Source organism: Microcoleus sp. Pol12A5, from assembly GCF_036701435.1.
GTDB lineage: Bacteria > Cyanobacteriota > Cyanobacteriia > Cyanobacteriales > Microcoleaceae > Microcoleus.
Map to the genome: position 1 here is coordinate 1 of NZ_JAUBQU010000031.1, position 57,671 is coordinate 57,671.

The 57,671-nt window shown below is 46.1% G+C and carries 51 protein-coding genes and 1 pseudogene (1 of these 52 running past the window's edge); 30 read left to right on the forward strand and 22 right to left on the reverse strand.

Features of this window, described 5'->3' with window-relative positions; genetic code table 11:
- Positions 1-217: 217 nt before the first annotated feature.
- Both QUA45_RS11015 and QUA45_RS11020 read right to left on the reverse strand, forming a co-directional pair.
- The gene (locus tag QUA45_RS11015; RefSeq protein ID WP_333098778.1) at positions 218-907 is read right to left on the reverse strand and encodes a hypothetical protein; all 690 of its coding nucleotides are present in this window, start codon (positions 905-907) and stop codon (positions 218-220) included.
- A 129-nt stretch (positions 908-1,036) separates the two neighbouring features.
- Positions 1,037-1,879, reverse strand: coding sequence for a TlyA family RNA methyltransferase (locus QUA45_RS11020; RefSeq protein ID WP_333098780.1), 843 nt, complete (start codon positions 1,877-1,879; stop codon positions 1,037-1,039).
- A gap of 264 nt (positions 1,880-2,143) precedes the next feature.
- Here QUA45_RS11020 and QUA45_RS11025 point away from each other — a divergent pair, with 264 nt between their 5' ends.
- Positions 2,144-2,341 carry a hypothetical protein gene (locus QUA45_RS11025; protein WP_333098782.1) on the forward strand — a complete coding sequence of 66 codons (198 nt, stop codon included), beginning with the start codon at positions 2,144-2,146 and terminating at the stop codon, positions 2,339-2,341.
- Between the two features lie 239 nt (positions 2,342-2,580).
- Here QUA45_RS11025 and apcB read toward each other — a convergent pair whose 3' ends face one another.
- Complete coding sequence (apcB, locus tag QUA45_RS11030) at positions 2,581-3,090, reverse strand: allophycocyanin subunit beta (RefSeq protein ID WP_333069246.1); 510 nt, start codon at positions 3,088-3,090, stop codon at positions 2,581-2,583.
- Between the two features lie 340 nt (positions 3,091-3,430).
- Here apcB and glnA point away from each other — a divergent pair, with 340 nt between their 5' ends.
- Entirely contained in the window at positions 3,431-4,852 is a 1,422-nt protein-coding gene (glnA, locus tag QUA45_RS11035) for a type I glutamate--ammonia ligase (protein WP_333069245.1), read from the forward strand.
- A gap of 112 nt (positions 4,853-4,964) precedes the next feature.
- Here the strand turns inward: glnA and QUA45_RS11040 are convergent, their stop codons facing one another.
- Positions 4,965-5,444: a hypothetical protein gene (locus QUA45_RS11040; protein WP_333220695.1), complete on the reverse strand. Its 480-nt coding sequence runs from the start codon at positions 5,442-5,444 to the stop codon at positions 4,965-4,967.
- A gap of 37 nt (positions 5,445-5,481) precedes the next feature.
- Here QUA45_RS11040 and QUA45_RS11045 point away from each other — a divergent pair, with 37 nt between their 5' ends.
- From QUA45_RS11045 to QUA45_RS11060, 4 genes are all read left to right on the forward strand, one after another.
- Positions 5,482-5,808, forward strand: coding sequence for a hypothetical protein (locus QUA45_RS11045; protein WP_333098785.1), 327 nt, complete (start codon positions 5,482-5,484; stop codon positions 5,806-5,808).
- Positions 5,805-6,038, forward strand: a complete 234-nt coding sequence (locus tag QUA45_RS11050) for a hypothetical protein (RefSeq protein ID WP_333098786.1) — start codon at positions 5,805-5,807, stop codon at positions 6,036-6,038. The genes QUA45_RS11045 and QUA45_RS11050 overlap by 4 nt, the downstream gene beginning before the upstream one ends.
- 303 nt (positions 6,039-6,341) lie before the next feature.
- Positions 6,342-7,247, forward strand: coding sequence for a ferritin-like domain-containing protein (locus QUA45_RS11055; protein ID WP_333098788.1), 906 nt, complete (start codon positions 6,342-6,344; stop codon positions 7,245-7,247).
- A gap of 177 nt (positions 7,248-7,424) precedes the next feature.
- Positions 7,425-7,928 carry a YbjN domain-containing protein gene (locus tag QUA45_RS11060; protein WP_333098789.1) on the forward strand — a complete coding sequence of 168 codons (504 nt, stop codon included), beginning with the start codon at positions 7,425-7,427 and terminating at the stop codon, positions 7,926-7,928.
- Positions 7,929-7,974: 46 nt separating this feature from the next.
- Here the strand turns inward: QUA45_RS11060 and QUA45_RS11065 are convergent, their stop codons facing one another.
- The 3 genes from QUA45_RS11065 to QUA45_RS11075 all read right to left on the reverse strand — a co-directional run bounded on the left by QUA45_RS11065 (position 7,975) and on the right by QUA45_RS11075 (position 10,453).
- Complete coding sequence (locus QUA45_RS11065; RefSeq protein WP_333069238.1) at positions 7,975-8,433, reverse strand: divergent PAP2 family protein; 459 nt, start codon at positions 8,431-8,433, stop codon at positions 7,975-7,977.
- 14 nt (positions 8,434-8,447) lie between these two features.
- Positions 8,448-9,374, reverse strand: a complete 927-nt coding sequence (gene crtE, locus QUA45_RS11070) for a geranylgeranyl diphosphate synthase CrtE (protein ID WP_333098790.1) — start codon at positions 9,372-9,374, stop codon at positions 8,448-8,450.
- A 197-nt stretch (positions 9,375-9,571) separates the two neighbouring features.
- Positions 9,572-10,453 (reverse strand): LysR family transcriptional regulator, encoded by an 882-nt coding sequence (locus QUA45_RS11075; protein WP_333220697.1) that lies wholly within the window; start codon positions 10,451-10,453, stop codon positions 9,572-9,574.
- Between the two features lie 111 nt (positions 10,454-10,564).
- Here QUA45_RS11075 and QUA45_RS11080 point away from each other — a divergent pair, with 111 nt between their 5' ends.
- The 3 genes from QUA45_RS11080 to QUA45_RS11090 all read left to right on the forward strand — a co-directional run bounded on the left by QUA45_RS11080 (position 10,565) and on the right by QUA45_RS11090 (position 12,393).
- The gene (locus QUA45_RS11080; protein WP_333145887.1) at positions 10,565-11,053 is read left to right on the forward strand and encodes a GNAT family N-acetyltransferase; all 489 of its coding nucleotides are present in this window, start codon (positions 10,565-10,567) and stop codon (positions 11,051-11,053) included.
- A 92-nt stretch (positions 11,054-11,145) separates the two neighbouring features.
- On the forward strand, positions 11,146-11,916 hold the full coding sequence (locus QUA45_RS11085; protein ID WP_333220699.1) for a methyltransferase domain-containing protein: 771 nt from the start codon (positions 11,146-11,148) through the stop codon (positions 11,914-11,916).
- Between the two features lie 342 nt (positions 11,917-12,258).
- On the forward strand, positions 12,259-12,393 hold the full coding sequence (locus tag QUA45_RS11090; RefSeq protein ID WP_333098798.1) for a hypothetical protein: 135 nt from the start codon (positions 12,259-12,261) through the stop codon (positions 12,391-12,393).
- 166 nt (positions 12,394-12,559) lie between these two features.
- Here the strand turns inward: QUA45_RS11090 and QUA45_RS11095 are convergent, their stop codons facing one another.
- Together QUA45_RS11095 and QUA45_RS11100 are read right to left on the reverse strand one after the other, a co-directional pair.
- On the reverse strand, positions 12,560-13,498 hold the full coding sequence (locus tag QUA45_RS11095) for a histidine kinase (protein ID WP_333220702.1): 939 nt from the start codon (positions 13,496-13,498) through the stop codon (positions 12,560-12,562).
- Positions 13,499-14,039: 541 nt separating this feature from the next.
- Complete coding sequence (locus tag QUA45_RS11100; RefSeq protein WP_333220704.1) at positions 14,040-15,452, reverse strand: S-layer homology domain-containing protein; 1,413 nt, start codon at positions 15,450-15,452, stop codon at positions 14,040-14,042.
- Between the two features lie 69 nt (positions 15,453-15,521).
- On the opposite strand from QUA45_RS11100, the gene QUA45_RS11105 reads away from it, so the two are divergent.
- From QUA45_RS11105 to speD, 5 genes are all read left to right on the forward strand, one after another.
- The gene (locus tag QUA45_RS11105) at positions 15,522-16,076 is read left to right on the forward strand and encodes a hypothetical protein (RefSeq protein WP_333098805.1); all 555 of its coding nucleotides are present in this window, start codon (positions 15,522-15,524) and stop codon (positions 16,074-16,076) included.
- Positions 16,077-16,586: 510 nt separating this feature from the next.
- Positions 16,587-17,069 carry a BON domain-containing protein gene (locus QUA45_RS11110; RefSeq protein WP_333098807.1) on the forward strand — a complete coding sequence of 161 codons (483 nt, stop codon included), beginning with the start codon at positions 16,587-16,589 and terminating at the stop codon, positions 17,067-17,069.
- 405 nt (positions 17,070-17,474) lie between these two features.
- A complete protein-coding gene (locus QUA45_RS11115) occupies positions 17,475-18,683 on the forward strand; it encodes a histidine kinase (RefSeq protein ID WP_333098809.1) in 1,209 nt (402 codons plus the stop codon).
- Between the two features lie 1,490 nt (positions 18,684-20,173).
- Complete coding sequence (locus tag QUA45_RS11120; RefSeq protein WP_333098811.1) at positions 20,174-21,235, forward strand: pentapeptide repeat-containing protein; 1,062 nt, start codon at positions 20,174-20,176, stop codon at positions 21,233-21,235.
- A 367-nt stretch (positions 21,236-21,602) separates the two neighbouring features.
- Positions 21,603-22,025 carry an adenosylmethionine decarboxylase gene (speD, locus tag QUA45_RS11125; protein WP_333098812.1) on the forward strand — a complete coding sequence of 141 codons (423 nt, stop codon included), beginning with the start codon at positions 21,603-21,605 and terminating at the stop codon, positions 22,023-22,025.
- Positions 22,026-22,109: 84 nt separating this feature from the next.
- Here speD and QUA45_RS11130 read toward each other — a convergent pair whose 3' ends face one another.
- Complete coding sequence (locus tag QUA45_RS11130; RefSeq protein ID WP_333098814.1) at positions 22,110-22,706, reverse strand: hypothetical protein; 597 nt, start codon at positions 22,704-22,706, stop codon at positions 22,110-22,112.
- A 145-nt stretch (positions 22,707-22,851) separates the two neighbouring features.
- Between QUA45_RS11130 and queF the strand changes: the two genes are divergently transcribed.
- On the forward strand, positions 22,852-23,271 hold the full coding sequence (gene queF / locus QUA45_RS11135) for a preQ(1) synthase (protein WP_333098815.1): 420 nt from the start codon (positions 22,852-22,854) through the stop codon (positions 23,269-23,271).
- 449 nt (positions 23,272-23,720) lie between these two features.
- Here the strand turns inward: queF and QUA45_RS11140 are convergent, their stop codons facing one another.
- From QUA45_RS11140 to QUA45_RS11150, 3 genes are all read right to left on the reverse strand, one after another.
- Entirely contained in the window at positions 23,721-25,133 is a 1,413-nt protein-coding gene (locus QUA45_RS11140; protein ID WP_333220706.1) for a cytochrome c biogenesis protein, read from the reverse strand.
- 313 nt (positions 25,134-25,446) lie between these two features.
- Positions 25,447-26,178 (reverse strand): cytochrome c biogenesis protein CcdA, encoded by a 732-nt coding sequence (locus QUA45_RS11145; RefSeq protein ID WP_333233091.1) that lies wholly within the window; start codon positions 26,176-26,178, stop codon positions 25,447-25,449.
- Positions 26,179-26,724: 546 nt separating this feature from the next.
- The gene (locus QUA45_RS11150; RefSeq protein ID WP_333220708.1) at positions 26,725-27,441 is read right to left on the reverse strand and encodes a pentapeptide repeat-containing protein; all 717 of its coding nucleotides are present in this window, start codon (positions 27,439-27,441) and stop codon (positions 26,725-26,727) included.
- Between the two features lie 593 nt (positions 27,442-28,034).
- Between QUA45_RS11150 and QUA45_RS11155 the strand changes: the two genes are divergently transcribed.
- Positions 28,035-28,745, forward strand: coding sequence for a tetratricopeptide repeat protein (locus QUA45_RS11155; protein WP_333098818.1), 711 nt, complete (start codon positions 28,035-28,037; stop codon positions 28,743-28,745).
- A gap of 102 nt (positions 28,746-28,847) precedes the next feature.
- Here the strand turns inward: QUA45_RS11155 and QUA45_RS11160 are convergent, their stop codons facing one another.
- On the reverse strand, positions 28,848-30,185 hold the full coding sequence (locus QUA45_RS11160) for a peptidylprolyl isomerase (protein WP_333098820.1): 1,338 nt from the start codon (positions 30,183-30,185) through the stop codon (positions 28,848-28,850).
- A gap of 119 nt (positions 30,186-30,304) precedes the next feature.
- Here QUA45_RS11160 and QUA45_RS11165 point away from each other — a divergent pair, with 119 nt between their 5' ends.
- On the forward strand, positions 30,305-30,856 hold the full coding sequence (locus QUA45_RS11165) for a peroxiredoxin (protein ID WP_333098821.1): 552 nt from the start codon (positions 30,305-30,307) through the stop codon (positions 30,854-30,856).
- 220 nt (positions 30,857-31,076) lie between these two features.
- On the opposite strand, the gene QUA45_RS11170 is transcribed toward QUA45_RS11165, so the two are convergent.
- On the reverse strand, positions 31,077-31,616 hold the full coding sequence (locus QUA45_RS11170) for a phosphate-starvation-inducible PsiE family protein (RefSeq protein WP_333220710.1): 540 nt from the start codon (positions 31,614-31,616) through the stop codon (positions 31,077-31,079).
- A 381-nt stretch (positions 31,617-31,997) separates the two neighbouring features.
- Here QUA45_RS11170 and QUA45_RS11175 point away from each other — a divergent pair, with 381 nt between their 5' ends.
- Complete coding sequence (locus QUA45_RS11175) at positions 31,998-32,600, forward strand: superoxide dismutase (RefSeq protein WP_015178829.1); 603 nt, start codon at positions 31,998-32,000, stop codon at positions 32,598-32,600.
- Positions 32,601-32,702: 102 nt separating this feature from the next.
- Here the strand turns inward: QUA45_RS11175 and QUA45_RS11180 are convergent, their stop codons facing one another.
- Positions 32,703-35,438 (reverse strand): bifunctional acetate--CoA ligase family protein/GNAT family N-acetyltransferase, encoded by a 2,736-nt coding sequence (locus tag QUA45_RS11180; protein WP_333220712.1) that lies wholly within the window; start codon positions 35,436-35,438, stop codon positions 32,703-32,705.
- Between the two features lie 423 nt (positions 35,439-35,861).
- Here QUA45_RS11180 and pflB point away from each other — a divergent pair, with 423 nt between their 5' ends.
- From pflB to QUA45_RS11210, 6 genes are all read left to right on the forward strand, one after another.
- On the forward strand, positions 35,862-38,090 hold the full coding sequence (pflB, locus tag QUA45_RS11185; RefSeq protein ID WP_333220714.1) for a formate C-acetyltransferase: 2,229 nt from the start codon (positions 35,862-35,864) through the stop codon (positions 38,088-38,090).
- Positions 38,091-38,369: 279 nt separating this feature from the next.
- Positions 38,370-39,110 carry a pyruvate formate-lyase-activating protein gene (pflA, locus tag QUA45_RS11190; protein WP_333098827.1) on the forward strand — a complete coding sequence of 247 codons (741 nt, stop codon included), beginning with the start codon at positions 38,370-38,372 and terminating at the stop codon, positions 39,108-39,110.
- Positions 39,111-39,236: 126 nt separating this feature from the next.
- On the forward strand, positions 39,237-41,867 hold the full coding sequence (adhE, locus tag QUA45_RS11195) for a bifunctional acetaldehyde-CoA/alcohol dehydrogenase (RefSeq protein WP_333220716.1): 2,631 nt from the start codon (positions 39,237-39,239) through the stop codon (positions 41,865-41,867).
- Between the two features lie 226 nt (positions 41,868-42,093).
- Entirely contained in the window at positions 42,094-42,387 is a 294-nt protein-coding gene (gene clpS / locus QUA45_RS11200) for an ATP-dependent Clp protease adapter ClpS (RefSeq protein WP_015178834.1), read from the forward strand.
- A gap of 123 nt (positions 42,388-42,510) precedes the next feature.
- Entirely contained in the window at positions 42,511-42,825 is a 315-nt protein-coding gene (locus QUA45_RS11205; RefSeq protein WP_333220718.1) for a hypothetical protein, read from the forward strand.
- 215 nt (positions 42,826-43,040) lie between these two features.
- Positions 43,041-43,946, forward strand: coding sequence for an MvdC/MvdD family ATP grasp protein (locus tag QUA45_RS11210; RefSeq protein ID WP_333098831.1), 906 nt, complete (start codon positions 43,041-43,043; stop codon positions 43,944-43,946).
- Between the two features lie 7 nt (positions 43,947-43,953).
- On the opposite strand, the gene QUA45_RS11215 is transcribed toward QUA45_RS11210, so the two are convergent.
- Together QUA45_RS11215 and QUA45_RS11220 are read right to left on the reverse strand one after the other, a co-directional pair.
- Positions 43,954-44,454, reverse strand: coding sequence for a plastocyanin/azurin family copper-binding protein (locus QUA45_RS11215; protein WP_333098832.1), 501 nt, complete (start codon positions 44,452-44,454; stop codon positions 43,954-43,956).
- A 54-nt stretch (positions 44,455-44,508) separates the two neighbouring features.
- Positions 44,509-45,627: a tocopherol cyclase family protein gene (locus QUA45_RS11220; RefSeq protein ID WP_333220720.1), complete on the reverse strand. Its 1,119-nt coding sequence runs from the start codon at positions 45,625-45,627 to the stop codon at positions 44,509-44,511.
- A 173-nt stretch (positions 45,628-45,800) separates the two neighbouring features.
- On the opposite strand from QUA45_RS11220, the gene QUA45_RS11225 reads away from it, so the two are divergent.
- Positions 45,801-46,382: an Npun_F5749 family FMN-dependent PPOX-type flavoprotein gene (locus QUA45_RS11225; RefSeq protein ID WP_333145843.1), complete on the forward strand. Its 582-nt coding sequence runs from the start codon at positions 45,801-45,803 to the stop codon at positions 46,380-46,382.
- A gap of 148 nt (positions 46,383-46,530) precedes the next feature.
- On the opposite strand, the gene cysE is transcribed toward QUA45_RS11225, so the two are convergent.
- Both cysE and QUA45_RS11235 read right to left on the reverse strand, forming a co-directional pair.
- On the reverse strand, positions 46,531-47,337 hold the full coding sequence (gene cysE / locus QUA45_RS11230) for a serine O-acetyltransferase (protein ID WP_333220722.1): 807 nt from the start codon (positions 47,335-47,337) through the stop codon (positions 46,531-46,533).
- A gap of 203 nt (positions 47,338-47,540) precedes the next feature.
- Positions 47,541-48,023 carry a hypothetical protein gene (locus QUA45_RS11235; protein ID WP_333220724.1) on the reverse strand — a complete coding sequence of 161 codons (483 nt, stop codon included), beginning with the start codon at positions 48,021-48,023 and terminating at the stop codon, positions 47,541-47,543.
- Positions 48,024-48,426: 403 nt separating this feature from the next.
- On the opposite strand from QUA45_RS11235, the gene QUA45_RS11240 reads away from it, so the two are divergent.
- Together QUA45_RS11240 and mrdA are read left to right on the forward strand one after the other, a co-directional pair.
- Positions 48,427-48,561, forward strand: a complete 135-nt coding sequence (locus QUA45_RS11240; RefSeq protein WP_333098840.1) for a hypothetical protein — start codon at positions 48,427-48,429, stop codon at positions 48,559-48,561.
- A 21-nt stretch (positions 48,562-48,582) separates the two neighbouring features.
- On the forward strand, positions 48,583-50,409 hold the full coding sequence (gene mrdA / locus QUA45_RS11245; protein WP_333098841.1) for a penicillin-binding protein 2: 1,827 nt from the start codon (positions 48,583-48,585) through the stop codon (positions 50,407-50,409).
- Positions 50,410-50,501: 92 nt separating this feature from the next.
- Here the strand turns inward: mrdA and QUA45_RS11250 are convergent, their stop codons facing one another.
- On the reverse strand, positions 50,502-52,256 hold the full coding sequence (locus QUA45_RS11250; protein ID WP_333220726.1) for a DUF3352 domain-containing protein: 1,755 nt from the start codon (positions 52,254-52,256) through the stop codon (positions 50,502-50,504).
- A gap of 113 nt (positions 52,257-52,369) precedes the next feature.
- Here QUA45_RS11250 and QUA45_RS11255 point away from each other — a divergent pair, with 113 nt between their 5' ends.
- Positions 52,370-52,996 (forward strand): Uma2 family endonuclease, encoded by a 627-nt coding sequence (locus tag QUA45_RS11255; protein ID WP_333220728.1) that lies wholly within the window; start codon positions 52,370-52,372, stop codon positions 52,994-52,996.
- A 9-nt stretch (positions 52,997-53,005) separates the two neighbouring features.
- Here QUA45_RS11255 and QUA45_RS11260 read toward each other — a convergent pair whose 3' ends face one another.
- A complete protein-coding gene (locus QUA45_RS11260) occupies positions 53,006-53,611 on the reverse strand; it encodes a pentapeptide repeat-containing protein (protein WP_333098846.1) in 606 nt (201 codons plus the stop codon).
- A gap of 150 nt (positions 53,612-53,761) precedes the next feature.
- On the opposite strand from QUA45_RS11260, the gene purL reads away from it, so the two are divergent.
- Complete coding sequence (gene purL / locus QUA45_RS11265; RefSeq protein ID WP_333220729.1) at positions 53,762-56,323, forward strand: phosphoribosylformylglycinamidine synthase subunit PurL; 2,562 nt, start codon at positions 53,762-53,764, stop codon at positions 56,321-56,323.
- Positions 56,324-56,541: 218 nt separating this feature from the next.
- A pseudogene (locus tag QUA45_RS11270) lies at positions 56,542-57,671 on the forward strand (transposase); its annotated part runs 526 nt beyond the window's last position; the annotation flags it as partial.

Below are 57,671 nucleotides of genomic sequence, written 5' to 3' on the forward strand. Positions count from 1 at the left end.
AACAATATTCTGACGAGGTAGAACAGTTAATGAAGTTAACTCCCAATAAACGCCGCTTTTATCAACAAGGTATGCGGACCGCAACCCTTATACAGTCTATCTCGTAGACCTCTTTGTCACCCCCCCAGATACTATTGTCAAAAAAGAATGCCACTGTAGGTAAGCTCCAAAGCAGGATATTCATCAGTGATATCCCCTTCTTTAATCGAAAATCGTATTACCGTCTCGCGATTCTCACACCTTCCCTAAAATGCGCGATCGTGGCAATTACCGCTATAGAAAAGTAAAATATTCTAATCAGCCAAAAACAAACCCGCATTGACCAAGAAACAATAGTCGGAGCAATACCTGTGAACTGTACAAATCTGGAATTAACTTTTTTTTCAAAACTGTCAAGGTCTTTCATCTCCGATTGTTTCGTCGGAATAACCGGAAACTGACCAGTATATACGTAATAACCGATAAAACCTGGCAATCCAACTTTTCTATTCAAAAATGAGTTAGTTAAGGTTGCAGTTTGCGAAGGCGATAATTTATCCGATTCTTCCACTTTTTCCAGCCAAGCATTATATCGAATGGCTGGTGTAATCATGAAAACTAAGGGAACTATAACTATCAACAAAGCCGCACTAATTTTGCGACCGTATTGAGGGTGCAGAAGTCTTGTAGCCACACCCACTCCCATACCGATAAATGCAAATATCAATATATTTAACAGTTCAATAATTTCGATACCCCTCAACAAATCGCCGATAATCAGAATTGTATATAATAATTTGTCGGCTAGTAGCAGAGCGGCCCACTTGATGAGAATTGAAACGCCTAAAATAGTAGCTACAATTGCTACATACCCGATGCCACCTAGAACGTAGAGTAAAATTGAACCGGCTTGTTTGAATGATTGCATGGAATTATTCACTCTTGTGAAAGTTGAGGAGTCCGATTGACAAAAAAAAATGAAATTTTAAAGCAATCTGGAGTTCCAAATTTGACTTTTAAAATTGATTAGTTTGACATCTAGAAATCAATCTACAATCTACAATCTATCGACAAGTTCCCGCGCCGCTGCTTTGGTGACTTGTGCGATCCGTTCTGTCACAACATCCTCTTCGATCGCCCTCTGGTCTGTTTCTTGTTCGCGATCGATCCCCAACCATAAAAGATACTCGATATTACCGGCCGGGCCAAGTAAAGGCGACCACGTTAAGCCGCGTTGCTGCCATCCTAAAGCTGTGGCTGCCTTCCACACTTGAAAAATCGCATCAGCTTGAGTTGCTGAGTCTCTCACTACGCCTTTTTTTCCGACTCTCTCGCGCCCTACCTCAAACTGCGGCTTTACCAGCAACACCGCTTCTCGCGGTGGTACCAACAATTCCCACAGCGCGGGTAAAATCTTATCCAGGGAAATAAACGACACATCTACTACCGCCAAATCTGCTCGCTCAGAGTCGCCGTAAAGCTCAGCAGCAGTCATGTACCGCAAATTGGTGCGTTCTTTCAAAATTACTCTCGGATCGTTACGCAAGCCCCAATCTGCTTGACCGTAGCCAACATCTACGCCGTATACTAGGGCGGCCCCGGCTTGCAGCAAACAGTCGGTAAAACCGCCTGTGGAAATGCCGCCGTCGAGACAAATTCTGCCTGCAACGGGAATCGCAAAAACTTCTAAAGCTTTGGCTAATTTGTCGCCGCCTCTAGAAACATAGCGCGATCGCTCTTTAATCTGAATTTTTGCTGCGATGTCAACCTCAGTACCCGGTTTGTCAACTACCTGTTGGTTGATGGAGACTTTCCCAGTCCGAATCAAAGCCTGAGCTTGCTGTCTGGAACTGCACAAATCTAGGCTGACCAATAATGTGTCTAGTCGCTGTTTAGCCAAGGTTTTTAATCTGTACGGATAGGGTTAAGAACAGTACCAGATTAGCACTTACGCACAAGCTCCACTGCTAATTTTTGGCGATTATTTTGGTTTTGCGATTGTCGCGGGGCGATCGCCCCTAGGTCACAGGATGTGACTGAGATCGCTCTGATTGTTTAGTTGGATCACAGATAAACATTCATAGAATCACACAATAATTTTTGTGACTAGCGGATGATTTATATGGAGCTAAAAGCGCTACACATACCATGCGGGCGATCGACCATGAAAATAATTAACTTTCCTATCAGAAATCAGGGCAATTGTCAAGAAAATCCCCTGGCATTCATCAGCGGTGATATCATCCACATTCTTTACCCCAACGGCGAAGTAGAAGCAACAACCGTCACACAAATCGATCTGCGCCAAACCAAAAATCCCCTGGACAAATGCCTCGTCTGGGGATGTGTTGACGATTTTTAGCACCAGTTTCAAACAAGAATGCAATTAGAGGGAAGCTCCACACCCTTAATTCATCAGTCATTCCCAAGTATTCAAATTTTTAATCTATAATTTTTAATCGGAAATCTTTAATCTAAAATTGTATAACCCATAAAAAAAGATCGCTTGGAGGCTGTGAGGCCAAAAAAAGCGATCGATCTAAGTGCTGCTAACTGCCAGCCAAAAATGCAATTTACTGCTACAAGAACTAGCAAATTGACTTAAATATCTTGTTCGCTCAATTCGCGAATCATGTAATCAAAAGGCTGCTCCAAAAAAGGCCCCACAGACAAGCCAGCAGCTTCCACCTGAGCCTTAACCATCTCCTTCATAATGCTAATTCCCATCACCGTCGGGCCAATGGGAACGCTTAGAGAATTGTAAGTTTCCCGCAAACCTTGCAGCACGCGCTCGTCGAGCACGTCGGTACTTCCAGCCACCAGGGCGTAAGTAGCATAGCGCAAGTAGTAGTCCATATCCCGCAGACAAGCCGCGTAGCGACGAGTCGTGTAGGCATTTCCCCCGGGACGGATCAGTTCCGGCTGTTCAGCAAATAGCTGGATACCAGCTTGCTTGACAATTGCCGCAGCATTGCTGTTAATCGCCGCCGCCGCCTGTACCCGTGCCGTGCCCGTTGCAAAATAAGATTTCAACCGATCGATACCATCTCGGTCTAAATACCTACCAGCAACATCATAATTTTCAATCAGGCTCGTCACTGCATCGCGCATAAGTTTCTCTCCCAAAAATCTTTATCAATACTTTGCTATCTGAGACAGACCGCCTATTGTAGACTACTACAAATCGGCGTTTGATTAAGATTTGAGATGGGATTTTCACTCTAGGTAGTCTATCCTCGGCAAACGGCAGCAAAATTCAGCCGTCTGCCTTGTATCTTCAGCCGAAAAATAATCCACAGGGCAAGAATCACGAACTGCCAGGCCGCACTGGGCAGCAATTTCAAAATTTTGTAGCCATAGATACAAAATAGTGGGTACTGAAGGCCTACGATCGCCCAAACAGTCTGAAATCGGCCGATCGCCAAGACACAACCAATATCAGGAGTAAGTCATGTTCCAGACACCCCAAGAAGCCTTAAACTACATACAAGAAAATAAGATCCAGATCGTTGACCTCAAATTCATCGATATGCCGGGGATCTGGCAGCACCTTTCCCTGTACCACGACCAAATCGACGAAAGCTCATTCACAGACGGCGTACCCTTCGACGGTTCCAGCATTCGGGGCTGGAAAGCCATCAACGAATCAGACATGACGATGGTCATCGATCCGACCACCGCTTGGATGGACCCGTTCATGGCAGAACCGACCATCAGCTTCATTTGCAGCATCAAAGAACCTCGCACCGGCGAACCGTACAGTCGCTGTCCCCGGACCATTGCCCAAAAAGCCATAGACTACTTGCTTTCGACCGGTCTCGGCGATACAGCATTCTTTGGGCCGGAAGCAGAATTCTTTATTTTTGACGACGTTCGCTTCGACCAAACCCAAAATTCCGGCTACTATTACGTAGATTCGATCGAAGGTCGCTGGAATTCCGGCAAAGAAGAAGCAGGCGGCAACCTCGGCTATAAACCGCGTTACAAAGAAGGTTATTTCCCAGTAGCACCAACCGACACCTCTCAAGACATGAGAACGGAAATGCTGCTGACAATGGCAAAATGTGGCGTACCCATCGAAAAACACCACCACGAAGTCGCCACCGGCGGTCAATGCGAACTCGGTTTCCGCTTTGCAACTTTAGTACAAGCAGCCGACTACTTGCTAACTTACAAATACGTCATCAAAAACGTCGGCAAAAAATACGGCAAAACCATCACCTTCATGCCCAAACCGCTGTTTAACGACAACGGTTCCGGGATGCACGTTCACCAGTCGATTTGGAAAGACGGTCAGCCTCTATTTGCAGGCGATCAATATGCTGGTTTCAGCCAAATGGGACTGCATTATATCGGTGGCATTCTCAAGCACGCACCGGCACTTTTGGCAATCACCAACCCCACGACCAATTCCTACAAGCGTTTAGTTCCGGGCTTTGAAGCGCCTGTAAACTTAGCTTACTCTCAAGGGAATCGATCGGCATCAGTGCGGATTCCGTTGTCGGGAACCAACCCCAAAGCCAAGCGGTTAGAATTCCGCTGTCCCGATGCCACATCCAACCCCTATTTAGCATTTGCAGCCATGCTGTGCGCCGGCATAGACGGCATCAAGAATCAAATCGATCCGGGCGAACCTTTGGACGTGGATATCTACGACCTTTCCCCTGAAGAATTGAGCAAGATTCCTTCGACTCCCGGTTCCTTGGAAGGCGCTTTAGAAGCTTTAGAAAAAGACCACAGTTTCTTAACAGAAACCGGCGTATTTACCGAAGACTTCATCCAAACCTGGATTTCCTACAAACTCGACAATGAAGTCAACCCGATGCGGCTGCGTCCTCACCCCTACGAGTTTGCTCTCTACTACGACTGTTAGAAGAAAATTAATAATTAAAAATTAAAAGTTAAAACTGGGAATTATACCATTTTTAACCTGTAATTTTTAATTAATAAGAACGCCGCCTTTAAAAGCGGCGTTTTTTTCGAGTTTAGAACTTCTGGATCAGAGCCCAGACTCTCCCGTTACCCGACACTATCTGGGCAACGCTGTTAGTAGTAGGACCCATTGTAGCCTCAGAGACATCCTCTACAGCCCATTTATTTGCTTTCTCATCAACAATAAATAAATCGTCAGGAGTAGTGCCTTCCTGAACCCGATATATCTTATTCAGAATGAAACGTGCCTTGGCCTCAGCTTTTGGTATGCCTGTAACTTCATCAGGATCGACAGAGAGGGCACTGCCTTCTTTTAATGTACCTTTTGAGTTAGTTAAATTGCGATCGTCCCTTTGAGTAACCCGCACGCCGTGAAGTTGCAAACCAGGCTCATTCTCAGAGATATTCCAGACAGCAGCTAGAACCACACTTTTTCCTAAACCGAGAACCGCTGCACTAACAGGCAAAATTAGCAAAAACTTGAAATAATTCACCGTATTTATGCTCCTTTGTTTGTGAGATTCTGCACTCATTCTAAATTAGCAATTAGCAATTAACAATGACTAAACGATGTCCGATATTTTTGTGATGATCCGCAATCAGAGTAACGTCGCCATGACTTCAGTTGACGGCATTGCGTTTGTCACTTTACTGACTCAAGAAGGACGAGTGCTGGCCGAGGAGACAGTTGACCTGTTTGAGGCAGATGTGAATTTTGATAACCTGAAGCAGGGAAAATATACTGTAGTTGTCAGGCACGAAGGCGTTGAACCTCGATCGGCAACTTGTAGTGTTACAATCACCGATGAAGATAAAGTAATCATGCTGACATTTGTTTACTTGGAACTAGAACGGGTGCTGCTGGGCATTCAAACTTCAACAGAAGAAAGACTATGACCGTGAAAGTTACTCCGCCAAATTCAATTAAAATGTTTCGCTATCGAGTACATTTCTTGGCAAAAGACCTCTGGAGGGAAAAAAACCCGGTTTGTCGGATGAATCTGGCTTTACAGTTAGCTGATGTGGCGACAACTCTGGCTAGGTTAGAAGTAGAAGAGGCGCGAAAATTTCAACAAGAGTCTGCTAGTGTTGAGACCCAAGACTCGAGGGAACCTGAAAAGTTTTGAGTGTATGAGGTTGCTTTCTGCGATCCGCGCAACCCTTGCGCGATCGCAGTTTAAAAAAATAATCTAACTGTAGAAAAGCTCCCAACTCTGATAATCATCAGTCATTTTTAATCTAAAATCTAAAATCTAAAATTGTATGACTGGCAACTCCAAACTATTGTCGTTGGTTGAGCTAGTAAAAAAACTGTCTGTATAAAATTGACTCTCCGTGCTAAACAATAACTTTCTGCCTTGCGAGGTAATTGGTTGTCGAAAAAACTGCGTTACACTTATATAAGTATCTTTACAAAACAACATAAAAGCATGACTGTTGCCTACCCCCGCAAGCTACGCAACGCAATGGGAGCGCGCGAAATTTTAGCTAATGTAGTGCGCGATCGCGAAATTCACCTGATCACCCTCAACCGCTACCGCTACAGCGAACAGCGCAGTTGCAAAGACCTCACCGACGTGATCGAACGGCTAGACGGGGAACCGGCCGAACTCGTACGCGACCTCTCCCGGCACATTTCCGACGAAGCGCGGCACGCTATGTGGCTCACCGACTTGCTGGTAGACCTCGGCCAAAATGTGGGAACGCCGCCGGGAATGTCCTACATTGACGAATTTGACCGCCTGCTGGACAAAGATATATACGACCCGAAACGCAACCTCGATGACAGTATAATTGCAGGCTTAGTCGCAATCAATGTCACCGAAAAGCGTGGCTGCGAATACTTCTCAGCGCACATCCACGCCCTCAAACAGGCTCCCCAAACCGCAGAAAACATCAAAATCCGCGAAACCATCGAAAAGATTTTTCCAGAAGAAGCTGGTCACGTCCGCTGGGGCAACCGCTGGCTGGCCAAAATCGCCGACAAAAGCCCGGAACACCGCCAAAAGGTGGAACAGGCAAAGCGCAAGTATATGGCGATCGAACAAGCAGCTTTTGAATCGGGAATGGATATCATGCTGGGGGCAGAACTCCGCCGCGTCACCCGCCTTGTGGATATTGCCAACACCATGCCGATGTGGGAACGCCCGCAATACCTGATGGAACGCTTGCCCGCAAGCCTGCTGGCCCCCGATCTACAAATGACCAGAGTCGATGTAGCTCAGCGGGCCTGGAACCGCGACCCGCAGGCATTTATGGAGAAATTGGTACCCATGTTCCTCAACGGCTTGAATACCATTGAGAAGAAGCCGGCGGCGGCTAAGCCCAAGGCTTAAATACGATCGCGAACCTGGTTGAAACCGCTCTGCAAGTCAAACTTGCGCCTGCCTCTGCAGACAAGCGAGATATACTGGTTCCCAGGCATAGCCTCGGAACCAGTGTATTTAAAGTCATAATTTTAAGCTTTAGCAAGTAAACTGATTATTGGAATAGTTTTCCGTCTAAATATAATCATGACTACCAGCGAGCCGAACCTACAAACAGCTTCCGCAGAAAGCCAATCGAGTGAAAGCGCGATCGCCTCCGAGCAGGTCGAAAAAGCCACAGCCGTCACCTATGCAGAAGAAATTGAAACTGTCATCGCCAGCATGGCTGTAGACCAAAAAGTGATGGTCGGTCAAAGTGAAGCTGGCGGACATCTTTGGAAGTTCAAGTACGGCAGTGTCGAAGTGTTCGTACAACTTACGGGCGAAACCGAAGATGATACTTTGACTGTTTGGGCTTTTGTACTGCAGTTGCCAGCGAAGAATGAAGCTCAATTAATGCGGAAAATTCTAGAAATGAATTGGCTGTCTACTTTAGAAGCTCATTTTGCCATTGTTGATAATCAAGTTGCCGTAGTATCGACTCGGACGATGGCGGAAATCTCGGCTGGGGAAATTTCTCGGGTTATTACTATTGTCGCCACGATCGCCGATGATAATGACGACCTGCTGCAAGCAGAATTCGGTCAGTAGTCATTAGTTAACAGTTAACAGTCAACAACTAACAGTTAACAGTTAACTAATATGCAGGCCCTGCGATCCAAGCAATAGTGATTCCTAGCCCCAAACCGACAAGCACTTGAAAAGGAGTGTGTCCCAACAACTCTTTCAGGCGAGCCTCATTAAGGTTGTGATCTTCCTCAAAAAACTCGTCAATAATTTGGTTGAGGATGCGAGCTTGCTTGCCTGCTGCTTGGCGGACGCCTGCTGCGTCATACATCACAATAATTGCAAAGATCGCAGCGATCGCAAAATCCGGACTTTCCCATCCCATCGTTTGTCCGACTCCAGCAGCCAAAGCGCCCACAAAAGACGAGTGAGCGCTGGGCATTCCCCCCGTTGTTACCAAATACCGAAGATTAAACTTGCGATTTTTGACCAACTCGATCGGCAACTTCATTATCTGAGCCGCCAGACAAGCGAGCAAAGCAACCACGAGTACATGATTGTTTAAGATGGCGCTGCAAATTTCCTGCATAGTGTTTGGTATTTCTAGTTACTCCGGCTGGTAATAAAATCGGCTATCGCCAGCAGCGGTAGAGCTTTGCTCCCAAACACTGCCAATTGAGCCTTAGCATCAGCAACAAGCTGCGAAGCTTGGCGCCGAGACTCCTCAATTCCCCACAAACTCGGATAAGTGACTTTCCCTGCTTGAACATCTTTGCCAGCAGTTTTGCCCAGTTCTTCTTGGGTAGCAGTAATATCCAAAATGTCGTCAACGATCTGGAAAGCCAGCCCAATATTTTGAGCGAAACGAGACAGTCGCTGCAAATCTGCTGCTGAGGCACCAGCCAGAATTGCCCCACAAACTACGCAGGCTTCTAACAGCGCGCCTGTTTTGTGAGCGTGAATGTAATTCAAAGTTTCCAGAGAAACATCTGTCTTTCCTTCCGATTCCAAATCAACCACCTGACCGCCTACGAGTCCAGCAGCACCCGATGCCCGCGCTAAATGGGCGATCGTCTGCAACACCTGGTGGGGGGGTACGTTCTGAGTTTTAGTGGCGATAAATTCAAAAGCATAGGTCAGCAAACCATCGCCAGCCAAAATGGCAATATCCTCGCCGTAGACTTTGTGGTTCGTCAGTTTGCCGCGCCGGTAGTCGTCATTGTCCATTGCCGGCAAATCGTCGTGAATCAGCGACATCGTGTGGATCATTTCCAAAGCGCAAGCTGTGGGAATTGCCATAGATGTAGTGCCGCCTGCCAGTTCGCAGCTAGCCAGACACAGGATCGGACGCAGGCGCTTGCCCCCCGCTAGCAGCGAGTAGCGCATTGCTTCGTAGATTTTCTCTGGGTAGATGACCGGCAGTGCACTGTCGAGAGCTACCTCGATCGCCTCTTTTCGCTTGACTAGATAAGTAGATAAATCGAAAGAGGATTCCGGTTGGGACGAACCCATTTCTGTTGCCAATACCATCCCTTGCTCTCTTGTACTGAATAGTTACGTGGGATATTGTGATCCGTTGGGGTCGGATCGTGCCGACTTTTACGGCGGTAGTTGCTCGAACTCCGAGCATCAATTAATCATTCTACGGGTGTTGTTGCACAGAAAATCTTTGAGTTTTGATAACTTTGTCAATTTACCAGTCAATCTCAAATTTACAATCTCAAATATCAAATCCGCTGCTGAAGTCTGGCGACTTCCAAAAAGCGCTGCACTGCCGCCGTTGGATCGCTGCGCCAAATCAGAGCGATCGCCACAATGCAGGTTGATTCTGGTAACGCTTTGTAAACAACCCCGCTGCGTTGAAAATTTTGCATTGATGCCGGGACGATCGCCACTCCCATCTCGGCGGCTACCAAGCTGACAATCGTTTGCATTTGAATTGCTTCTTGAGCTGCGATCGGGCTAAAACCTGCTTGCTGACAAAGACTGACGATCGGATCGTACAACCCCGGAGCTAGGGAACGCGGAAATAGGATGAACGGTTCCGTGGAAAGTTCGCGTAATTCCACCTTCGCGCGATCGGCCAAATGATGCGTTTCTGGCAGTGCCACGATCAGCGGTTCTCGAAAAACGATTTCAGAATTTATCCCGTCTTCCTCAACCGGAGGGCGCACGAAGCCGACATCAATTTGCCCGAACCGCAGCCGCTGCAACTGTTCGTTTGTCGTCAGTTCGTGCAGTTCCAGCTTGACGGCGGGACACCGAGTGCGAAAGGCCTGCAAAATCGCTGGAACCACGTTGTGGGCGGAGGAACTCACAAAGCCGATCGTCAATTGTCCGAGTTCGCCCCGACTGGTTTGTCGGCCGAGTTGAATTGCTCGATCGACTTGCTGCAGAATTTTCCCGGTCTCCTCGAAAAAAACCTGTCCCGCTGCCGTTAACTGCACCGTCCGCTTGGTGCGGCGAAACAGTTGAAACCCCAATTCTGCCTCCAAATGCTGGATTTGTTGGCTCAGCGGAGGTTGGGCAATATGCAGTTTTTCGGCTGCGCGAGTGAAATTCAGTTCCTCTGCAACTGCAATGAAATAACGCAAATGCCGAAGTTCCATAGCTCCCCAATCATTTATATTTTAAAAGTATAAGTGGTTAGTTAAACATATATTGGACATTAATGATGATATTTCATACAGTGATTAATAGGCGACATTGAAAATTAAACAATGGCTAATTTGGATATCAAAATTAGAGAAGCAGAGCTAGCAGATTTGGAATTAATCATGGATTTTATCTCGCAAAAAAGCGAATTTGATGGATCTAAAAATTTGTTGGCAGCAACAGCAGATAAATTGCAGCAAACGTTGTTTTGCCAGCCTCTGCTAGTGCGGGTTTTGTTGGCTGAAGTTGCAGGAACAGCGGTAGGCTTTGCTCTTTTTTATTCCTCCTATTCAAGTTTATTGACGCAGCCGTGTCTTTGGCTTGATGATTTATTTGTGCGAGATCCTATGCGAGGAATGGGAGTCGGCACAGCGCTGTTAAAGTATTTGGCACAAATTGCTGAGTCCACAAATTGCGGGCGTATGGAATGGACTGTTAATACTGGCAATGCGCCGGGAATTGCTTTTTATGAAAAGCAGGGAGCGCGCATTTTGGAAAATATTAGAGTTTGCCGAATCGAGGGAAGTGCGATAGCCCAACTCGCCAACAAATAAGTTGGTTGGTTTTGTGAAGAAGGATTTTTTTTTATTAACCGCAGAGACGTAGAGAACACAGAGAAAGATAATAAAGGTTCAGGGTAATTATCATGGCACAAAATTCTTGGAATACAACTCTTTACGAACAAAAGCACGCCTTTGTGTGGCAGTACGGCGAATCGCTTTTGGAGTTACTCGCTCCGAAGACTGGTGAACAAATTCTGGATTTGGGCTGCGGTACCGGACAGTTAACTGAAAAGATCGCTCAAAGTGGTGCTTTTGTGCAAGGTATTGATTCATCTTTGTCGATGATTTCCACGGCTAAAGTTAACTATCCTCACATTAACTTCTCTGTCGCAGATGCGAGGAATTTTCAAGTAGAAGAGCCGTTAGATGCTGTGTTTTCTAATGCGGTTTTGCACTGGATTAAACAGCCGGATGCTGTGATTAATTGTGTGGAAAAAGCGCTGAAGCCGGGAGGGCGTTTTGTGGCTGAGTTTGGCGGTAAGGGGAACGTGGGGGCGATCGTCCGGGCAATTTTGAGTGTTTTGGCAGAAATTGGCTGCGAGGAGCCTGAAGCGCTTAATCCTTGGTATTTTCCGAGTATTGGCGAGTATGCTGGGCTTTTGGAAAAGCAGGGATTTGAGGTTAGTTATGCCGTTTTGTTCGATCGCCCGACTTCCCTAGAAGGTGGCAGCGCGGGTATGGTAAATTGGATTGAAATGTTTGCTGGCGAGTTTTTGTCGGGGTTGTCTGATGGTGTGCGATCGCAGGTAATGAACTCCGTTGAAGAGCGTTTGCGGCCGACGCTGTACCGCTATGGTAATTGGATTGCAGATTATCGCCGAATTCGCGTTGTTGCTGTCAAAAATTCCTATTGACAAATATAAGGCTACAAATCTCCCCGATTTGTAGCCTTCGTCCACTCAGTATCCCCATCGCGCCGCACGCTAGTCCCAGCAGTTATTTTCTTTTCCTATTGTAACTGCGCTTTTGTGTAGATCCCCATCAATTATCCCCTGCCAAAAGCTTACGAATCAGGCTTTTCGGATGTTGAATTTTACAGTCATATTTGTAGGGGTAAGCCGGCTAAATAAAAAATATTGTTAGCATGATACTTAGCCTCAACCAAAATAGACTCTTCCTTAACAAATAATAATCTAAGCTGACGTTTCCATAGGGAGCCGGAAGCAAAAACGAACTAACACTTAAGGAAATAGGAAATGCTACAAAAGTTACGCTCAAAGCGTTTAGCCCTTCTCCCCAGTGCGACCAATTTCCCGCAGAAAGGCGCGCCGTTAGCCATTTGTAAATTTGCTGATAGCGAAAAACTCGATCGAGAAAATGTGCGATCGTAAATTAGTATCCGCAAATACCGCAACAACTCGGTTTCATGGATAAACCAGGTTGCTAAACACAGACCTTAGTTTAAATCTGTTCTTCCCCTTGATTAAAACGCTGAATTTCGTGATTTTCCTCGACTTGCAAAGTAGCATCATTGGGAATATTGAGGATGCCTGTAAATTAACTTTGGCTTATTTTCCAAGCTTGTTCCTTATTTTTGTGTTCGGCAAGTTCTTGCTGTAAATTGTCAATAATCTGTTGAAACTGAGCGGCTTGTATCAGCATTTCTTGTTCTGAAAAGTCCAGCAATTGCATCAGAGTAGCCACTTGATATTCCAGTAATTGGGTTTCGCAATTATTGTTATTTGTAAGAAAGGTTGTATGCTTTTCTGAATATTCAAAAACACTCTTTTCGTCGGGAAGGAACAATGCTGTTTTGACACTAAGTGCCAAATCTTTAAACATTTCAGCCCTGCGTTGGGAAATTTTAACTTTCAGGAACATCACTACCGCAAACGAACTTCCTGACGGCAGAAGTCCCCCAAATCCCAAGACAGACTTGACATTGTAGGGAATAATTAAAGAATTTTGCTCAGGAATAAAGGGGCTGCCTTTTGCCTCTGATACATAAAAAATATTTAATACTGCCGGCTCTAATTGCAGGAACCTTTCTGGCTCACTTCCGAGGAATGTAGGAATGTCTAAACCAAACTGCCGGATTATTTCCGAAATCGCCGGCATTTGAGCCACTAATTTTGTGCTAACTAATGGAATAGCTCTATTTTCTGCTGCTGTGTGCCGAGAATTCCACTGCGGTTCTGTGCCTGCGGCTGCTAGCAGAGTCCAACATTTCATGTCGGCGGCGGGGGAATTGCCCTTCATCAAGTGGCGGGCGGATTGTTGCAATGAGTCTTCTAATTCCCGGTAGGGATGAGTTTTGAACAAACGCACTAAGGCACAGCTATTTTCTCCAGTTTGCGAATCGCAAAAATGTTGGTAAATATAGTTAACAATCTTCTGGCTGGTGGCTTCCATACTAGCAGTATTTCTACCTAAGTGGCGCAGGACTAAGCTGCATTTAGCCATGTCTTGCGGGGTAAATAAGGTAATATCGTACATGAAAAAATGCTCTCCAAGAGCTCAAACACTCTTGTTCATTTATCGTTAAGGCCGCTACGGCATCCGGAATCCTACTGAGAGTTTTGAACAAAGTGTTAGTGAAAATATGTATAAAATTAGCCCGCCAAATGCAGCGCTTGTCTGGCAGGATACAGAAATTAAGATTAAAGCAAAAAAAAATCTATTTCCTAGGGTAGGCGACAAGGACAGAAAAGCAGATGTACAATCATTAAAAAAAATTTTAATGACAACTCTCCTAAAGAAATTAAAGAAACGGAGTTTTTCACCGGATATGCCTCGCGTTTTACAGGGCATTTTCGTAGATAAAAGTCGGTTTCTGGGTAAGCCATATTCACCGAACTCCTAGAAACTCAAGCTGCAATTTTTGTGGCGGGCGATCGCACGCCGATTAATCAAAAATTGGTAAAATTTCGGCAGTCTTGGACGCAGAAACCGGGTTTGCTTACAGAGAAAAAACCCAGTTTCCTGGGTATTGGTAAGTAGAGGGTGTGTTCAAAACTTTTAACCACCCTAAACAACTCTATTGAGCTGGTTGAGACTTTGCTTCCAGGGCATCTTTAGCAGACAATCCCTGATCTTGAACGCCAAAATACCACAAACTAGCAGCAGCTTCGGCGCGAGTCACGGCTTTCTTCGGCTGAAACAGAGTAGTAAAACCAAAAACGCGGCGAATATTCGCCAAATCTCCATTGTTAAAATCAGCTAAAACTGCCCGCGATGCCTGGGAATCAATCTTAGAAGCATCTTGAAAACCCCACTTTTCTTTCACTCCGTCAATGTTAGCTGTCGGTAAAACTTGACGACTATCTAAAGGCACTTTCCAGAGAATCATTGTTTCGCGAGTTAAAGGTGCATCGGGGCGAAATTTCACATCTTTACTTTCACCCGAAAGCGAACTCGGAATTACACCGGCTTCTGCTAAACCTTGAATTGCTGAAAAATCGGGGTCTGTTTTGGGTACGTCAGAAAAGGCTGGTTCGCTAGAGTCTACTGCTAATCTAATTTGTTTGGCTTGACGGCTAGCATAAATCTGATTGTTAGCTGCTACTAACCAGCGGGCGTATTCGCGGCGAGTGACAATTTTGTTGGGTTTGGGCAAAGTGCTGGCTGTTTCTAAATTAGCACTTTCTGTCGTTAGCGAAGCGCTCGGAGAGGATCGCACTTTCAGCACTTCCAACTGACTTAAATCAGCTACATACTGCCGCAACTGTTGAGGAATTTGGGTATCTAGTTGGCTAACTTGTGCTGATTTTGGCGAGGCGGATGGCGTTGGAGTAGTTCCTTCTGAATTAGATGGAGTTGGTGAAGCGGTTGGAGATGCGCTAGACTCGGAATTGTTAGGTTGCGGACTGGCGGCAATTTCGGGGCTTTCTTTGCTGTAGTCGATCGCAAATTCTGTAGAACCCCCTACTTTCTGAGTAGGAGAAAGCGACACAGTTACCCGTAAATTATCTCGCGTTGCTACCAAAGAACCTTGTCCCTCGGCGGTGGGGCGGCTGACTATTTCCCAGTTGCGACGCCCAAACTCTGTGGAGTAAAAGTTCTGAACCGAATTAACAGGATCAGTGCTTTCCCAGCGCAGCCGCACATTTTTTTGCGACGGATCGGTTTGCCCACCAACTTCTATTAACTCAGCATTAGGATAGAGTGGAATCTCTGTCGGGAAATCGGGAGGAAGTTTGGCGGTAGAGTTTGTCTCAATTGCTGTCGCTGGTGGCGGGGAAGAGAAAACTACTGGGTTTTGTTTTAATGTGGGATCGGCGGCTAATGATTCTTCGATGGCCTTGCTGTTGGGGCTGTTTGCACAAGCTGTGACAGCAGCCAACAGACACACAGCCAGCCAAGTATTTACAGCAGCGAGTATATTGGTTTTATTGGTTTTAGATCGACCTGGAGATTTGCCTTGCCGTTGAGTAAATATAATATTCAGCATAAATCGCCCCTTTGCAGATATATTTCTAGGCTAGCGCAGATCGATCGGGCATATATAATTTTTACCCAAATGAAATTTCTGTATTTACTTCTAGTTACTGCTACATTAGTTTCATACCCTGTCAAGTTTGCCCGTCCCGCTGCATCTCAACCAGCCCCGCTGCGGGCAGAAATTCAGACGCCAGAGTGGCAGCCATTTTGCTCGGCGATGGGTCAGTTTGCGATCGATATGCCCGCAAATCCCAAAATTAATTCCGAAACTTTTTCAAATCAAATTATTGCTCATACATACCGATCGAACTTAAAAAACAAAGAAACTTATTTGCTTCAATACTTTGACCTTGATTTTAGGCTGAGGAACAATAATATCAATAATACCAGAATTACTTTAAACAATGCCGTTGATTTTTTCGTCGTGGCAGCGAATGCTAAAGTTTTGCAGGTGCGGGATATTTCCCTCGGAGGCTATCCCGGAAAAGAATTTGAGTTTCAGCCGCTTTCCCCCAGTGAACCCGTAGGTGTAGGTCAAGTTTTTTTGGTGGAAACGCGCGTTTACGGCCTGGTTGCCACTACCCCAGAACCAGAAAATGCTCAAAAATTTCTCGACTCTTTTCGTTTGTTTTGAAGCAGGAAGTTTGGCAATGAGTAGTGTAGGAAATTTAACATATTTAATGGAGAGAGGTTGAGGGAATAAGTCACAGGTTCCAGGGAATAGAGAAAAATTAGTTGGGATTGGCGATCGAATTTATTAATAAAACTTACGCTTTTCAACTTGTTGTCTAGGAAAAAAGTGACCTGAGCAAAGAAAAATTTCGGCATCAACCGAGTTTCTGAGGAATAATGCGCTCAGAACTCATTAATTTAAATGTGACTTAAGACCTTATTTTATTTTTTGTACTCTATCTAACGGAATAGATAAATTTTACACCTGTGGAGCGATGTAGATACTTCCTCAAATTTATATATTTGATATAAGGATTTTTAAATCGCAGAAAGCACAAGCAAAGATGCTCTCTTGCTCCATCTGGCTCCCATCTGGCTCCCATCTGGCTCCCATCTGGCTCAACGAAGTCAAGGAAGTGAAGTCAAGGAAGTCAGGCTCATCGAAAGCTTACCCGGAGGGTATTAACATATTATGAACAAACTAACACCCATTCTCCTCAGCGGCATCCTGTTATTTGGAGCTGCTGCTTGCAGCGAAGGGGCTAAAACTAGCGCTGATGCTCCTAATTCTACCACAGAAAATACCACCAGCCCGCCCCCAGCGGAGACAGTTCAAAAAACTCAGGGTGACGCAACGAGCGATATTCGCAAAAATCAAGCAAATTCTGATATCAGGGCCAGAGAACAGCGCAACAATGTGACGGGTGGCGATGCTGTAAGAGCCGATGGCGACCTCCAAAGTGAAGTGCGCTCCAAGTTAGAAGTAAACATCACTAAAGGTCAGCTAACTGTTGATGCAAAAGACGGGGTTGTCACCGTAGGTGGCACAGTTCCCAATCAAACTGATTTAGCTAAAATTGAGCCACTAGCTAAAGAGATTAAGGGTGTTAAACAGGTCAATGTTACCGCTGTTGTCGCCCCCGCTGCATCCGCATCGCCTAGCAGCAATCAATAAATGTGAAGGAAGAAGTCCGAGGAAAAGAAGGGAAAAAGATGTATTTCTCTAGGAGAGAAGTCTGAGGGTAGAGGGTAAAGTTTGGCATTGTAAGATTGCTTTCGCAGCGGATCGCAACGCTTAGTTAACTCTATAGGGAGAGCGTGGTTTTAAGTTAAAGAGTTTAAATTGAAGTTAAAATTCATGAACTCAAAACTCCCGCAAGACCTACACTTTCCCCTTCCTAATTTCCGATTTCCCATCCCGGAGAATTAGTTGGAAACCAGCCTGAAGATAGAGACAGAGGTTATTCCCAGCGACCGATGAAAATTGTTGGGAAAGAATGACTAAATGTGATTGATGGCAGCAAGCAGAGCATAAATTCTGTGGTTGTGAAAAAGTAGTATATTTTGCAGGAGAAAGAAAATGGCTTTAGGTCAACACAAGCGAGCTGTAGGAGCATTTTCTACTTACCGAGATACGGAACTAGCCCTGAAGGAGCTACAAAGTACCGGGTTTCCGATGAATAAAGTTTCGGTAGTTGGGGAAAATCTCGATCGCAACGAAATTGCGGGCGCTACCGCTGGTAAGGGTACCGACGAGAAAGTGGGCGGTGGTGCCAAAGCAGGCGCGACAGCGGGAGCAGTGACGGGCGGTTTGATTGGGTTACTCGGAAGCATTGGAGCGCTAGCGATTCCCGGAGTGGGTCCGGTGATGGCAGGGGGTGCGATCGCAACTCTGCTGGCAGATACTGTGGTCGGAGGCGCGATTGGGGCTGCAGCAGGCGGTTTGGTCGGCGGTTTGGTCGGCTTGGGAGTTCCCGAAGAAAAAGCTAAAGTTTATAACGATCGCGTCTCGCGCGGAGAATATTTGGTATTCGTAGAAGGAACAGATGCCGAACTTGCCACAGCCGAAGGAATTATGAGCGTGCGGGGCATTCAGGATTGGGGCATTTACGATGTGCCGGCAGACACCGGTCGCAGAGCTTCGGGTCGCCAGAAGCGCGCGGTGGGAGTATTTTCAACCCGCCGCGAGACGGAACACGCACTGGGAGAACTGAGAACTGCCGGTTTCGACATGAATCGGGTTTCGGTCATCGCTAAGGATGCTGACTCGAAAGGAGACATCGCAGGCATTGACGTGCATGACAGCGCGGACAACAAATCCGATGAAGGAGCCACAAAGGGCGCACTCACAGGTGGTACTTTGGGCGGTTTGACAGGCTTGTTGGTAGGTCTGGGCCTAGTGGCAATTCCGGGAATCGGGCCGATTATGCTGGCAGGAGCCTCAGCTACGGCGATCGCCACTACACTTGCCGGTACGGCTTTGGGTGCAGCAGCAGGCGGCTTGATCGGAGCTTTAGTCGGTATGGGAATTCCCGAAGAGGAAGCTAGAGCATACAACGATCGCGTAGCGAGAGGAGATTACTTGGTACTGGTTGACGGCAGCGAAACAGAAGTCGCTCAAGCCGAAAGCATTCTGAGTCGCGGAGGTATTCAACATTGGAACACCTACGACTATCCCAGCGTAGATACTTCTCGGGCTGATTACGGCGCTCCTGGCACTCCCGGTGTTGATACCACGGCTGATATTTACGATCCCAATCAGGGCATCACCGGCCACCGTCGGATTTAATAATAATTCAGACTTTGTTTGGGTATTGTTTCTACTTTCTGCAGGGTAGTCGCACTCCCGGACTCGGATTGTCGAAAGCGATCCAACCAACATCGGCGAGCTAGCGGTTTTACGCTTCGTCGGTAAAATTATCTCAAAAGTCGGCTTTTTATCTGAAAGCCGGCTTTTGTTTTGTTCTGGGAACTTAAAAAAGCCACCTGTCAAAAGTTTAATTTTGATTAGGGTCCCAGTCCGTGAGCTCGGCTTTGCGCCGGAGGATCGATCGGCTCCCTGAATTTTAACAGCAGAAATCCGCAGCGGTTTTTTAGTCTGTAACACTCACTACTGCTCGATTTTAAACCCCGCAGTATTATCAAATTTAATGACCTAAATTACCACAGATATTGCCCAGTTAGTCAAAGAGCGACTATCTTTAATTATGGGTAGCTAATTTCAGCAACTTATACAGGTGAAGTAGCCAGTCCCGCGCGCCGAGTACGGCATGCAGTGGTCGGCAGCTATTAGAATAATATTGTCGTCGCCTTCCCGCAAGACTTAGGCTGGTCATTGCTTGGCTGTAGCAGCCCAATTGCTGTTGGCAAGACCTGCGGCATGAATACAGTTTTTCTGGGAATGCCTCAGAGAAACATTTGAGAAGCCCAGGAACAGCTTTTATGTCCGGGAGCGCGTCTGGTGTCGAGAGTTCTGTAAATTAGAACCGCAAGCGCTCATGGATCGAGAAAACATTAACAGCAAGCACAGCAGCGCGGGAATACGGGAACGACTCGCGATCCATTTTTTCGCGCAATCTCAGGCTCAGCACAGCGTATTGCTTGCTTCGCCGGCGATTCGCTCAGCACTCCGAGGGAAACAGCCTCCCTGTTGGTTTTCACTGGCACGGAGCACAGTGGGGGGAGGTGACACTAGCTGAGCTGGCCTGGTGCTGCCGTCCGGGTTACTCGAAGGTAGAAAGCACTTATTTAGAAGGCATTAGGCGTTGAAGCTCGGATATCTTCTTTCTTGATTGCACTCATAAATTCGATCGCCTGTACTGGCAAATTTTCGGGTGAGAAGGCCGCGCGGATGCCGCCAGCAATAATCCAAATATTCGATCGACCTTGACAAGATCGATCGACAACTTCTCGGTATTTTGGTAAAGAGTTAGCAGGTAATATTTAGTTGTTACCAGTTAGTATAAATACAACTAACCATTAACAACTAACCATTAACAACTAACTAATTACTAGCAAAATAATACTTACAGGACTTACAGGCGGCGAGAAACGCGATTTTTTCATAACTTCCGCGCTAGCCAAACTCAGATTATACCAGAACCCGGTTTATTTTCGTAAATTATAACTAAGTGAGCAGGGTGATGGTAGGAATCAAGCAGTTTTGACAATTGTTAATGTGGCAGTATTAGTTTAAAAAACTGACTGGCAAACACGATAGTACAAACTTTCACACAACATAGAACATCGAGAAATTAAGGAAACTCACTCAATTTTTTTATGAATTTCACTGAAATTTTAAGTGCCGATGAACTTTTAATTAGACATAGAAACGGGGAACGAGATTTTCGAGGTACCAACCTCATTGCAGCTCATTTGAGTGAAGCTAATCTCAGTAGAACAAATTTGAGCAGCGCTAATTTGAAAGGTGCTAACTTAATTAGAAGCAAACTGATTGGATCTAATTTAAACGCCGCCGACTTGAGCGGGGCTAATTTGTCTAAGGCGAAATTAATTGAAGCTAATCTGGGGAGTTCTAGTTTAACTGGAACTGTGGCGATCGCCGCAGATTTTAGCGGGGCAAATCTCAGCGGAGCAATATTGTCTCAGGCTGACTTGAGCAAAGCTGTGATGACGGGAGCGAGTTTAGTAGGAGCTTGTTTGCTAAGCGGCTCGAAACTAACTGAGGCTAATTTGAGCGGGGCGACGCTGAGCCGAGCAATTATGAGCGGGGTTGATTTAAGCAGAGCTAATCTGACTAGAGCGATTCTCAGCGAGGTAGATTTGAACGGGGCGAACCTGAGCGGAGCAACTTTAACTAGGGCTTATCTCAATCGCGGAAATCTCAGCGGTGTCAATTTGGTTGGGGCTAGTTTGAGCGAAGCAAGTCTGCGGGAGGCTTCTATTTGCGCTGCTAATTTGAGCGGAGCTGACTTGAGCGGTGCTGACTTACAATCCGCCAATCTAAATGGCTCTAATTTGAGCGGTGCCGATTTGCAGGGAGCTAATTTGAGCAAAGCAAATTTGAATGGTTTGATTCTGCACAATGCTGATTTGAGGGCTGCGAATTTGAACAAAGCTTCTTTGCGGGGAGCTAATTTGAGCGGTGCGAATTTGGCAGGTGCTAGCTTGCTGGAAGCGGATTTGCGGGGGGCGAATTTGAGTCACGCCAATTTATCGGGAGCGGGTTTGCTGCTGAGTTCTCTGACCGGGGCGAATTTGACAGGAACTAATTTGTCGGAGGCTAATTTGATTGGGGCGAGCTTGAATGTTGCTAACTTGAATGAAGCAGCTTTGGGCGGGGCGATTTTGCCCAATGGAGCTACTCACAGCCGGGATTGATGAGTTGACTAACCATAATTAAGTGGCTCAACTTCAAAAAATCGAACACCGAGAAACCCGGTTTATGTAGGGGCTGTGCCAAGAGTGCTGGCCCTTCCTGCTTTCTAGCCTTTTCCATCGCCACGAGCTGATTAAAGCGGTTGGGCTTTAACCGCATTCTACCGAAAGCCGATTTTGGCAGGAAATATCGAACTCAAATCGAACTCAACCCGAACTCGATCGGGGTCAGAGCGCCCCAAAAAACCCTGATATCCTCGCGATCGCCGCTATTTTTGAAATATTTTTGGAATTTACTTGAAAATTTCTGGACACCGTGCTATCGTCAAAAGGTTTGAGACATTGTGAGTTAGAGGTAAAACCCCGCAGAATGAAACAATTGGGAACCCATCTGGTCGCTGATGCTTGGCAGTCTCCTGGAGACCTGCTCAACGATCCTGAACGTATCCGCCGCGCCATACTCGATGCGATCGAAGCCGGAGGAGCTACTCTCATCGATTTGTGCGTACACCAGTTTAGTCCTCACGGAGTGACAGCTACTGCTACTTTGGCAGAGTCTCATATAGCAATCCATACTTGGCCTGAACACGGTTATTTTGCTGCAGACTTATTTTTCTGCGGAGCCGGCGACCCTCACCGAGCCATGAAGGTGCTACAGACAGCTTTGGAAGCTAAACAGGTAAAACTCACTGAGTTTACGCGCGGTTTCGAGCCAGGGGTGGGCATCGTAGGTTCTGCTTGTGAAGAGCAGTATGCGCCTCGTTCAGTAGAAACGAGTGCCGCCCGAGCATGATGGCCAATTAGCGTAACTTTGAATATTTTATGCTAGGTTTTGTTTAAAATCCCACGGCTTGAGCCGTGGGATTCTTGTTGGAATTTACTTTTTCATTAATAAAGGGCGGACAACTAAATAACCTGCGCCGAAAGCTGCAATGACAATCAGAAAAATCGCGATCGCCAACCACAATCCGCTTAAGTCTGAGGTTTTTTTGGGTTGAGATATCACACGGTAAGGAGTTTCCGGCACCTCTGTAAATAATTTTTCTGGAAGTGGCTGCGGCATCGGGGAGCCTTTTGGCTCCGGTTCCGGTAGTGGGAAGGGGAAAGCCACTGTCTGAGGTGGTTGAGGTACCGTAGAGTTAGTCCGCGAGGTGGCAGGTGCTGGGGGCGGAGGTTCAATGCTGAAATTGAATTTGACTGAGGGCATCTGAGGCATCCCTGTCTGGGTGACACTCTGAGCAGAGTTGACTACTTGCTGTAACTGTTGGGATACTTGAACTACTGTTTCTACTTCTCGCCGCAGTTGTTGATTTTGTTGGACTAATTGCTGATTGTGGGTTTTGAGGGAGTCCACCATCGCTTGGGCTGCTTGCAGCTCTGCCGTGACTTCTCGATAAAGGGAAATTGGTACCGATGGAGAGTAACTATTTGAGTTTTCAGGGGAAGTATTGTCAGATAAGGTAGTATTTTGCATAATTGTAGATGGCGAGGGTTAACTTGTTTTAGTTTAGCCTGAGAGTATTTGCAATTAGATCGATCGCAACACAATTCGTCAAGATATTTGTTACAAACATTGAACGTAAATTTAATTTAATGTTACAAGTTATTAGTCAATCGCTATGAACAACTACGCCACCGAACAAAGTATGTCGCAAAAGTCAAGCACCGAGGAAATGAAATACGGCGAACGCCAGATATTGGAAGGGGAGTTAATTACTTTCCCGAATCCGCGAGTCGGGCGGCGCTACTCTATTAACATTACTTTGCCGGAGTTTACTTGCAAGTGTCCATTTTCTGGCTATCCAGATTTTGCGACAATTCACGTTACTTATGTACCCGACGAGCGGGTGGTAGAGTTAAAGGCGCTGAAACTGTACATTAACAGTTATCGCGATCGCTACATTTCTCACGAAGAATCGATTAATCAAATTTTAGACGATTTTGTGGCAGCTTGCGCGCCGCTGGAAGCGACGATTAAGGGAGATTTTTCGCCGCGGGGGAACGTGCACACTGTGATTGAGGTGTCGCACCAGAAGTAGGGTAGGTATTAAGCTGTTGTGGCATTGAGATTTAATTGTGGGGCGGCGTCGAAGCTCACCCCACAAGGGTTTTAAGCAATAAAATTGTTAAAATTAGTAAGTAATTGTAGAGTGCGTCAGGGCAGCCCTCTCAATGTAGTCAAAAATTCCCTCAAACGCTTAAAATCTCGTAGTTGGTAGGGCGTGTACTGCGCGTAGGTTGAGTTTTTTACCCACCGGAGAGTACCGATAGACAGGCGTTTCAGCATTTGGATTTTGTAAACCAAAGCTCAGTATAGAAATTTTCATTACTTGAAATTTGAAAACTCGGAAAGTGAAATAGCGGTTTTCTGCTTTTTCTCCGGTTCACATTGATCACCTCAACAAATCTGGCAAGGCGCACCCTACAAACTCAACTAATCTTTTTGATATTTATCGTTGGTGTAAGGTGCGCCTAGCGCACCCTACGGTTAGCTTTGACTTGCAACAGAAGTCGGGGCGATCGTACTTTTTTCCTCTGTTGTTTTCGATTCTGCCAACTTGTCCAAAATCTCCACAACTTCTCTTTCAAAACTTACCTGGGCACGATTCGTGCGCCCGCCGATGTAGAGTTTGCCGTTTTTTTCCAAAGCCCAAATTTGCGAGTGAGACAGATAGCTCATCAGCACGCTGAGCATTAGCAACCCGAAGCCAGTATAAACTATTGGAATTCCTGGATCGGCTTTAATTTGCAATCCCGTACTGCCTACAACTTCGTCAATTGTCAGCATGACTCCGTTAACTTCTACCGCCGTCCCCGCGCGAACTGTAGTTAACAATTTGCCATCCGTACCGTACACTAACATCGTTCCTTGCAAGTCTTTTGCTAGCAGAGAAACTCCCGCACTCAAATCTGGTTTTGTGGGAATCCAAGCACCCCAAATTCGACCTTTACCTTGAGTGTCTAACTGAGCCATTGGCAATTGTAAAACCGGGCTTTTGTTGAGGCGAACTCGCAGGGCGGATATTGCCCAATCTGCTTGATAAAAAGTGACTCCCCGGTATCTGAGGGGCTGGTTAACATGAATGGTTTTGCGATCGACCTCTTGGCCTGTTTTGTCCAAAACTGACAGGTCAGAGTAAAATTGGTCGATACCACCCTCGGGAGTATAATCAATCCAAAACCGATTAACTCGCATCGACCAATCCTTCGGTATTTGCGGCCCCGCCCAAGGCCCCGCATCCAGGATATTCTGCACCTGAAATGTTTCACCGCTGGGAACCATTTCTTGACCGAGAAATCCCGTCATCGCGCCCCACATCGACCCAGCTAAAATAATTAGCATACTGGCGTGAACAATAATCGGACCGATTTTACCAATTATTCCCTTGCGAGCATAAATTTTTTCGCCTTCTCGAAATATGCGGTAGTTTTTTTGGTGCAAAAGTGGTTCTAACGAACTTAAAGTAACTGTTTCTAATTCAGCACTGAGAGCTAATTTTTGAAACTGCTTTGGTTCTTCATAAAATTTCCAGCGGCGGGCGGCTTTTAATGCGGGAAATTGTCGGGTAAATGTACAAGCTGTTAAGCTGCTGCCGAACAAAATTAGGATTGACAAAAACCACCAAGTCCGGTATACGTGGTCTAGTCCTGCAATTAGCACAACTTTCCAAGTTAGAAAGCCGAACAAAGCGGGGTGTTCTGGATAGTTAGATTGGTAAAATGGTACTGATTGACCTTGTTCGATGACAGTGCCAGAAATGCTGAAAAATGCGATCGCCAGCAGCAAGATAATTGCCAGCCGCAAATCTGCTAGCACCGGCAAGATTTCTCGCTTGAAAAACTTTTGAGGGGCTGTCGCCCAGTTTGAGAGCTTTGATAGAAATACTTCTTTTGATGTCATTGGTAATTATGAAGAAAGTTCGGCAACGGATTTTGTAACGGATGGAAGGAAGTTCGGCAACGGATGTAACGGATGTAACGGATGGAATAAGGGAGAAAGAAGAAAGAGGAGGGAAAAACAAAAAATGAATAAAATATTATTATTTTTATCGAGCAAGTCTCAATCAATTTTGAATTCTTTCTCTTTTCTTCCTTCCTTCCTTCCTTCCTTCGTGTTATTCGAGTCTTCGCGGTTCGTTAAAAAAAACTTAATTCACGCATTCAGTAGAGATTGCTATATCTTTAAATAAAGACTGAACTCCTTACTACTAAACTTAAGCGGGAAGGATGCGGGAAAGCAGAGAGAACACGCCAAATCCTACTAGCAAAACGCCGCTAACAGGAGTAATCCAACTCGACCACCGACGTAATTCTAACAACTTTTTAATGCTAGCAGTGAAAGTCCCTGCTATAATCAGCGGAGCGACGTAGCCAGCAGCATAAAACAGCAGCAGCACACCACCTAAAACTGTATCTCCCGTTTTGGAAACCCAAGCTAAGAGTGTAGCTAAAACAGGCGTGCTGCAGGGAGACGCTACCAAACCAAAAGTTAAGCCCAATAAGTACGATCGCACGCCTGCGGGCAAATCTTTCGGCACCCACCCCACAGCGTCAAAAGACGGCATTTGTAAGGGTAAAGCTTCGAGTAAATTCAGCCCCATTAGAATAGCAATAATACTGACAAGAATCGGCAAACCCAGGCCAATTTTGCCGTACACTTGTCCGGCAAATGATGCTACAATACCTAAACCCGCAAGGGTGGTGGCTAATCCCAGGGAAAACCACGCAGACTGGGCTGCAGCTTGCAGGCGACTTTTTGCTTCGTATCCACCGATGTAGCCGATCGTGATCGGTAACATGGAAAGCATACAGGGCGTTAAGCTCGTTAGCAACCCTGCCAGAAAGATGACTCCGACGCTGACTAAACTGAGGTTTGTCAGTTGAGTATTTACTAAATTATTAGCAAATTGTGCTAGTTCGTAAAGTTGAGTTTGCAGGGTTTCCATCAGTCGATTTTAGATTTTAGATTTTAGATTTTAGATTGACTCTACAGCAGAGCGATTTTAGACTTTAGATTTTAGATTTTAGATTGACTCCACAGTCGATTTTCTATTTTAAAGAGCCTCTACAGATAAATCTGGGAGCTTAAACTAAATATCTAATATTTTTGCTGTTGACGACTCCTGGCGGGGGCTTGTATCCCTAGGCAGGTGCCTTCAGCTTCGGGGCTGTTCGGGCTTTGTTGAAAATTGTAACAGATGCGCGCAGGTTCGGTTTGAGATTTAAGATTTTATTTACTGGTTCGGAGTTAAAAGGTCGATCGCACCCTGGTTTGAATTGATATCTTGACAGCATCCTCAACAAGCTATGGGCCACGGGCGCAGCTTGGGAGTTAAAAGGTCGATCGCACCCTGATTTAAATTGATATCTTGACAGCATCTTCAACAAGCTGTTGGCAACGGGCGCAGCCTATTGCACCAGATAATTCATTGACTGCGAAATCAGCCCTAAAGCCTGTTGTTGAAATTATTCAAGCAGACTTTAATTTTACTCTACTGTAAATTAAAGCCACTTTCTTCATTAATAGACCCGTCCGGCATTATTGCCCCTGCTAGCACCGCACCTCTGAGATTTGCGCCGGTTAAAATAGCGCCTTCTAAATTAGCATTGCTCAAATTTGTGATTTGTTTGGAACCTCGGAAAAAGAAGCTGTGCAAGTCAGCACCTGTTAAATTAGTGTCTGCCAAATTAGCATATTGCAAGTCAGCACCGTGCAGCGTCGCATCCATTAAATTAGCTTGGGTAAGATTGCTTCCCCAAAGCCGAGAATCTAAGACATTAGCATCTTGTAAATTGGCGCGGCTCAGATTTGCCAAAGTCAGATTAGCATCCCACAACTTCGTGCCGTTGAAATTAGCTTCGGTCAAATTGGCTCGACTGAGATCCGTGCCTAAAATATCAGCATTTGCTAAATTAGCGCCGGTGAGGTCTGCGTCAGAAAGATCCGCATTCTTTAAGTTAGCACCGGACAAATTAGCGCCGGACAAATTAGCGCCCGACAAATTGGCTTCTTGGAGATTAGCGCCCCGCAAATCTACAGTGCTCAAATCGCATTGCTTCCACAGAAAGCTGACGCACCAATTATCTTTTAATAGGTGACTCAAATCCTCCGAATTGGCGGCCATCACAGGAGGAGTTAAGTAGAGAGTGAACAGGACGATCGCTAACCATGCAGCGAAGAAAGTTTTCAAACTCATAACTTTTTTCATTGGCACTAATTTGCGTCATAAATTATTGATGTCTAATCAAAGCATAGCAAATAATCTGCAACTTCCCTCAGCAAGATTACTCAAAAATATTAGTGTAGTGAAAGGTTAATCAGGGTTGGCGCAGGCACAAACTTAACTTAGCTACTCTTAGACGCGCTTTGAGCTAGAAACCCGGTTGATTCACAGATACCTCGCTGCCAAACTAATATTTTTCCTAAAAACCTGGTATAAAATGACCGCAAGTTTGACCGGGATTTGCCAGTGGAATATCGCTACAAAGTAATACTTGCCGCAGGCAGTTGCGATCGCTCCCCCAGGGGCATATCTGCAAACAATCCTGGTATAAACTCCTCAATATGGGAATAAAGAAACCGCTCCTCTAGCCTACAAGCCTTATATTTAAAGGATTCTAGACGGCATTTTTGTTAATTGCGATCGGCATCACTAACTAAGCCCAACTTTCATCACACAACTCAAGCCCCAGCATCACGCACTCTCATCAAACTTATCACGTACCTGAGACTGCGGATATCACTGTTAATAGCTCAGCTATGGAGGAAAATAAGAGCATACAGTTGAACAGCACTTCTCCCATGCCTACTATCCCCCTTTTCCCAACCCAATTAGTTGTCACAACTATTTTCAATTCGATCGAATCTTTGGGATTCACTAATATTGCTGGCGTATTTTCGGGGGAGCAAGCTGAATCCCGACAACAGGCAAATTTAAAAATTAGTACCAAAAAGTTTTACACTCAAGGTTTAAAAAATCTAGAACAACAAGACTTGCACGGCGCTATTAAAAATTTTACTGCCACAATTAACATTAATCCGCAATTCGCGTCAGCTTACCACGATCGCGGTGTGGCACGCTACAAATTAGGCTACAAGCAATCGGCGATCGAAGATTTAACTACAGCCATCGAACTCAATCCTTACCAAGCCAAGTATTACAGCAATCGCGGGTTTATGCTGACTCGTTTAAAAGATTATACTGCGGCGATCGCAGATTACACCTCAGCACTACTGCTCAACCCTAATGTAGCTCAATCTTATTTTAACCGAGGTGCTATCCACCTGCAAATGGAGAATTCCCTGGCAGCACTAGCTGATTTTGAATCAGCAATTCGCCTCGATAGCGATTTTGCTAAAGCTTACTTCAACCGAGGAGTAACTAGATATAAACTGAGAGAGGTTCAGGGAGCATTTGAGGATTTCCAAAAGGCGGCTGAGCTTTTTAAGCAGCAGGGGAGAATGGATTCTTATCAAGAGGCAGTTTCTCAAATTACAAAGCTATGGTGTTAGTTTAATTTCGTAATTATCAATTGGCAATTGCCAATTGATAATCAGGTAATGTGTACCGAAAAGCACCCTACACCTATAATTATTGACTCAGTCTTGTTAGAGTTAGCCAATACTCAAGGCGGCGTCTCTGGAAGGCAAGCTATCGGCAACGACAGCAGTAGAAAAGTTAATTGTAAAAGCAGCATTTTGAACTGCTGCGGGGGTGGCATTTTGAACGACAGCCAAAGTAGCTCCTCCAAATTGAATGAGTGTGTTGCTGCCTGATTGGGTGAAGGAGGTGTTGGATAAACCGCTGGTTAAGCCAATACGATCGCCATCTCCCGGCCTAAAATCAAGAATTATATCGCTCGACCCATCCAACTCCAGATTTTCACCCGTAACCAGAACAAACGTATCAGTACCGCCACCGCCGGTCAGAGTATCACTGCCAACATCGCCAAGTAAAATATCGTTACCATCGCCCCCGATTAAAACATCGTTTCCTCTGCCGCCTCGCAAAAAGTCATTACCAGCATCGCCATTGAGATTATCGTCGCCGAGATTTCCGTTGATAATATCGTTGCCAACACCGCCGCTAATCGAGTCGTTACCTTTGCCGCCTCGCAAAAAGTCGTCGCCTGCTTCGCCCGTGAGGGTATCGTTGCCTTGGCTGCCATTAATTGCATCATCAGTGGGTGAACCGAGGATGCGATCGTTTGCGCTACCTCCCACTACACCGTTAGGATTTTGCTGAGAGTCTTGGGAAGTGACTTGATAGTTGTTTGGGGTGTTGGCCAATCTGAGGGCCCCCAAAGGCAGATTTACAAAATTGGTACTATTAATTAAATCGTTGAGCACATTAACATCGCTAATGATGCTAGAAACCCGACTAGGGACGATTCCTCCAACGACTTTTGCTGTCGAAATGCGATCGCCCTGCTGCACCGCATTCACCGTTTCAAAACCTTGAATAACGTTGCCAAAAACAGCATAATTACCATCCAAAAATGGCAAATCATCCAAAGCAAAATAAAACTGCGAAGAAGCCGAATCCAAAGCATTAGAACGAGCCATTGCCACGGCCCCGCGATTGTGCCGCAACTGCGGCGTCTGGGTTACAACTTGGTTGTAAACAGGTTGCGCGGCCCCTTGCGGCTTAATTTCCAAAGGAATAAAACGCGCCTGATTGGTATCCGGGTCAATAAAACTACCCGTTCCCAATTGACTTGCTGGAATTGTCGTATCTCTGCTGCGCGGATCGCCTCCTTGCACCACAAAAGGATCTGGCTGACGCACAACTCGGTGAAACATCACCCCGTCGTAAATGCCGCGTTCAACTAAGTCAACAAAATTTCCTCCAGTAATCGGGGCATTAGTGCCGTCTACTTCGATCGCAACGGGTTGACCGTTAATTACCTGGACTACTATAGCTTTGCCTGTTAACGGGAGTGCAGCGCTCATGGGTAAATTGCTATTTGAGTAAGTGATATTGGGGTTTTAGAAGCAATCCACGAATTGCCCCTACCCATTTAATCAGAAAACTGTAAACTTGTCTTAAGTACAGTTCTACTTCTAAATTTATGATGTCTCGCCGCAAGTTTTTTACCACTTTATTGGCAATTTGTCTAGTTTTTCTAAGTTTCAATTTTGCCACACCTGCATTTGGCCTCGGCGGCAAGCTTCCGACGGTAAATCAACCAGCGCCGGAGTTTTCTTTGCCAACAAACAGCGGCGACGGACAAGTCTCCCTCTCTGATTATCGCGGTAAGTGGCTGGTAGTCTATTTCTATCCGAAAGACTTTACATCGGGTTGTACGATCGAAGCACGTCGATTTCAGCAAGACTTGCCGAAATACTTGGCAAAGAATACTCAAATTATCGGCATTAGCGCGGATGATGTCGATTCTCATGCGGAATTTTGCGATTCCGAAGGTTTGAAATTTCCGCTGTTAGCTGATACCGACGGTAAAGTGAGTAAAGCTTACGGTTCTTGGATGAGTTTTATCTCGGCGCGCCACAGTTTTATTATTGACCCTGAAGGCATTTTGCGGGAAACTTTTGTGAAGATTAATCCGGCGATTCACTCAAAAGAAGTGTTGGCTCGTTTGGGAGAATTGCAGGCTAACGGGTAATACAATTTTAGATTTTAGATTTTAGATTTTAGATTTTAATAATTGGGCATTGTTGATGAAGCTTGTATTTGTACTGAAGACTCAAGTCCTCTGAAAATACAGAGGACTTGAGTCTTCAATACAAACGTTATCCCGTTGATTTTACTGGAAATGATGGCTGGTAACGTGACAAGCAATATCAGAGTAAATCTAAAATCTAAAATCGCTTGTGCCGTCATACTCAGTGAGAATTAAACTTGCTATTGACTGCAACAGGCTCGGCAGAATATTCAGGGTCGTAAAGTTTTTTATTTCTGCTAGCAAGGCGGCGTTCTGGGTCAATTCCCTCGAAGGTTGGCGGCAACCAAACTCGGACTACCAACAACACTCCCAAAACCAGCAAAAATGCGCCTGTTGATAATATTTGAACCCAGGGAGTTTCCAGCACTCCCCGCACGATGACTTCTCGCAAAACAGATACTATACACACTTCCACAGCCACCCCTATCGAAACGCGCTGCTCTTGCAAGTAAATAATTAGCAGCCGAAATAATTCCACCAAAACCAATAAAAATAGAATGTCTGCCGTCACTTGCTGAAAATTCAAAGGAGGCAGCAGCGAGAAAAACATTTCTCGCAGCTCGATTACCATGAAACAGAACAAACCAATACACAAAGAAATTACAATTAAATCTTGAACAGTTTCCAGAGCGGTGACTATTAGTTTTAGATTCAACCATTCCGGGGGGTGATTAATCGGGTTATTTGAACGGTTTTGCATAGACTACTCCTGCAATCTGTTTGACTTAGTTACAGCTTAAGTTAATCTGAACTTATCTTTGACAAAAAATAGGTTTAATTTATTTATCACCCTTATAAAAATTCCCTCTGCTGACAATTTCCCACAAACTTTTATTTACTGCGCTGGCGGGTTGACATTTTGCCAAACTTTGTGGTATTTAAAACCTGCTATTAGTAGATTTGACTGGTGAAAAGCAGAACTCAAAATCCTAAACTGCTGCAACTGCTATAAAATAGGAAAATTGTAAAGAATTATTTACCACAGCTTGATAAACTCAAGCTAGTGACTCTCGGCTTTAGTCATACAACAGCCACCAAGTCAACCGAAAAACCCAAAGTAATCCAGAGAGGATTGAACACAATGGCATTTGAACTCGCACCATTACCCTTCGCCGCTGACGCCTTAGAACCAGCTCATATGTCGGCCAACACGTTTTCGTTCCACCACGACAAGCACCACGCTGCTTACGTGACCAATCTGAATAAACTGATTGAAGGGACTGAAATGGCGAGCAAATCCCTTGAAGAAATTGTCAAGGAATCTGCTAAAGACCCATCCAAAGCAGGCATTTTTAACAATGCAGGTCAAGTTTGGAACCACAACTTTTTCTGGAATTCGCTCAAACCGGGCGGCGGTGGCACTCCGACAGGAGCTTTAGCTGACAAAATTAACGCCGACTTCGGCAGCTTCGACAAATTCAAAGAAGAATTCAAGACTGCTGCGACTACTCAGTTCGGTAGCGGCTGGGCTTGGCTGGTTTTAGACAACGGCACTTTGAAAGTTACCAAAACTGCTAACGCCGACACCCCGGTAGCACACGGCCAAACTCCGTTGCTGACTTTGGATGTGTGGGAACACGCTTATTATTTGGATTTCCAAAACCGCCGTCCCGACTACATTACTAATTTCTTGGATAATTTGGCTAACTGGGATTTCGCAGCAGCAAATTTGGCTGCGGCTTAGTAGCATCTGAGTTTGAGGACTAAAGTCCTCACTACAAACCGATAAAGTTTGTAGTGAGGACTTTAGTTGTGATGAATGAGAATTATTTAACCAAACTTGCGATTAGCAGACAAAAACAGCTTTCAACATTCCTTCGCTTCGGTCTGGTTGGAGTTCAAATCCTAGTTTTTTACAGATGCTCTGCATCTTGTAGTTGCTATTGAGAATGTAGCCAACGATCGCCTCTAATTTCTCTTCCTGACCAATTTGGAGCAGCCGCCTCAATAATTCTGTTCCCAAACCGCGCTGCTGATAGCTATCGCTAACGATGAGGGCAAATTCGGCTTCGTTTGTGCCGTGGAGTTTGCTCAGACGCGCTACTGCCAAAATCCGGTGTTCTGAGGTTTCGGGGTCTTGACGATCGGCTACTAACAGCATTTCCCGATCGTAGTCAATAAAACAAATCCGGGTCAAACGTTCGTGAGCGATGCGGTGCTTTAACTTTACCATGTGAGCGTAGCGCAAATACACGCTCTCTTCCGAAAGTTCTTCATGGAACAGCACCATCAGCGGCTCATCTTCTGGACGAATCGGACGGATCGTGATGGGACGATCGCCGTTAGTTGCCCATGTTTGAACGTATTGCGTTGGATAGGGGCGAATCGCGGGTGAAATGGGGTTTTCTGTTGTTTGGAGAACAACGCGGGCATCAAGAGCGATCGCACCTTCAGGAGAAACCAACAGCGGATTAATATCAATCTCGGAAATTTGAGGTTGCTCTACAATCAGTTGACTGAAACGAACTAATAACTGTTCGAGTTGTACCAGGTCAATTGCCGATCGACCGCGCACTCCTTGCAAAGCTTTATAGATGCGCGTTTGCTCCATCATCCGCCGCGCTAGGGTGGTATTTAAAGGCGGAAGTGCGAGCGATCGATCTTGAAAGACTTCCACTAATTGTCCGCCGGAACCAAACAGCATCACCTGCCCAAATTGTGGGTCAATACTGCTACCCAAAATTATTTCATAGCCTTCCAAGTGCACCATCGGCTGCACGGTTACGCCGAGAAACGCTGCCGGATCGATCGCCCGTACCCGCTGGGCGATCGCCTCAAAGGCACTAATTACAGCGTTAGCATCGCCTAAATTTAGTTTTACGCCCCCCACATCGGTTTTGTGAGTGATCGTCTCAGAATGGAGTTTTAGCACCACTGGATAACCGAGGCGATCGGCAATTGCCACAGCTTCGGCCGCACTCGCTGCAATTTCTGTCGCTACGGTGGGAATGCCGTAAGCTGCCAGCAACTGTTTTGATTCGTACTCGGTTAATAGAGTGCGATTGTTTTGGCGGGCGGCAGTCAAAATCTTAGCAGCAGTCGCACACCCGGAAGTCTCGATTTCGCAATCAGCGGGGAGAGAAGGCGTTTCGTAGATAGCGCGCAGGTTGTATGTGTACCGCCACATATAGTTGAATAACCTGACGGCGGTATCGGGATAGGGGAAAGTCGGAATATTTGCCTGATTGAGAATTTGCGTTCCCGCTGACACTTCCACACCGCCCATCCAGCTTGCTAATATGGGCTTTCCGAGTTTGCTGTAAGACTTGAGTTTTTCTGCGGTTTGGGTGGGATTGGTCATCGCTTGTGGCGTCAGGATGACCAGCAATCCGTCACTATTGGGATCGGGAGCGACAACTTCTAGAGTTTTGGCGTAAAGATCGCTACTAGCATCGCCCAAAATATCTATCGGGTTGTGATGACTCCACTGAGGCGGCAAAAACTCATCAAGCTGCTGCAGCGTCTCCGGTGCCAACTCTGCCAGCGCACCGCCGTCGCTAATTAAGGCATCAGTGGCGATCGCCCCCGGGCCTCCTGCATTGGTGACGATCGATAGGCGGTTGCCCTGCGGTCGCGGTTGCTTGGCCAGAATTTCTGCCATGTCGAACAAATCGGAAATCGTATGTACCCGCAACGCGCCACAGCGGCGGAAAGCAGCGTTAAGCACGTCATCGCTACCGGTCAAAGCTCCCGTATGGGAAGCGGCGGCGGCGGCGGCGGCGGCGGTACGTCCTACCTTGAGAATGATGATCGGTTTGTCGATCGCCACTGGGCGGGCGGCGGACAGGAACGAACGAGCATCACCCATAGATTCCATGTACAAAACGATACTGTGAGTATGGGGATCGTCGCCGAAATACTCGATCAGATCGCCCCAACCGACATCAAGCATAGAGCCGATCGACACAAAAGCGCTAAAACCGACATTTTCTCCCAAACTCCAGTCTAGGATCGAAGTACAGAGGGCGCCGCTTTGACTGATGAAGGCGACATTACCCGGACGGGCGATCGTACTTGCAAAAGTAGCATTGAGCCCGAGCACGGGATTCATCACGCCGAGGCAATTTGGGCCGATAATCCGCATTCCGCCCTGACGCGCTTGGGCCATCACTTGCTGTTCTAAAGCCTCCCCAGCCGCACCAATCTCTTTAAACCCAGCAGAAACAATAATTGCTCCTTTCACCCCAGCAGCGATACATTCGCGGATCACTTGCGGCACCCCAGCAGCAGGCGTAGCAATCACCGCCAGATCCACTCTTTCCGGGACGCTAGCAATGTCAGGATAAGACTTGAGCCCCAAGACGCTGCGGCGCTGCGGATTCACTGGAAAAACTGTTCCGCCAAACGGATTCCGAATCAAGTTCCACAGGAGAGTACGTCCGACGCTTCCTTCTCTCTCTGTTGCGCCGATTACAGCTACGGACTGAGGCCGAAAAATCCGATCGAGCGGATGACGCTGTTCTTTCCAAATATCGTGAGCCGGATCGCTCGCAGTGCTTTGATTTCTTGAATTTATCTGCATAATACCCTACTTCAATTAATCAGCAATTAATGTTGCTCTGCTTTCGATAACAATTACCGCATCCAATCCGAACTATTTTTCTGCTATTCTTCTGCTATTTTTCTGCTTTTTCTTTCTCTTCTTCTGGTCTTCGCAGTTCGCGACCAAAAATCTCATTGCGGGTTTCCGACCGACCCGCACTTAAACAACATTTCCGTTGTCAAAGTGTTAGTTCGGAATCCCACTTTGTCAGAGCTTCCTCAAAAATCCCAGAGGTTGTTCTGCATACTATTTATTTTAATTCTTCCCACCGAATTAGCAAGTCAAGTTTTGTAACAAAGAGCAAACAGGCTATTTAAAATATTGAGATTAAATATATAGTAGATATAGCGGTCCCAGAAGAAAAAATCGACCGCTAACAAAAGATTGAGGTGAAAGCAAGCTATGTTAGTACAATGGCACGGCTTTACTGAAGGCAAATGGACAAAGGAAGTCAACGTCAGAGACTTCATTCAAAAAAATTACACCCCCTACGAAGGGAATGCAGAATTTCTCACAGCACCAACCGAAAAAACCCAGCAGCTTTGGCAAAAAGTTCTGGAATTAATGAAGCAAGAGCGCGAAAAAGGTGTATTGGATGTTGATACAAAAGTTCCCACATCTATCACCGCTCATGCAGCAGGATACATCGATCGCGACTTAGAACAAATAGTAGGTTTGCAAACTGATCGACCTTTGAAACGCGCGATTATGCCCTTTGGCGGGATTCGCGTTGTCAAGGCAGGTTTAGAAGCTTACGGCTATCAGCTCGACCCGCAAACTGAAGAAATATTTACGAAATATCGCAAAACTCATAACGATGGCGTATTCGATGCTTACACGCGCTCGATGCGTCTGGCGAGACGTTCTGGTATCATCACAGGTTTGCCCGATGCCTACGGACGCGGGCGGATTATCGGTGACTATCGGCGCGTGGCTTTGTACGGTGTCGATCGCCTGATTGAGGATAAAAAAACACAGCAAGAATCGCTCGAACTAGACGCGATGGACGAGGCAACAATTCGCTTGCGCGAAGAGTTATCCGAGCAAATTCGGGCATTGTTTGAGTTAAAAGAAATGGCTGCTAGCTACGGCTTTGATATTGGCCTGCCGGCGGCAAACGCGCGAGAAGCTGTCCAGTGGCTGTATTTTGCCTACTTGGGAGCAGTGAAAGAACAAAACGGGGCAGCTATGTCTCTCGGCCGCGTATCGACGTTTTTAGACATTTATTTCGATCGCGATTTGCAAAGCGGCGCGAGTTCCGAAGTGGAATTGCAAGAACTGATCGACCATTTTGTCATGAAACTCCGCATGGTTCGGTTTTTGCGAACTCCCGACTATAACGATCTGTTTTCTGGCGATCCAACTTGGGTAACAGAGGCGATCGGCGGTACCAGCAATGACGGTAGAACATTGGTAACTCGTAACAGTTTCCGATTCTTGCACACCCTCTCAAACCTCGGTACTGCACCCGAACCAAATCTCACCGTTTTGTGGTCGGAAAACTTGCCGGAAAACTTCAAAGAATTCTGTGCCAAGGTATCCAGCGACACGAGTTCGATTCAGTACGAAAACGACGATTTGATGCGCCCTCTATACGGCGATGATTACGCGATCGCCTGTTGTGTTTCCGCGATGCGAATTGGCAAGCAAATGCAGTTTTTCGGCGCGCGAGTTAACTTGGCTAAGACTTTGCTCTATGCGATTAACGGCGGTAAAGATGAGAAGTCCGGCGACCAAATCGCGCCGCAGTTCCCACCGATTACTACCGAATATCTCGATTATGACGAGGTAAGAGCGCGGTTCCAGGACATGATGGCGTGGTTGGCAAAAACGTATATCAATACGTTGAATGTCATTCACTACATGCACGACAAATACTGCTACGAACGCCTGGAAATGGCCTTGCACGATCGCGATGTTTACCGGACCATGGCCTGCGGAATTGCCGGACTGTCGGTGGTGGCGGACTCGCTCTCGGCGATTAAACACGCTAAAGTTAAGGTGATTCGCAACGAGCAAGGTTTGGCCGTAGATTACTCGATCGAAGGAGAATATCCCAAATATGGCAATAATGACGATCGCGTAGACAGTCTAGCCATCGAACTTGTGCAAAGTTTCATGAACCAAATTCGCCAGCACAAAACCTACCGCGGCGCTGTAGCGACTCAATCGGTACTCACAATTACCTCTAACGTAGTTTACGGCAAAAAAACTGGTAGCACTCCCGACGGACGTAAAGCCGGCGAACCCTTTGCTCCCGGTGCTAACCCGATGCACGGCCGAGATTCCTGTGGGGCGATCGCATCCTTATCTTCTGTAGCAAAACTGCCTTACAGTGATTGTCAAGATGGCATATCGAATACTTTTTCGATTGTACCGCAGGCCTTGGGAAGAATGGAGAGCGATCGGACTAACAACCTAGTTAGTCTTATAGACGGTTACTTCCACGATGGCGGTCATCACATCAATGTTAACGCGCTCGATCGGCAAACATTACTAGATGCGATGGAACATCCAGAAAACTATCCCCAGCTAACAATTCGCGTCTCCGGTTATGCGGTTAATTTCATCAAACTTACCCGCGAACAGCAATTAGATGTGATTAAACGCACTTTCCACGAACGTGTCTAAATCCCAGCAGAAAAAACTCGGCGGTTTCAACCGCTCAAGAGTCAAACTTTCATCCGAACAGAGGGGGAATGAAGAAGCTGTTAAATGATTAACCTCAATCCCCCCTAGCCTTAAGAATGGGAGAACCGGAACCTCGGACAATCCCCCTTCTTAAGTGAGATGCCAGGGGGAGCGAGCCGAGGCTATCAACAAGAGTCCAGAAACTTTTCCGGCTATTGTTAACCCTGCCCTCCCGCTCATCCCTAGTCTCAAAATCCCTACCAACAAACAGCAAATTAAATGTCTGGAATTGGTCGCATTCATTCAATCGAAACATTTGGAACCGTAGACGGCCCCGGAATCCGGTTTATCGTCTTCACCCAAGGCTGTCCGTTACGCTGTCTGTACTGTCACAATCCCGACTGTCGCGATTCCCACGATGGTAAAGAAGTAACCGTCGATTATTTAATCGAGCAAATTACAAAATGTAAATCCTACCTGCGGAAAGGAGGCGTTACAGTCAGCGGCGGCGAACCGTTGATGCAGCCGGATTTTGTCAGAGAAATCTTTAGCCGCTGTCATCAAATGGGGTTGCATACAGCGCTGGACACATCAGGCTTCTGTGTTTTAGAAGCTGCTAAACCGGTTCTGGAAATGACCGATCTCGTTTTATTGGACATCAAATCCTACATTCCTGAACTGTATTACAAAGTCACGAACGTTTCCATCGAGCCTACTTTAGCAATGGCAAAATATCTCAGCGAAATTGGCAAACCGACGTGGATTCGCTTCGTTCTAGTTCCTCACCTCACAGATGACATCGAAAACGTAGAAAAACTAGCGGATTTTATTGCCAATCTGAACAATGTGGAAAAAGTAGAAGTATTGCCATTTCATAAAATGGGAGAATACAAATGGGAACAATTAAAACTGGATTACGAACTCAAGGATACACCTCCAGCTTCACCGGAACTCGTGCAACAAACGGTTGATATTTTTCGCAGTCGCGGCGTCAATGCGATCGGAGCTAGCGGTATATAATAATAATTAAAAGACCGCGTTCACAAATCACTAACAATCTTGAAATTATCTGCGTCGATCGGCGGGTTCCTACCAATCAAAGATTGAGGCAATAATTTTCCCGAAATAAACATCAGGAAAAACAACATGAAAGTTACCAATTTAGAAGAATTAGAAGTCCTAATTCAAAAAGTGAAAGCAGCCCAAGCTGAATTTGCCACCTACACTCAAGAACAGGTCGATCGCATATTCAAGCAAGCAGCTTTAGCCGCTAATGCCGCCCGCATTCCCTTAGCCAAGGCAGCAGTCAAAGAATCGGGAATGGGAGTTATCGAAGATAAGGCAATCAAAAATCATTTTGCCTCGGAAATGATTTACAACAAATACAAAAACGACAAGACTTGCGGTATCATCGAGTCCGATCGGCATTTTGGCTACGAACGCATTGCCGAACCCGTGGGAGTGCTGGCGGGAATCGTTCCTGTAACTAACCCGACTTCCACCACCATCTTTAAATCTTTAATCGTGCTCAAGACGAGAAATGGCATTATATTTTCGCCCCATCCCCGCGCCAAATCCTGCACGGCTGCGGCGGCAAAAATCATCCTCGATGCTGCTGTAGCAGCAGGAGCACCACCGGATATTATTGGGTGGATTGACGAGCCAACTGTGCCACTTTCCCAAGCTTTGATGCAGCACCCCGATATCAAACTAATTTTGGCAACTGGCGGGCCGGGAATGGTAAAAGCGGCCTACTCTTCAGGACATCCCTCCCTCGGTGTCGGCGCGGGAAATACTCCCGCCATCATCGATGAAACCGCCCACATCCAAATGGCTGTCAGCTCAATTTTGCTCAGCAAAACTTTCGACAACGGCACGATTTGTGCTTCGGAACAATCGGTGGTTGTTGTGGATGAGGTGTACGATGCCGTGCAACTGGAATTTATCAAGCGCGGTGCTTATTTCCTCACTGCTGAAGAACGAGAAAAAGTGCGGCAGGTAATCTTAATTGATGGGCGATTGAATGCCGAAATTGTCGGACAATCGGTGCAAAAGGTGGCGCAGATTGCTGGTTTTGTAGTGCCGTCAAACATCAGGGTTTTGATTGGAGAAGTGGATGCGGTAGGTAAAGAAGAACCCTTTGCTTGTGAAAAACTTTCGCCCATTCTCGCAATGTACCGCGCCAAGGACTTTACTGAAGCAGTAGACAAAGCTGAAGCGCTGATAATTTTTGGCGGGCACGGACATACTTCTGTACTTTACACGGCCCCCCACAATCAGGAACACATTCGTTATTTTGAAAGCAAACTAGAGACTTCGCGGGTGCTGATTAATACGCCTTCTTCTCAAGGTGCGATCGGCGATTTGTACAATTTCCGCCTCGATCCCTCCCTTACCCTCGGTTGCGGTAGCTGGGGCGATAATTCCATTTCTGTCAACGTGACACCCCATCACCTGCTCAATATCAAAACCGTAGCAGAAAGGCGCGAAAATATGCTCTGGTTCCGCATTCCTCCCAAGATTTATTTTAAGTCGGGTTGTCTTCCTGTAGCTTTGAGGGATCTTGCAGGTAAGAAACGTGCTTTGATTGTGACGGATAAACCTTTGTTTGAATTGGGATTGACTAAGGAAGTCACAGAGAGTTTGGAAGAAATCGGCATCGATCACTACACATTTTATGATGTGGAACCCGATCCTTCCCTTGCTACTGTTCGCAAAGGTTTAGAAATCTGCAATAGTTTCCATCCAGATGTGATTATTGCTTTTGGTGGTGGCTCGCCGATGGATGCTGCTAAAGTAATGTGGCTGATGTACGAGCATCCAGAAATTGAGTTTGAAGGATTGGCGATGCGGTTTATGGATATTCGCAAGCGGGTATACGAACTGCCGCCTTTGGGTTCAAAGGCAATTATGGTGGCAATTCCAACTACTTCGGGAACGGGTTCGGAAGTCACGCCTTTTGCGGTTGTTACGGATGAACGATCGGGGATTAAGTATCCGCTTGCAGATTATGCTCTGACTCCGAGTATGGCGATCGTCGATCCAGAACTTACGCTGAATATGCCCCGGAAACTGACTGCTTACGGCGGCATTGATGCGCTAACCCACGCTTTAGAAGCTTATGTTTCTGTGTTGGCTTCTGAGTATACAAATGGTTTGGCTTTAGAAGCGATTCGTTTGCTGTTTAAATACCTGCCCAGCGCTTACAAAAATGGTGCTAACGATCCGAAAGCGCGGGAGAAAGTACATTATGCTGCTACGATCGCCGGGATGGCATTTGCCAACTCTTTTCTGGGGGTTTGTCACTCAATTGCTCACCAATTAGGTGCAACTTGCCACGTCCCTCACGGTTTAGCGAATGCGCTGATGATTTCCCATGTCATTCGCTACAATGCAACGGATGTTCCGTTCAAACAAGCGATTTTTTCTCAAAACAAGTATCCTAACAGCAACTGGCGTTATGCTCGAATTGCAGACTATCTGAATTTGGGCGGCGATACAGAAGAGGAGAAAGTGGAGAAGTTGATCGCAGCCGTGGAAGATTTGAAGCGTCAGGTAGATATTCCTAGCACGATTCAGGAGGCGATCGCCAGTCAGGGAATGAGTGATGATTTCTTCTTTGCTCGCGTTGAGGAAATGGCCGATCGAGCTTTTGACGATCAGTGTACCGGAGCGAACCCCCGCTATCCGCTGATTGAAGATTTAAAGCAACTTCTGGTGCAAGCGTATTCTGACGGCGACACTTCTGATCTCAATCGAGTGTTAACTTTAGTGTAATCGGCGCGGTGCCATAGATTTCTCCAGAAAAGCCTGTCAAGGGGGGGCAGGATGCCTAACCCTACTCCCCACAGTTTCTGGAGAAGTTTAACGCAGAGCCCGGTGGTAAAAATAAACCCCGAAGCGGATCAAAATACCAAGTAGGGGTTGAAAATTTTTGAAATTGTGTTAAAATTTTAGAGGTAACTCTTTTACGAATTTTGTAGTTTCAGTGGCTGTTCGCGCGATGACCTCTTCACCAACCATAGCACCCGTTCGATCGAGTCAAGTTACCCGCAAACCTTATCCCAACTATCGGGTAATAGTTCTTAACGACGATTTCAACACATTCCAGCACGTTGTGGAATGTTTGACGAAATACATTCCGGGGATGACGAGCGATCGAGCTTGGAAACTCGCCAACCAAATCCACCACGAAGGCCAGGCCACCGTCTGGGTTGGGCCGCAAGAGCAAGCAGAACTTTATCATATGCAATTGAGCCGTGCCGGACTGACAATGGCTCCGCTCGAGTCAGCTTAACATTTTTTAATTAACAGTTACAATACTTACTTTCAAATTTGCCAAAATGGCAACATCACTTCATCCTCTTGATTTAGATTATGTGTCAATACACCTAATCTTTTACTCAAGTAGGAGAATTTTATGAATCATCCTTTTGATCTAGATATTGCCGATCTCGAAGCCATTAATTTGGATTTTGAAGAGATATTAACTGATGAACAAGCCGCCCACATCGGAGGTGGAATTCGTTTCACGACTCTGGCTCTAGGTGAAGAAGGTGGGGGTGGTCCTATACAGTGTATCTCAGCTCCCTGTCCGGGAAGTGAAGGAGGAGGAGGATTTCCTCCGCCGCCTCCTATTTTCGACCCTCCGGTGACCACTCTGGCTATAGGTGAAGAGGGTGGAGGACCTTACACGAAAGCTTGGTTTGAAGGCGGTGGAGGCCCTATTTATTAGTAATCTCATGCCTGCCAACAATTGTATAATCTTTTCCTAACTCCTGAACTATTCCGATTGTTTCTGTAATGAGACTTTCAAAGATATAGCCTCATTTGAGTGTCTTTGTTCAAGAGTTCAAAAGTTGCAGCACTTTCACAATAAGTGATGCGACTTTTCATATCTGTACTTGATTTTAGCACATAGATTGATGATTTTTAATTTTTAATTTCTCCATGAACATTTTAATTCTGGGTAATGATTCAGATGCTCATGCTACTCATATAAAAGATGCTCTCACCCAAGCCGGTGCAGAAGTAGATTATTTAGATACCTATCTGTTTCCAAGACAATTACGTCTGTCTTGGCAACCTGATACCCTGGTTGGGTGCTTGACGCTACCCGGAGGTCGCCAGTTGAATTTTCAAGATATTCACAGTGTATTTTGGCGCAATTTTTCCGGTGTTGGCGTTGCACATTTAAAAGATGCAAATCAACAGCAAGTTGCATTGAACGATTCAATGAGTACAGTGCGATCGCTAATGCAAGCTTGTCCGGCTCGCTGGATTAATTCCTGGCAGGCATACCAATTTCATAAAGAAAAACCACTACAACTGAGTCTGGCAAAGCAAATAGGAGTGACAATTCCTGCAACTTTAATCAGTAACAACCCAGAGCAAGTTAGGGAATTTGTCCAATCTCAGAAAAAAGTAATTTTTAAGCCAGTTTATGGTGGCGCTCATACCAAGTTGGTGACAGAGGCGCATTTAGAACCTAATCGGCTGGACTTGGCTTTGAGTATTTCTCCAATCACAATACAAGAGTATATTCCTGGGACAAACATTCGCAGTTATGTGATTGGTGAATCAGTCTATTCTGCGGAAATTCGCAGTCAAGCTTTGGACTTTCGGGAAGATTTAGAGTCCGAGTTAATTCCGATAGATTTGCCCGAATCAGTTCACCAACAATGTTTAGCAATATTAAAGGCATTTATGCTCGATTGGACTGCTATTGATTGGCGTCTTAAGCCAACGGGCGAGTATGTATTTTTAGAGGCAAATCCTAGTCCCATGTTCAGACATTTTGAGCGTCAAACTGGTTTTCCGATTACACAAAAATTGGTCAATCTGTTAATGTATTAACTCGGACTTAAGAGGCGATCGTAATTTTGCCAATCATTCCCGCCTCTGTATGTCCGGCTACCGTACAGCGCAGGTTGTAGGTTCCCGATTTCATGGGTACAAACACCCATTCTGCCATAGCGCCCGGTTTAAGTTCCAATTCGTGAATCGCTCCTTTAATTTCCACCTTACCCGCTTCAACTTTTTGAGTCCAACTCGCATCAGCAAAGTCTTTAGCAGTAAAATAATGTTTCTGGGAACTGGGATTTTTCAGCACTAATTTATAGCGCTTGCCAGATTCAAATTCTAATAGATTGGGAAAAAACTTTAGTTCCCCAGCTTCGTTACCTAAACTAACAGTAATTTCGGTGACAGGCTGCCGAGACAAATCACCTGCAGCACTAACAATTGCCGCCGGCATCAAGATTGTACTCAAACATAAAATTACTCCCAAAATCACCTTGAAAGTTTTTTGTAACCGCTGACAGCGGTAGAATTTGCCTAATTGCCAACCGAGTATATTGATCATGGCTGTTCTAACTCCTGTTAACTATTAACTGACTAATGACTACTCACTGCTGACTTAATTCGATCGCCAAACTTCATCCCAAGGCCCGCCCCCAACTTCCAAACCGCATAAAGAACTTTGAGCCTCTAAGATAATTCTAGAACGCTGCTTGCCATTTTTTTCCACATTTCCCCCCAACAACTCTCGCAGTTGCAAGCGCAATTCGCCGTGCGTCGTATCCCGGCAGCAAAAAGCCATACCTTTTTCTGTAGGAGCTCGCAGATAAGTACCAGAACTGTTTGTAGTGCCAATTAACTCAATTTCAAACTGACTGTTTCTCGCCTGCATTTTCCAGCTTCCCCAAGGTTCAATATTCCAACTAACTTCCGAATTCCAAGGCACAAATTCGTAAAACTTACCTCGGTAATGCAGACAAATCATTGCTACCGATTCCATCCACCACAGCACGCCCCGCTTGCCGCCGCCAGCAGTTAAAGCTAAATCATTTTCGCCTTGAAAACAATTGCAATTAATCCAAAACCACTTTTGCGGAAAAGCACCGCCCCAGTTTTTTTCGCTGTAAGCGGGAGCATCTTTAAATTCGTAGCGTTCGCCGTTCCAATCAATCCAGCCAGTGGCTAAACCATGAGCCATTAAAATTTGCCATCCCGGCTCAAATACAGGCAGGAAAGATAGCATTCCCGCAGTTGATTTCTGGATTTCTTCAGAGTTCCCCCAGCCATAAATAGGTTGAATTTCGTATTGCCAAAAACAGTGGCTGCCACTTCCCGGATCGTGCAGATAACCTTGATTTAAAGTAGCAGTAGCTTGATAGCCTTCTTCGACGCTGCTGTCGAATACTTGCGGTTCTAAATATCCGGGTTTAAGTTGTAAATCTGTTTTGCCCCAATGTCCGAAAGCCAAACCTTCTCGGTGTGCCCAAAACTTATTTACATCGGGAAAGGTGCGACACAAATAGCTATCTTTCGGACCGAGAATTTGAGCTGCACCGCCACTGTAAGGTTGACCGCCTCTGGGGTCTTCTATTGAATACATGAATGCAAAGGATTGTCCGTGAATCGGTAATGTTATTCGGTAGTACCATCCTTCAAAAAAGCGCCGGGAACTGCCGTCCCAGTGGTAGCCGCTGTGGGGAGTTTCAATAGTTTTGAGTTTTGAGAGTGAATTTGACATAAAATTACCAATAGCAAGATTTTAATAGTTGTAAGTTGTGAGTTTAGGCAAGAGAAGCAGCAGGAAATTCGGCAACAGATTGGCTCGACGGATTTAATGGATAGAATTCCCAATTACCAATTACCGATTACCAATTACCGATTACCCATTACCAATATGATAGGTTATTAATTATGTCTTTAGCACTTTGGCGATCGCCCTTAGCTCACGCGCTCCACCGCAACCGCAGTCTCGCTTTTGCCCGCTACTTGCAACTAGCAACTGTTCGCGCCACAGGGCGTCCGGCCAACCGCACTGTGGTGTTTCGAGGTTTTTTAGCTGATACTAATCAGTTGAAATTTATTACAGATATTCGCAGTCAAAAAGCCGAGGAAATTAACCTCTATCCTTGGGGGGAAATTTGCTGGTATTTCCCAAAAACTCGCGAACAATTTCGGATTGCTGGAAAGCTAGTTTTGGTAGGGCCAGATTATCCAGAGGCAGAGTTGTGTTCATCGCGGTGCACAACTTGGCAGGAGCTTTCAGAGGCGGCTAGAGCGCAGTTTGCTTGGCCGCATCCGGGGGATGACAAAGCCGAGGCTAGTGCTTTTGATTATGCTTCCCCAAATGCGATCGAGCCGCTGCCTAATTTTTGCTTGCTGTTGTTGGAACCGGAAACGGTGGATTTTTTGGAGTTGCGGGGGGAACCGCAAAACCGGTCGCTTTATTGGTGCGACGGGGAGGGAAATTGGTCTGTGCGATCGGTTAATCCTTGAAAAAGAAGTCAGTAGTCAGTAGTCAGTAGTCAGTAGTCATTAGTTATTGGTTATTAGTTATTAGTTATTAGTTATTGGTTATTTGTTGTCAGTTCCAATGCCCAATGCCCAATGCCCAATGCCTAATTCCCAATGCCCAATTCAAATTTTAGATGCCGCTGCCGTCGAAAAATTCTTGAATGGCTTTATCTTTTAACTTGCAGCTAGGGGTTGCAGCTAGTTGGGTTTTTTCGGCTAAGGCTACATTGCTGGCTTGGTTTAAAGCTTCTGATACTGAGTGGAAATTGTGGGAATTGGGAACAGAATTTAAGGAGACAGATGCTTGAGGAAGCAAACTTTTTACTTGCTGTTCGAGGGATTCGATACGATCGAGCAAAGAGCGAATTACCACTGCTTCCGAATCCGGCAAACTGCCGTGTTCTAGCGGATTGACGCGCACTCCCGATCGATAGACGATGCGGCCGGGAATCCCTACCACTGTGCAGTCAGATGGTACGTCGCGGAGCACGACGGAACCGGCGCCGATGCGGACGTTATTGCCAATTTGCAGATTGCCGAGTACCTTGGCGCCGGCACCGACAACTACGTTTTCGCCGACGGTAGGGTGGCGCTTGCCGCTTTGTTTGCCAGTACCGCCAAGGGTGACACCTTGGTAAATTAGGGCAAAATCGCCGATAATGGCTGTTTCGCCGATCACAACCCCCATACCGTGGTCGATGAATACGCTTTTGCCTATGGTTGCCCCTGGGTGGATTTCAATTCCGGTCAAAAAGCGAGCAATGTGGGAAATCAAGCGGGGGATGAAGGGAAGTCCCAACACATAAAGCCAGTGTGCGAGGCGGTGCAGCACTAGGGCCTGAAGACCGGGGTAGCAAAACAAAACTTCCAGCCAGTTGCGAGCGGCAGGGTCGCGATCGAAAATTATACTGAAGTCAGCTCTAAGAGTCTTTAGCACTTTCGGAGTTACCTATTTTGGTTAAACACGCCACTTTCGATTTTACATTTTACTGGATGGGAGAAGTGAGCGGTCGATCGGGAGATTGGGTAGTGGGAGATTAAGAGTGTGGGAGATTGGGGCAGTGGATCGCTCGGAGATGGGAAGATGGGGGTAGAATTTGACGGCATTTTATTGTGGCTATGCCACAGCGTCGCTGCGTTCTATTCCTGCACAGAGATTGTATAGTTAGACTTGACTCCGGGTTCGACAGTACCGACCCAAATCTTGTAAGAGCCTGCTTGCCAGTCTGAATCAACTATGCCAGCATCTTTATTCTGACCTATATCGTCTCCGCAGCGCACCGCATTACCGGGGCCTTGTACGAGTAAGGTTGTGTCCTTGCCTCCGCTGTTGACTTGGAGCGTGAGTTTTGAAAAGTTTTCCTGCAAGACTATGATGTGGTCGGGAGTTGGGGTGGCAAAACCCAAACATTTGTTTTTGTGGCGATCGGCGTTGGCTATCACAGATAGAGAGTACGATCCGCCTGTGGAACCTCTCAAAACTGCTGTTGGGGCTGCAAAACCTCGCGATAAAGTTAAAGTGCCGAAATTGGCTGTTTCTGCTAAAACTGGTAGGGCGGCGATCGTGGCAATCGCAGCCAAGAGCGCACCGTTTTTGAAATTGGGTGGCTGATTATACAACATGGCAATACTCCTCGGTCACAACTTAAAATCACAACTCAGAATTTACCCATCACAGCCCCTCGAATACAAACTATGGAGGAAGAATAATTTTTAAATTAGTTCAAAACCTCCTGGCTTCTCTTCCTTATGTCTATCAGGACAATCCCTGTACGATCGCGCTCGCTTGTGCCACTCGGATTTCTGCCACAGGCGAGCCACTCATATCCGAAATTGTACGGTGTCAAGATGATAAATTTGATACTCCTCGCCTTGCTGTTGGCGATCGGTTCCCTATTGACACAGGCCTTGGTATTGTTACCTATAAGCCTATCCGGCTGGCTACACCTCCCTAATTGGCTGAGCCTGGCCTTGATTTTTCTGGCTACTTCTTGGTGCTTGGGGGATTAGTCAGCAGTCAGCAGTCATGAGTTACGAGCTATTAGTGATTAGTCAAAAGTTAACGATCGATCATTCCGTTTCTCCCAAGAGTCAAGGCCCGATTGTCCCCGGTTTGATGATGTATACTTCACAATTGACAATTCAAGAATCTAAAATCTAGGATTTGACATCTACCTATAGAATGATGCAACGACAAGTTTATTCAATCTCAGCATTTCCCTCTTCTGACAAAACCCTCGCGGAAACTCCTAAGAAACAGGAGCGTCCGATACACCGGGCGATCGTGTTAATGCTGGTGGCAACAGGTTTGCTGGGCCTGCACGCTAGTCGGCTGGTGGAATTGCAACTGATACAAGGGAAGCAACACCGGGAACGAGCCGAAAACAATCGCGTTCGCCTAGTGCCAATGCCGGCGAATCGCGGACATATCATCGATCGCAAGGGCAACTTGCTAGCAGCAAACAATTTAGCTCGATCGGTATATTTGTGGCCGAAAGAACAAACGCCGGAAGAGTGGAAAGCGACAGCAGAAAAGTTGAGTCCGCTGCTTAAAATCCCGGCGAAAGAAATTTTAAAAAAATTAAAAGAGGTCGATCCTCAATCCTACAGACCGGTGCGGCTCAAGCAAGCAATGCCGCCAGAAGTGTTTGTGCCACTAGCAGAACAGGTGGGACAGATGCGGGGAGTGGAAGTGCGGCCAGAAGCGAACCGCTACTATCCCGAAGGCAGTTTGGCTGCTCACGTGATCGGATATATTGGCGAAGCTACTGCAGCAGACTTGGAAGCTCATCCTGAATATCCGATGGGGATGATTGTCGGTCAGATGGGCATAGAAGCGAGTTCTAACAAGAAGATTGCAGGAGTTTGGGGCGATCGACTGATCGAGGTAAATGCCCAAAATCAAGAATTGCGGCTGATGGGAGAGACACCGCCCAAACCCGGTGAGGCGGTGCAGCTAACCATAGACTTGTCCATGCAAAAAGCAGCCGAAAAAGCCTTGGGGAACCGCCGGGGAGCAGTAGTGGCGCTGGATGTCAAAACCGGGGCGGTATTAGTTATGGCCAGCCACCCGACTTTTGACCCCAATCTGTTTACGCGAAAAATCACTAAGGATGAGTGGCAAACTCTTCAAGACCAGGAAAATCCATTTTTGAATCGGGCCATGCAAGGCTATCCCCCCGGCAGCACGTTTAAAATTGTGACTTCCGTCGCGGGTCTGGAGTCGGGCAAATTTTCGCCGGACTCAATTCTCGGTACTTCGTCTTACATTACTGTGGGGGGAATTGATTTTAACGAACACAGCGGCGGTTACGGCGACATCGGCTTTCGGGAGGCTTTGGCTTTCAGCAGCAATACATTTTTTTATCAAGTGGGGATTAGTACGGGGCCGGAGCAAATTTCTAAGTGGGGACACCGCTTAGGAATTGGCAAGGATACGGATTTGAATCTTTTGGGGCTAGGCGGTGGCACTCACGGTCAAATCCCGACGCCGGAGGAGAAGGAGAAAATTTATAAAGAACCTTGGTATGCGGGTGATACGGTAACCATGTCGATCGGTCAGGGGTTGGTGTTAGTGACTCCTTTGGAGGCCGCTGTGATGGTGAGTTCGATCGCTAATGGAGGCTATCGGCTGAAGCCTCATCTTTTGACTTCTATGACCGGCACAGCGGAGACTAAACGGGTACATACAGGGATGAAACCTTCAACAATTAAGGTGGTTAAGGAGGGACTGATCGCGGTGGTTGCCGAGGGTACTGGGCAGGGGATGAATGACGGTACGATTCCGATGACCGCAGGCAAAACTGGGACTTCGGAGGTTATTGGACAGGAGGATCACTCTTTATATGTAGCGTTCGGGCCTGCTGACAAGCCGGAAATTGCGATCGCCGTGGTTGTGGAAAATGGCGGTTATGGTTCTGTTGCCGCGGCCCCGATCGCCAAAGAGGTATTTCAAGCTTATTTTGGGCAACCGAAAAAGGTGAAGCAGCCAGTAGTTATTAGTCCTTAGTCCTTAGTTATTGGGTATTGGGAATTGGGCATTGGGAATTGGGCAAGTTTCGTGTTTTTCCTTCTTCCTTCTTCCTTCTTCCTTCCTTTTGACTAATTCATCCGCATAAATATTGTAGCTTTGCGAATTCCTGCGATCTCTCCCGTACTGGTGACAGTGAGCGATCGCAAGTGGTCGAACAAGGGTCTTGCCGAAAGTTCAATTAACCTCAACAGCGGGATTTTTTTTTCCCAAATTGCTCTGCTGGAGGGCCAGTCTAAATAAAAATAGCCGTCGTTAGATGGCGGTAGCGGTTCAATGCTGGTTTGAAAATCTTGATGGGCAACTAAAGAGCCTGTTTCGGCTGCTTCTAGTGCTGCGTCCATTGCTTCTACTGAAGTGGTAAAAATTTCGTATTTGCCGACGGTAGCTCGAACTCCTTTTGCCTCGGTTTCGATCGCACTTTTTCTATTATTTTCTTTTCCATAATTCTGGCTCGTTGTCAACTGCGTCCAAGCGGTAATTTTCTGGTTTCTGAGAGTGAAGCTGCCGATGCTGTATTCTTTGCTGCGGGCAATTTCATCCAGTTTGTCGATCGCCTTTTGGGAATCAGCAGATTTTTCGGCGGCAAAAATCCAGTCCGCATTGTTTGACGAATTCGGAAGCACTGCTAAAGCGTATTCTCCTTGTACCCAATCAAATATATCCTGCGGCAGGTTGACGCCCCAAAGTTGCTGAATATCTGCCAGAGCGCGATCGATTAATTTTGAGACTTCTGCATTAGTGGACACCGCCGATGACAAATCAGTCCAAAAATTCCTTAAATCGGTGCTGGCGACCGCGAAAGGACTGGCTGAGGGAATGTACTGCAAAGCTTGCACAGGTTCCGAGAGTGTTGGAGAAGCTGTGTTTTCTCGCGATGTCACTAAAGCAGTTTGAGCTAGCAATCCCCGCCGGTTGACTCCGACAGCAACTGCGAGAGAATTAAGAGAAACTTGGGGATTTTGCTCGGCTGCTGATTGCGGGAGATGGACAAATGCTAAAGCGATTCGGCCTTGAGTTAGCTGCTGCAAAGCTTTTTGATATTCCGGGGTATTATCGAGATTTAGGTTAGCTGATTCAACGTTATTAATTGCATCTCGAATCACAATCGGGCTATTGGAGAATAAAACAAAACTTTGGTTATTCCCAGAATTTAAATTGCTGCCGGTGGCTGCTGTTGCGAAGCTGGATGGCAACTTTGAATTCGGCAGAGAAAACGGGTTAAAAGGCGAAAGCGAAGCAGATTTTTTCTTTGCTATTGGTGCTTGTTTATAATTAATTTTCACGCCTTTATATATTTCCGACTGCACTGTTTTATCGCCACGAGATTGTTTGCGCCAGTAGGAGTCGAGAAATTGTTGACTGCGATCGACCTTTTGGGAGGAAACGGCCAGTAAAAACCCAGCTTGTTGGCCGTTCCTGCTGTCGCCATCGAAATCTGGCGTTGTGACGGCGAGGGTAATTTCGTCACCTATCCAAGGTTGGATATCTCTACTGTAATCGAGGCCTGTATTGGCGAGGAAACTTTTTTTGATTTGCTCAAATTCTGCGTGCGATTGACTTCTTTCTTCAGGAGTGGCAAAAACTTGTCGCAATGCTTCGAGGCGATCGGGATTTACCAGCATTGATGCTAACAAAGGTGCTTGTTTCGAGACAAACACAGCCGCAGCCGGAGTAGTTGTCGGCCCGCCGGCGAGCAAATTCAGGGGAGTTTGAGTTGTCAGCCAGTAAAAACCACCGGCACTCAAGCCTAAGAGTGCCAAGACGCCCGCAATGAGGAAAGAAAAGAACGATCGCAGCTTCATACAACAAGGACTAATGACCACAGTCTATTATTAACTAGAGTAGCGCATGACCGTAGCTGTCGACAGATACTTTTTGTGCTGTTCGCAAAAAAAAGATAAACTAAAATATTCTCCAATTCTAAAATCCAAGTAAAATGCTAACAATATCAACGCCCGCCGAACAGCGAGTTTTACTGCAAAAGATCAGTTGGCAATTATATGAAAGCCTGTTAGCGGAACTGGGCAACAAACGTTCCACCAGAATTGCTTATCATCAAGGTCAATTAGAAATTATGGTGCCGCTACCGGAACATGAAAATCGCAACCGGCTGATCGATCGCTTAATTGTAACTCTCATAGAAGAACTCAATCTAGAGTACAACCCCTTTGGATCGATGACTATTAAGAAACGCAAAAAAGCAGCCGGAAAAGAACTAGATTCCTGTTATTATATCCAGAATGAAGCACTGGTCAGAGGGAGAACAGAATTAGACTTTGCTCAAGATCCGCCACCTGATTTAGCACTCGAAATTGATATTACCAGCAGTTCCTTAAATCAATTCGATTTATATGCAGATTTAGGCGTACCAGAAATTTGGCGTTACGACGGACGAAGCATCAAGTTTTATCCATTGCAAAATGGCGAATATGCGGAGTGCAATTTTTCTCTGGCTTTCCCCATGCTACCGACTGCAAAAGTTGACGAATTTATCGATCGCTGTCAAACTACAGGCGCAACCGCAGCAGTGCGAGAATTCCGGGAATGGGTAAAAAATCAGTAATTGTTGAGTCTACCACGGCACTCCTCGCGCATCGGAAAAATCTGCATCTAGAACCGCCCCCGGATCGAATACAGCATCAGTTAAATCAGCTTTTCTAAACGACGTTATCGACAATTTTTCTATCTGTTCAACAGCGATAAAAAATCCGATCGCAGTTAACCCAAGAATTACCCCCGAAACCAAAAATAAGACAATTCCCCTGATAGTATCTCCGCCCAAAAATGTCACAATACCGCTAGCGCCGATCGCAGCAGCAGCCCCAGCCACAGCCCCCGCCACAATCCCAGCCTCGCACCGAGTCGCAGCAATTGCCGTAGCAGCGGTTCCGGCCACCGCCACAGCCCCCGCATCCGCCCCGGCAATCAGTCCAATCAAAGCCCCAGCCGTCGTCACTGTCACCGCAGTCACCCCAGCCCTAGCAATCAAATTTCTCACCCGCCTGCGGCTTTGTCCGGTTCTGACACCCTGAAAATTTGCCCCCCTCAAAATCGCCCCAGTGAAATTGCAGCCTCGAATGTCGCAACCGCTGAAATTCGCCCCTGACAAGTCAAGCCCTTTAAAAGAACGGTTCCGCAAGTTTTGGTTGGCAAAATTGAAATTTCGAGGTTGAGTCATTCGATTTTAGATTTTAGATTTTAGATTTTAGATTTTAGATTAACCAACCCAAAGACCTAGGGTTATAGATTTTAGATTTTAGATTATAGATTTTAGATTAACCAACCAAAGGGCATTTAGAATAAAGCCTGTGGTTTATAACGAGTTTCCATGTCTCCCATCTCCGAATCCCCATTTTCCCCCGAACAAATTGCCGGTGAAAGACTCACACCTGAAGAATATGAAGAAATCGTTCAGCGTCTAGGTCGCCATCCCAATAAAGCTGAATTGGGAATGTTCGGCGTCATGTGGAGCGAACACTGCTGTTACAAAAATTCGCGGCCGCTATTAAAACAGTTTCCCACAGAGGGCGATCGTATTCTAGTCGGACCCGGAGAAAATGCCGGCGTCGTAGACTTGGGAGATGGCTTGCAACTCGCCTTCAAAATTGAATCCCACAACCACCCGTCAGCAGTCGAACCTTTCCAAGGTGCAGCAACCGGTGTCGGGGGGATTCTCCGCGATATCTTCACAATGGGCGCTCGCCCGATCGCACTTTTGAATTCCCTGCGTTTCGGCAACTTAGACGACCCTAAAACTCAGAGATTGTTCAAAGGCGTAGTATCGGGAATTTCTCATTATGGAAATTGCATCGGAGTACCCACAGTTGGCGGTGAAGTTTACTTCGATCCTGCTTATTCCGGCAACCCATTAGTTAACGTGATGGCCTTGGGTTTAATGGAAACTCAAGAAATCGTAAAATCTGGGGCATCGGGCATCGGAAATCCCGTCCTGTACGTCGGTTCAACTACTGGCAGAGATGGCATGGGAGGAGCAAGTTTTGCCAGTGCAGAATTGACCGACAAATCAATGGACGATCGCCCTGCCGTCCAAGTAGGAGATCCATTTTTAGAAAAATCCTTAATTGAAGCTTGTTTAGAAGCATTCAAAACCGGTGCAGTCGTCGCCGCCCAAGATATGGGTGCGGCCGGAATCACCTGTTCGACATCAGAAATGGCAGCCAAAGGCGGCGTCGGCATTGAATTCGATTTAGACAAAGTTCCCGTTCGAGAAAGCGGTATGGTTCCTTACGAATACCTGCTTTCGGAATCCCAAGAACGGATGTTGTTTGTTGCCCAAAAAGGACGCGAACAGGAATTAATCGATATTTTCCACAGATGGGGATTGCACGCCGTAGTAGCAGGGACAGTCATCGAAGAGCCGATCGTCCGAATTCTATTTAAAGGCGAAATCGCTGCCGAAATTACTGCAACTGCTTTGGCAGATAACACGCCAATTTATCACCGAGAATTGTTGACAAAGCCGCCCGAATATGCTAAAAAAGCATGGGAATGGACGGCGGATTCCCTGCCACAATCCACAGTTACAGGTATCGAAATTAACGGTAATTTCCAAACTTGGAATCAGATTTTGCTGACGCTTTTAGATACTCCCACCATCGCTTCTAAACGCTGGGTTTATCGCCAATACGACCATCAAGTGCAAAACAATACTGTTGTTTTACCGGGAGGCGCTGATGCTGCGGTTGTCAGATTGCGTCCGCTAGAACCCTGCCAATCTTCCCTTGGTAACGGGCTAGAAGTACACCCCCTTGCTAAGGGAGATTTACAGAGAGAAAATGCTATTTCTCTAGCTTCTGAAAGCAAACAGGAAGAAGAGGTAATTCCTCTATTTAAAAAGGCACAAGGTAGGGAAACTCCAAAAGTTTCTCCCCCCCTTAGCAAGAAGCAAGCGCCCCTGGGAATGATTCCCGGAGTTGCTGCAACGGTTGATTGCAATTCTCGTTATGTTTATCTCGATCCTTATGAAGGTGCAAAAGCAGTCGTAGCGGAAGCAGCGAGAAATTTAAGTTGTGTGGGTGCTGAACCTCTCGCAGTTACTGATAATTTGAATTTTGGCAGTCCCGAAAAGGCGATCGGATATTGGCAGTTAGCGTCAGCTTGTCGCGGGATTGCTGATGCTTGTCGGGAGTTGGGAACGCCTGTTACTGGCGGCAATGTTTCTCTTTACAATGAAACGGTTGATGCGGAGGGGAATCCTCAACCAATTTATCCAACTCCGGTAATCGGAATGGTGGGGTTAATTCCCGATTTGAAGAAGATTTGCGGTCAAGCTTGGCTAAAGAAAGGTGATTTAATTTATGTGCTGGGAATTGGTGAATCATCTCAAAACTCAGAACTTCCATCTGAAAGCTCAAAAATCCAAACTTCTCCTACTCTCGGAGGTTCGGAATATTTAGCTGCAATTCACGGGATTGTAGCTGGGAAACCGCCAAGGATAGATTTTGAGTTAGAAAGAAAAGTGCAATCGGTTTGTCGTGATGGAATTCGGCAAGGTTGGGTAGGTTCTGCCCATGATTGTGCGGAAGGTGGAATTGCGATCGCCCTCGCGGAATCCTGTATCTCTGCTAAAATGGGTGCCGAAATTCATCTCAGTTTTAATTCAGCAAGTGTCAGCCGCTGGGATGAAATTTTGTTTGGTGAAATGGGCAACTGCATTGTAGTTTCAGTCGCGCCGAAAAATCAAGAAATTTGGGAGTCTTACCTGCAAGAACATTTGACCAAAATGTGGCAGAAAATTGGTTTAGTTGGCGGGGCTGAATCAGCTTTTCGGGTTTTTAGTGCTGACAATCAAGCGTTAATTGAGGTTGGGATGAGTGAGATTGGCGATCGATTCTATAATGCGATCGAGCGTCGGATTGCATCTGTTTGATTGCGCCTCATACACAGGGCGGTTGAAACCGCGTCTACACAGACGAAACCCCGCCTTCGCGGGTTAGATTTCTTGAGCCCGCGAAGGCGGACTTTGTTTGTGTAGTAGCGATTGAAAGAGACTGTTGGCGAATATCTGAGGGATCAAACCTCTCAGATATCGCCGTCATGAATAGGCAGAATGATTGTGTAATCACGCACCATATTAAATTATTTATTATTACTCTTCACCCTCGTGACAGGTCCTTGATTCCAGAAATGACCGCCTCCGTAGCACGAACCTCCTTTCTCAAAGGCAATACCTATATGAAAATGCGCGACGAATTAGGAGTATTGTATTTAGATGCTGACTTTATTACCTTGTTTCGAGCTGACTGCGGTTAAATTGCTTTATCACCTAGATAATTAGCATTCATCAGTGTTATCCAATTTGCAGAGTGATTGACTGACCGATAAGCGACTGTCAGAAGCCGTAGAAATTGGAAATATGCTTATTCGATTAGAAATTACTGATAGTGGTTTTGATAATTAAGTTTTAAGTGAATGGATAAGTCGGTTAATTTCAGCAGGACCTGAAAGTCAATTACCAGCTCAAATGCTAGCACATTTTCAAGATAGAGGAGGGTTCAAAGCTAGAGGGAAAGCCAGAAGTGATTTGACTCATGTCATCGGAACCCTTCGGAAAATGAACCGCCTAGAATGCGTTGGAGAAACTTTAAGTCAGGCCTTAAATCAGTTAGCAACTGTTGCCGATGAATGGTTATTAACATTAGTCAATCAGGATTGGTCTGAGCGTTATGGCACGAGATTTGAGCAATATCGCTTGCCGAAATCTGAAACTGAAAAACACAGATTGGCATTGACTATTAGCGATGATGGTCATCACTTGTTGTCAGCTTTGTATGACCCCTTGAGTCCTGAATGGTTGCGCCAGCTCAAAGCGGTAGAAATTTTACGCTGTGCCTGGATACAGTAATATGGGTGGTGCAAAGGTAAAGTTTATTGGCCAGAAGCCGATGATTTACCGCCCCACAAGCAGTTAATTACTTCGCCTTACGATATCGAGGCTCGCAATCGGACAAAAAGAGATACTAATTGGACAGGTTATACAGTAAATCTTACAGAAACTTGCGATCGAGATTTGCCTCATTTAATTACCAATATGGAAACGACACCCGCAACTACTGGAGTTGTCGAAATGACTCAGGTGATTCATCAAGCTTTAGTTGATAAACACCTGTTACCACAAAAACATATTGTCGATACAGCTTATGTTGATGCTCAACACTTGCTCACAAGTGAGACTCAATTAGGCCTTGAACTCCTTGGCCCTGTACCCTCCAACTCAA

Bases quoted from the DNA above. Each gene is read 5' to 3' on its own strand.
- QUA45_RS11065 (WP_333069238.1), bottom strand. From the start codon at position 8,433: ATGCAGGAAATTTGCAGCGCCATCTTAAACAATCATGTACTCGTGGTT.
- QUA45_RS11110 (WP_333098807.1), top strand. From the start codon at position 16,587: ATGAACAAACTAACACCCATTCTCCTCAGCGGCATCCTGTTATTTGGA.
- QUA45_RS11045 (WP_333098785.1), top strand. From the start codon at position 5,482: ATGTCCGATATTTTTGTGATGATCCGCAATCAGAGTAACGTCGCCATG.
- QUA45_RS11150 (WP_333220708.1), bottom strand. From the start codon at position 27,441: ATGAAAAAAGTTATGAGTTTGAAAACTTTCTTCGCTGCATGGTTAGCG.
- QUA45_RS11025 (WP_333098782.1), top strand. From the start codon at position 2,144: ATGAAAATAATTAACTTTCCTATCAGAAATCAGGGCAATTGTCAAGAA.
- QUA45_RS11140 (WP_333220706.1), bottom strand. From the start codon at position 25,133: ATGACATCAAAAGAAGTATTTCTATCAAAGCTCTCAAACTGGGCGACA.
- pflB (WP_333220714.1), top strand. From the start codon at position 35,862: ATGTTAGTACAATGGCACGGCTTTACTGAAGGCAAATGGACAAAGGAA.
- QUA45_RS11205 (WP_333220718.1), top strand. From the start codon at position 42,511: ATGAATCATCCTTTTGATCTAGATATTGCCGATCTCGAAGCCATTAAT.
- QUA45_RS11225 (WP_333145843.1), top strand. From the start codon at position 45,801: ATGTCTTTAGCACTTTGGCGATCGCCCTTAGCTCACGCGCTCCACCGC.
- crtE (WP_333098790.1), bottom strand. From the start codon at position 9,374: ATGGTATTGGCAACAGAAATGGGTTCGTCCCAACCGGAATCCTCTTTC.
- QUA45_RS11155 (WP_333098818.1), top strand. From the start codon at position 28,035: ATGCCTACTATCCCCCTTTTCCCAACCCAATTAGTTGTCACAACTATT.
- QUA45_RS11160 (WP_333098820.1), bottom strand. From the start codon at position 30,185: ATGAGCGCTGCACTCCCGTTAACAGGCAAAGCTATAGTAGTCCAGGTA.
- QUA45_RS11085 (WP_333220699.1), top strand. From the start codon at position 11,146: ATGGCACAAAATTCTTGGAATACAACTCTTTACGAACAAAAGCACGCC.
- glnA (WP_333069245.1), top strand. From the start codon at position 3,431: ATGTTCCAGACACCCCAAGAAGCCTTAAACTACATACAAGAAAATAAG.
- QUA45_RS11145 (WP_333233091.1), bottom strand. From the start codon at position 26,178: ATGGAAACCCTGCAAACTCAACTTTACGAACTAGCACAATTTGCTAAT.
- QUA45_RS11215 (WP_333098832.1), bottom strand. From the start codon at position 44,454: ATGATCAATATACTCGGTTGGCAATTAGGCAAATTCTACCGCTGTCAG.
- QUA45_RS11130 (WP_333098814.1), bottom strand. From the start codon at position 22,706: ATGCAAAATACTACCTTATCTGACAATACTTCCCCTGAAAACTCAAAT.
- QUA45_RS11100 (WP_333220704.1), bottom strand. From the start codon at position 15,452: ATGCTGAATATTATATTTACTCAACGGCAAGGCAAATCTCCAGGTCGA.
- speD (WP_333098812.1), top strand. From the start codon at position 21,603: ATGAAACAATTGGGAACCCATCTGGTCGCTGATGCTTGGCAGTCTCCT.
- QUA45_RS11075 (WP_333220697.1), bottom strand. From the start codon at position 10,453: ATGGAACTTCGGCATTTGCGTTATTTCATTGCAGTTGCAGAGGAACTG.
- QUA45_RS11090 (WP_333098798.1), top strand. From the start codon at position 12,259: ATGCTACAAAAGTTACGCTCAAAGCGTTTAGCCCTTCTCCCCAGTGCG.
- QUA45_RS11015 (WP_333098778.1), bottom strand. From the start codon at position 907: ATGCAATCATTCAAACAAGCCGGTTCAATTTTACTCTACGTTCTAGGT.
- QUA45_RS11060 (WP_333098789.1), top strand. From the start codon at position 7,425: ATGACTACCAGCGAGCCGAACCTACAAACAGCTTCCGCAGAAAGCCAA.
- purL (WP_333220729.1), top strand. From the start codon at position 53,762: ATGTCTCCCATCTCCGAATCCCCATTTTCCCCCGAACAAATTGCCGGT.
- mrdA (WP_333098841.1), top strand. From the start codon at position 48,583: ATGATGCAACGACAAGTTTATTCAATCTCAGCATTTCCCTCTTCTGAC.
- QUA45_RS11105 (WP_333098805.1), top strand. From the start codon at position 15,522: ATGAAATTTCTGTATTTACTTCTAGTTACTGCTACATTAGTTTCATAC.
- QUA45_RS11050 (WP_333098786.1), top strand. From the start codon at position 5,805: ATGACCGTGAAAGTTACTCCGCCAAATTCAATTAAAATGTTTCGCTAT.
- QUA45_RS11055 (WP_333098788.1), top strand. From the start codon at position 6,342: ATGACTGTTGCCTACCCCCGCAAGCTACGCAACGCAATGGGAGCGCGC.
- QUA45_RS11255 (WP_333220728.1), top strand. From the start codon at position 52,370: ATGCTAACAATATCAACGCCCGCCGAACAGCGAGTTTTACTGCAAAAG.
- QUA45_RS11240 (WP_333098840.1), top strand. From the start codon at position 48,427: ATGAGTTACGAGCTATTAGTGATTAGTCAAAAGTTAACGATCGATCAT.
- QUA45_RS11165 (WP_333098821.1), top strand. From the start codon at position 30,305: ATGATGTCTCGCCGCAAGTTTTTTACCACTTTATTGGCAATTTGTCTA.
- clpS (WP_015178834.1), top strand. From the start codon at position 42,094: ATGACCTCTTCACCAACCATAGCACCCGTTCGATCGAGTCAAGTTACC.
- QUA45_RS11180 (WP_333220712.1), bottom strand. From the start codon at position 35,438: ATGCAGATAAATTCAAGAAATCAAAGCACTGCGAGCGATCCGGCTCAC.
- QUA45_RS11120 (WP_333098811.1), top strand. From the start codon at position 20,174: ATGAATTTCACTGAAATTTTAAGTGCCGATGAACTTTTAATTAGACAT.
- QUA45_RS11220 (WP_333220720.1), bottom strand. From the start codon at position 45,627: ATGTCAAATTCACTCTCAAAACTCAAAACTATTGAAACTCCCCACAGC.
- QUA45_RS11115 (WP_333098809.1), top strand. From the start codon at position 17,475: ATGGCTTTAGGTCAACACAAGCGAGCTGTAGGAGCATTTTCTACTTAC.
- QUA45_RS11040 (WP_333220695.1), bottom strand. From the start codon at position 5,444: ATGAGTGCAGAATCTCACAAACAAAGGAGCATAAATACGGTGAATTAT.
- QUA45_RS11235 (WP_333220724.1), bottom strand. From the start codon at position 48,023: ATGTTGTATAATCAGCCACCCAATTTCAAAAACGGTGCGCTCTTGGCT.
- apcB (WP_333069246.1), bottom strand. From the start codon at position 3,090: ATGCGCGATGCAGTGACGAGCCTGATTGAAAATTATGATGTTGCTGGT.
- QUA45_RS11175 (WP_015178829.1), top strand. From the start codon at position 31,998: ATGGCATTTGAACTCGCACCATTACCCTTCGCCGCTGACGCCTTAGAA.
- QUA45_RS11080 (WP_333145887.1), top strand. From the start codon at position 10,565: ATGGCTAATTTGGATATCAAAATTAGAGAAGCAGAGCTAGCAGATTTG.
- pflA (WP_333098827.1), top strand. From the start codon at position 38,370: ATGTCTGGAATTGGTCGCATTCATTCAATCGAAACATTTGGAACCGTA.
- adhE (WP_333220716.1), top strand. From the start codon at position 39,237: ATGAAAGTTACCAATTTAGAAGAATTAGAAGTCCTAATTCAAAAAGTG.
- QUA45_RS11170 (WP_333220710.1), bottom strand. From the start codon at position 31,616: ATGCAAAACCGTTCAAATAACCCGATTAATCACCCCCCGGAATGGTTG.
- QUA45_RS11260 (WP_333098846.1), bottom strand. From the start codon at position 53,611: ATGACTCAACCTCGAAATTTCAATTTTGCCAACCAAAACTTGCGGAAC.
- QUA45_RS11095 (WP_333220702.1), bottom strand. From the start codon at position 13,498: ATGTACGATATTACCTTATTTACCCCGCAAGACATGGCTAAATGCAGC.
- queF (WP_333098815.1), top strand. From the start codon at position 22,852: ATGAACAACTACGCCACCGAACAAAGTATGTCGCAAAAGTCAAGCACC.
- QUA45_RS11210 (WP_333098831.1), top strand. From the start codon at position 43,041: ATGAACATTTTAATTCTGGGTAATGATTCAGATGCTCATGCTACTCAT.